Source organism: Herbaspirillum sp. NPDC101396 (assembly GCF_044767365.1).
GTDB lineage: Bacteria > Pseudomonadota > Gammaproteobacteria > Burkholderiales > Burkholderiaceae_D > Herbaspirillum.
Map to the genome: position 1 here is coordinate 1 of NZ_JBIWNT010000006.1, position 55,711 is coordinate 55,711.

Here is a 55,711-nt window from a genome sequence, read left to right on the forward strand (position 1 = left end):
ATCCGTGCAATACTTTTTGAAAAATTATTTAAACTTTTTAATCCACCTCCCCGCAAACCCGCTCCAGCTCTGGATTTGCAACCGTAAATAATTTTGAAAACAAAAGCATGAAGCCCATCCCTCACGGGATGGGCTTCATTTTCTGCCTTAACTAACAGTGATTAGCAGTGCAGCAAATTAGCTGCTCTTGACGGTCAGTTCGCTCTTCACGTCCTTCACGCCGTCGATCGCGGCCGCCAGCTGCAATGCATGCTGGCCGGCGTCGGCATTAGGCACTGCGCCGGCCAGGGTAACGATACCCTTCTTGGTGGTGACCTTGATCTTCAGGGCGGACACCTGGCTGTCTTCAACGAAGGCGGCCTTGACCTTGGCGGTGATGACGGAGTCATCTACATAGGCGCCGGCTTTTTGGGTAGTAGTGCCGGACGAACTGGTGGAGCTATCAGCGGCGTAGACGGCAGGAGCTGCTACGGCGGCGGTCAGGAAGGCGGCGGTAACCAGTGTCGAGATGGTTTTGGTCTTTTGCATGATGAGGTCCTTATAGTATGAAAAAGAGAGACAACGCATTCGCGCTACCTACCCTCTCTTTCGCAAAGGCCGTGCCAAGCAAAATTAACCCAATGATTTCAACAACTTAGCGGATCCAGAGCAAACCTGCGGCGGATTTCGAGGGCAAAACCCCGGTTTTTCGTCGCCTGATAGCGACGCTGCGGCAGCCCACGATTTTAAGTGATTGATTTTAAAGAGATTACTCTTGTCGCTCGACGGCGACGTCTTCCTCATCTCCCCGGAAAAGCCGCGGATCCAGTCCGTTCTTCTGCAACAGACGATAGAACTCGGTCCGGTTACGGTCGGCCAGGCGCGCCGCATCGGTGACATTGCCGTCCGTTAATTTGAGCAGCTGGATCAGGTAGTCGCGCTCGAACCGCTGCTTGGCGTCGGCGTAGCGCAATACCTCCAGCGCCGGCACCCGCAAGGCGCGCTGCACCAGCGCGGCCGGAATCAGCGGCGCGGTCGACAAGGCGCAGACCTGCTCGACCACGTTATATAACTGGCGTACGTTGCCGGGCCAAGAGGCCATCATCAGCATTTCCAGCGCATCAGGGGCGAAGCCGTTGAGTTTCTTTTGGTACCGGTCTGCGATTGCCTGCAGGAAATGATTGGCCAGCAAGGCAATATCTTCACGCCGTTCGACCAGCAGCGGCAGCGCCAGCGTGACGACGTTGAGCCGGTAATAGAGATCTTCGCGGAAGGAACCGTCGGCCATCGCCGCATCCAGATTGCGATGGGTTGCCGAAAGGATGCGCACGTCCACCGTCGTGCTGTCGTTGGAGCCGACCGGGCGCACCGTGCGTTCCTGCAACACGCGCAGCAGCTTGACCTGCAGCGGCAAGGGCATGTCGCCGATCTCGTCGAGGAACAGCGTGCCGCCGTCGGCCGCCTGGAACAAACCCTTGCGGTGCTCGACTGCGCCGGTGAACGCCCCCTTCACGTGACCGAACAGCTCGGACTCCAGCAATTGCTCGGGAATCGCCGCGCAGTTGACCGCGATGAACGACGCCTTGGCGCGGCGGCTGGCCCGGTGAATCGCGCGCGCCAGCAATTCCTTGCCGGTGCCGCTCTCGCCGCGGATCAGGATGCTGGCGTCGGACACCGCCACCAGGCGCGCCTCCGACAGCACTTCCGCCATGCGGGGGCTGCGGCTGATCAATTCTTCACGCCACGCCTCCTCGTCGGCATCACCGTCGACGGCCGCGGTCAGACTCAGCGCCTGCTCGATCTTGGCCAGCAGGATCTTGGCGTCGTATGGCTTGGTCAGGTAGGCGAAAGCGCCGCGCGTGGTCGCATCGACCGCATCGGGAATGGTGCCGTGCGCCGTCAGCAGGATCACCGGCAGCGCCGGATACTGCGCGCGGATCTCGTCGAACAGCGCCAGCCCGTCCTTGCCCGGTAGGCGGATATCGCTGATCACCAGCGCCGGCAAGTCCATCGCCAGTTGCGCCTGGGCTGCTTCCGCGCTGGCCACGCCGGTCACGCGGTAGCCGTTGGCAGTCAGGCGCAAGGACAGCAGTTGCAGCAGATCGGCGTCGTCATCGACCAGCAGCAAGTGGCGCGGTGAGCTCATATATAGGGAGACTCTATTTGGGCTGGCCCGGCAGGGTGCGCTCGATGTTCTTGAGCGCCTCCAGCTTCTCGCTCAGCTGATCGAGCCGGCGCTGGCTGTCGCGCGCTTGCTGGCTGGCCTTGTCGGCGTTGTCATTCAAACGGCGCATCTCGGCGTAGTTGCTCACCAGCAGTTGCGCCAGCGGCTTCAGCGCAGCCGCATCGGAATCGGTCGCACTGAGCACCGATCCCAGTTGCGCCTGTGCCCTGGTCAGGTCGCCGGCGTCGTGCGTGAGGCCCAGCACCATGGCTTTCTGCATTGCCAGCATGGCGCCGCCGCCATGGCGCGCGTTGAGCGCCTGCAGCTCGCGCCCGAGTTCTTGCGGCGACAAGCGGCGCAAGGATTGGTGGTACGCCAGCAAGTCGTCCATGCCGCCGACCGTAGTCACCAGCTTGACGGTCGTGGTCGGCGCTTCCGGCGCAGGCGTGGCGCAGGCCGCCAATAACAGAGAGAGCAACAGAAGAAGTAGTCTGGATTTCATGATTTGTCAGGTTTCAGCTTTCATCCGGCAATTCGATGCGGAAATGCGCGCCGCCCTGGCCCGCCATCAATTGCACCTCGCCATTGTGCGCCAGCACGTACTCGCGCACGATGGACAGGCCGATGCCATTGCCGTGGCGCGCGCCTTGCGGCTGGTTCAGGCCCTGGTAGAAGGGATCGAAAATCCGCCCCGCGTCGGTCGCCGCCACGCCCGGCCCCTGGTCGATGCAATCGATGCGCACGCGGCCCTCCTGGCCCGACAGCACGAAACGAATGGCGCCGCCGCGCGGGCTGAAGCGCACCGCATTCGACAGCAGGTTGGCCAGCACAATGGCGAACTTGTCCGGATCCAGCACCGCCGTACGGGCGCCGCCTTCAACGTCCACCTTGAGGTCGCGCGCCGCCCATTGCAGGCGCTGGTCGTCGATCACCTTATACAAGAGGGCGCGCAAATCCACCGGCAGGCGGTTGATGTGCTGGGCGTCGAATCCCACTTCGTTATAGCGCAACAGATCCTCGATCTGGTTCTGCAGGGCCTGGGTATTCTGGCGCAGGATGCGCGAAATCTCGCGTTGGCTGTCGGTGAGTTTGCCGGCGACCTCGTCGTCGAGCAGCGCGGCGCCTTCGCACAGGGCCGCCAGCGGCGTCTTCAATTCATGCGAAACGTGGCGCAGGAAGCGCGACTTCTCCGCCTCCAGGTCGGCCAATCGTTGCCGCAGCCAATCCAGTTGCTGGCCGAGGCGGCGCAAGTCGGCCGGCCCCTTGACGATGATCGGCTGGTCGAAGCGGTTTTCACCGAGACGGTTGATCGCCAGCTCGATGCGCGCCAGCGGCCGCGACAGCCACAGCCCGAACCAGAACGCCAGCAGCACCGCCAGCACGATGGCGCCAATCACCTGGAACGTCAGCATCTGGCGCTGCTGCTCCAGATCGTTGGACAAGGCGTTATTACGGCGCTCGACTTCGCGTTTGCTTTCCAGCGCCAATTGTTCGTTGAGCGCCGGCAGATGGGCGAAAGCCTGGAACAGCGCGCGCTGGTCTGGTTTGCGCGCCTCGACCTTGCGCGCGGCCTGCTTGCGCTTGCTGCCCGTCGCCGGCGCAAGGTCGACTGCAACTGCAGGCGTCTGGTCCGCCTGTAACACGGTCCAGGCCGCTTCGCCGTAGCTGTTCCAGGAATTGAATGTCTCGGCCGGCGCCTGCGGCAGCGCTTCCTGCAATTCGGTCAACGCAGTCTTGGCTTGTTGCCAGGCTTCGGCGTACCGATCGCGGAAGGCGGGATCGTCCAGCACCAGGTACTGGCGCGCGCTGCGCTCCATCGCCACGGTGCGTTCGGCCAGCCGCTGCGCCTGTTCGGTCAGGCGCACGGCCTGGCCGGCGGTCTCGCGGCTGTGGGTGGACATGCGCTCGAGCGTAAACAAGGCGTGCACCGAGGTGCCGCTGAGCAGGGCGGCAATCAACAGGAATGCCGCCAGCAACAACTGACGGAACGACAATCCCGGCAGCATCACCGGCCGGGCTGCGGGAGAACGAGACACCGGCTGTTGTAAGGCAGCTTGCTTGAGCATGAATCTTTCTCGCTAGGATGGATCATCATTGTAATCAACGACGAGGCGGAAGCAGAAAAGTATCTTATAACTTCTAGAAAATACTTCAAACCGAGGCCGACGCACAATCCCCGCAAAACACCCCTCGCCAGCAGCCCCAGCGGTTCCCGTATATCATGGCCGCAACTCCGGACCGCCCGCCCTGCCGCCGTGTTTCGCGCAATTCAACGGCAGCATGCGCACCGATCGTCCGCAACATCCTTCCTACCACTACTCCGCATCACAATGGAACCTTCGAAGTCCAAGGCCGCCGATTCCGCCGCTGCCCCTCATATCGTCATCGCAGGTGAAGGCCTGCCGGCCGACAAGCGCGCCATCGCCGTCATCACGCTACTGATCGCCGTCGGCCTGGCCACGCTCGACACCGCCATCGCCAACACCGCGCTGCCGGTCATGGCGCGCGACCTCAACACCACCCCGGCTGCCTCGGTCTGGATCGTCACCGCCTACCAGCTGGCCATGATGGTGTCGCTGTTGCCGCTGGCCGCGCTGGGTGAAATCGTCGGCTACCGCCGCATCTATATTGCCGGGCTGGCGCTGTTCACGGCCGCGTCTCTGCTGTGCGCCGTGGCCTGGTCGCTGCCGGCGCTGACCGTCGCGCGCTTTCTGCAAGGCCTGGGCGGCGCCGGCATCATGAGCGTCAACACCGCGCTGATCCGCTATATCTACCCGACCCGCTCGCTCGGACGCGGCGTCGGCATCAACACGCTGATCGTCGCCATCTCCTTCACCATCGGCCCCAGCGTCGCCTCCGGCATCCTGGCGATCGCGCCGTGGCCGTGGCTGTTTGCCGTGAACGTCCCGCTCGGCATCATCGGCCTGGCGATGGCGATACCGTCGCTGCCGCACACGCCCAAGTCCACCCACCATTTCGACATCAAGAGCGCGCTGCTCAACGCCGCCGCCTTCGGCCTGCTGATCATGGCCATCGGCGAGGGCGCGCATCAGGCCGCGCCGAGCGTGGTTGCGCTGGAGTTCATCGCCGCGCTGGTCTGTGGCTACCTGCTGATGCGCCGCGAAGCCTCGCACCCGGCGCCGATGCTGCCGGTCGACTTGTTCCGCCGGCCGATGTTCTCGCTGTCGGCCATCACGGCGGTGTGCTCGTTCGCCGCGCAGGGTCTGGCATTCGTGTCGCTGCCGTTCTTCTTCCATCACGACCTCGGCCGCTCACAAGTCGAAATCGGTTTGCTGATGACGCCGTGGCCGGTGGCCGTCGCGATCATGGCGCCGATCGCCGGACGCATGTCGGATCATTATCCGGCCGGCATCCTCGGCGGCTTCGGCCTGGCGCTGCTGTGCATCGGCCTGATGCTGATGACGCTGATGCCGGCAACGCCGAGCGTGTTTGAAATTTCCTGGCGCATGTTCGTCTGCGGCATGGGCTTCGGCTTCTTCCAGTCGCCCAATCTGAAAGCGCTGATGACCAGCGCGCCGCCCCATCGCAGCGGCGGCGCCAGCGGCATCGTCGCCACCGCGCGGCTGTTCGGCCAGAGCATCGGCGCGGCGCTGGTGGCGCTGTGTTTCAGCATGTCCGAACTGCATGGTTCGCGCATCGCGCTGGGACTCGGCGCGGGTTTTGCAGGCGCGGCCTGTCTCGCTAGCTTCCTGCGTCTGCTGACCACTAATCCATACGCGCCGCCGGCGCCGAAATAAGCCCGCATTTTTCTTGCAAAACGATCCGTGCCGCATCAGCGCGGATCGTTTGCAACGACCGCCGCTCTTCTTTTTTCAAATCCCCGCGCAGTACAAATACAAGCCACATTCCCGGCAGGTTCTGCTACGATAAGGCCATGCAAAACGCTAAGCGTGAATCGCTGAAGTCCAGCATCCGCGCAAGTTTCAGAGCAGCAACATCCAACAAAAAGCGTCCACGGAGGACCGGTAGTGTTGAAGCGTATTGCACCCGATCAGTTGCGTCTTGGCATGTATGTCCAGGAGATCCCAGGCCCGTGGATGAACCATCCATTCTGGCGGGGTTCCTTCAAGCTGGAGAAATACGAAGACCTCAAGACGCTGCGTTCCGCCAAAATCGAACAGATCCTGATCGACACCACCAAGGGGCGCGACATCGTCATGGAAGACGAGCCCAAACCGACCGCGCCCGCTGCCGACGAATCGACTCCTGAAACTGCCGCCCCGGCCACAGTCGAACGACCCGCTGAAGCCTCCCGCCCGAGACAAGCCAAAATCGTCGTTCAGGTCGGCGCCGAGCAGGAACGCGTGCAAGCCGCACGCGTACTGACCGCGTCCAAAAAAGCCATCATGACGATGTTCAATGAAACCCGCATGGGCAAGGCACTGGACGTACGCCAGGCGTTGCCGGTGGTGCACGAAATCACCGCCTCGGTCGCCCGCAACTCCGGCGCCCTGATCAGCCTGGCGCGCCTGAAGACGGCCGACGATTACACCTACATGCATTCGGTGGCGGTCTGTGCGCTGATGATCGCGCTCGGCCACCAGCTCGGCCTGTCGCCTGAAGAAACACGCCAGGCCGGTATCGCCGGCCTGCTGCACGACATCGGCAAGATGGCGGTGCCGACCGACATCCTGAACAAACCCGGCAAACTCACCGACGACGAATTCACTTCGGTCAAAAAACACGCACAAGCCGGCCACGCCATCCTGCGCGGCGTCGACGGCATCGGCGATGCCGCCCTCGACGTCTCGCTGCACCATCACGAAAAAATCGACGGCAGCGGCTACCCGTTCAACCTCAAGGGCAATCAGATTTCCATGGTGGCGAAAATGGGCGCGGTGTGCGACGTCTATGACGCCATTACTTCCAACCGGCCCTATAAGCCGGGCTGGGAGCCGGGCCATTCGGTCAAGCGCATGGCCAACAACCAGGGCCATTTTGACGAGACTATCCTCGAAGCGTTCATCAAGAGCGTGGGGATTTTCCCGACCGGATCCTGTGTGGTGATGCAGTCGGGCAAGGTCGGCATCGTGATCGACCAGCATCCCGGATCGCTGCTGACGCCGAAGGTGAAAGTATTTTTCTCGGCGCTGACGATGGCGCCGCTGCCGATCGAGATCATCGACCTGGCCACCACCCGCAGCGGCGACAAGATTGCCTCGCATGCGGATCCGGCCAAACTGCACCTGCCCAATCTGGAAACGATCTGGGCATCGGCTGCAATCGTCTGAGCGGCATCGCGTGAAAGCTTAGTCCCGGACTGCGAAGGCGCCGGTTTCAGCCAACTCCTCCAGCAACGCCACGGTGGCGCAACCCGACACGTCGTAAGGATTGAGCACGCCGGTGCTGGAATATTTCAGCAGCAGCGAGCGGTTGACCTTATCCAGCCGGACCTTGCCCATGGTCCACGATGAATAGCGGCGCACGCCGATCTCTTCATAGCAGAGCAGGATGACGTCCTTGTGGCGCGGGTCCTGCAACAGGCGCGCATACAGCTGGTTGACCTGCTCGCGGCCGCCTTCCAGCGCCTGCACGAAGACTTCCTCACTGTGACACAGCACACCGGTAATGCCGTTGCCGGGATTGTGGCGACGCGCGGTCGACAGGATGGCGTCGACCTGTTCCTGAGAGATCGGCGTACAGGCGCGGCTTGCATAGATCAGACGAACCAGCATGGTGATTATCCCTTCCGGATGAGTGCGAGGAATTCGCGACGCAGATTGGCGTCGCGCAGGAACGAACCGCGCATGACGCTGTTGATCATTTTTGACTCGGTGTCCTTGACGCCGCGCCAGTGCATGCAGAAGTGATCGGCTTCCATCACGATCGCCAGGCCGTCCGGCTGCAACTTTTCCATCAGCAGGCCGGCGACTTGCGACACGGCTTCTTCCTGGATTTGCGGACGGCTCATGATCCACTCGATTAGGCGCGCGTACTTGGACAGGCCGATCAGGTTGGAATGTTCGTTCGGCATCACGCCGACCCAGACCTTGCCCATGATCGGGCACAGGTGATGCGAGCAGGCGCTGCGCACGGTAATCGGGCCGACGATCATCAACTCGTTCAGGCGCTCGATATTGGGGAATTCGGTCACCGGCGGCGCCGGCTGGTAACGCCCGCGGAATACCTCCTGCAGATACATTTTGGCCACGCGCTTGGCGGTGTCCTGGGTGTTGTGGTCGCTCTCGACGTCGATCACCAGGCTCTCGAGCACGCCGGCCAGCTTGGCCTGGACTTCAGCCTGCAAGGCATCGAGCTCGCCGTCTTCAATGAAGGCAGAGATATTGTCGTTGGCGTGAAAACGAACGCCGGCAGCCTTGATGCGCGCGCGGATCCGCGTCGACACCAGTTCGTCGTGCAGGCTTGGTCGTGGTTGGTCTGTTGCCATTGTGGAATTGCGCCGCAAGGCGCAGTGCGAATGAAATTGACGCCATTATGCCCCGAAACGACGCTTTCATATGCGAGTCGCGGCAAGGCCTCGGTCCTGATAGACATCCACCGCATATCCTCATGCGGAAACAACGCTTAATTTCCCGCCGCGCCGGTGCTATCGTCGGCGACGACCTTTCACTCATCGCCGGAAACCCATGCCCACTCTCATTTTCAAGCGCGCCATCGGTGCGCTGTTTGCGCTTACCCTGAGCCTCTCCGCCGCCACCTCGCATGCCGCCGCGCCGGCCGCGTATCCCAGGGAATTCCGCATCGGCTACCAGAAGGGCAACAGCCTGGTCATCCTCAAGGCCAGCGGCGAGCTGGAAAAGGCGCTGGCTTCCAGCGGTGTTGCGGTGAAGTGGTACGAATTCCCGTTCGGCCCGCCGATGGTGGAAGCACTCAACGCCGGCGACATCGACCTCGGCTTCGTCGGCTCGACGCCACCTGTCTTCGCACAAGCCGGCGGCGCGCCCGAGATCCGCTATGTCGGTTACGCCGCAGCCTATAAAGACAACTACGCCGTGGTGGTGCCGAAGGAATCGACCGCACGCCGCATGAAAGACCTGCAAGGCAAGAAGATCGCTGTCGCCAAGGGATCGGCCGGCCAGTACCTGCTGCTCAAGGCGCTGGAACAGGACGGCATGAAGCCCGACGACATCGTCTTCGCCTACCTGCAATACAGCGAAGCGCGCTCAGCCTTCGAACGCGGCGACGTCGCCGCCTGGGTGGTGCCCGATCCGCGCCTGGCCGACATCGAACAGAACATCGGCGCACGACCGCTGGTGACGGCGTCCAAACTGACGCCGCAATACAGCTTCTACGTCGCGCCGGCGAAGTTCGCCGCGGCCTATCCGGCCATCCTGCGCCTCACGCTCGACAAGCTCAACGACACCGAGCAATACGCCAAAGAACACACCGACGAGACCGCCCGCTTCCTTGAAAAGGACACGCGCGTGCCGCTCAAGATCTGGCAACTCGCACTGACGCGCCAGGCCTGGGGCGTTGCCTATCCGCTGCCGCCCAACATCATCGACGCGCAGCAGGAAGTGGCCGACACTTTCTTCCGCTACAAGCTGATTCCCAAGGCCGTGCAGATCAAGGACGCGTCGGTCTCCGTCAAATAATTCACAGGACACACTCTGATGTCATCGCCCAAACAAATGCACCTCGGCGCCTTCCTCATGTCGGTCGGCCATCACGCCGCCGGCTGGCGCTTTCCCGGCGTCGATCCGGCCAACACCATGAATTTCGCCTATTACAAGAAGCTGGCGCAGACCGCCGAGGCGGGCAAGTTCGACCTGATTTTCTTTGCCGACCGGCTGGCGATTTCAGATCGCTACGACAACCGCTTCGACACCACCGTGCGTTACCTCGCGCAGGCGCGGCCCGAGCCGATCTCGCTGCTCGGTGCACTCGGCGCCATCACCGACAAGATCGGTCTGGCCGCCACTGCCTCGACCACCTACAACGAGCCGTTCTTCCTGGCGCGCGCCTTCGCCACGCTGGACCACCTGACCGGCGGACGCATCGCCTGGAATATCGTCACCTCCACCAATGACGGCGAAGCGCTCAACTTCAGCAAGCAGGAACATCTGGAGCACGAAACCCGCTACGGGCGCGCGCACGAATTCCTCGACGTGGTCACCAAATTATGGGACAGCTGGGAAGACGATGCGCTGGTGCTCGACAAGGAGAATGGCGTCTACGCCGATCCGTCCAAGGTCCATTACCTGCATCACAAGGGTGACTGGTTCGGCGTGCGCGGCCCGCTCAACGTGACGCGTCCACCGCAAGGCCATCCGGTACTGATCCAGGCAGGGTCATCGGATACGGGGCGCGACTTTGCTGCGCAGACGGCGGAAGTGATTTTCTCGTCACAGCCGCAGATCGCGGCAGCGCGCGAATTCCGCAACGACATCCGTGCCCGCGTCCTCAAATACGGCCGCACGCCCGACAGCATCAAGATCCTGCCCGGCGTGATGCCCATCATCGGCGCCACGCAAGCCGAAGCCGAAGAGAAGCTGCGTCATCTGGAAGACCTGGTCCATCCGCTGGGCGGACTGGCGCTGCTGTCCGACAGCATGAACCACGACCTGTCGGTGTATTCACTGGACGAACCGCTGCCTGACCTGAAAGAGATTCGCGGCAATCAAAGCCGCTACAAGCTGGTGCAGGAAATGTCGAAGCGCGACAACCTGAGCCTGCGCCAACTCGGCAAACGCTTCGGCGGCAGCCGCTCGCACCGCGTGGTGACCGGCACCGCCGCACAGATCGCCGACAACTTCGCCGAATGGTTCGGCAGCGGCGCCTGTGACGGCTTCAACCTGATGCCGGCTTACCTGCCTGAATCGCTGACCGATTTCGTCGAACAGGTCGTGCCGATCTTGCAGGAACGCGGCCTGTTCCGGCGCGAGTATGAGGGCGACACCTTGCGCCAGCATCTGGGGCTGGAGCGGCCGAAGAATCGGTTTGCCTGAACAATTCAGCCGAACCTCAGAATGTCTCCCAATCGCCATCGGTGGAGCCGTGCACCAGTGCCGGCTTTCCGACAGGCGCCTGCACCAGTTTTTTGCGCACTGTCGGCGCGGCAATGCGTGGTGCGACCGTGGCCGGCTTCGCCAGATGCGGGACGTCGTTCACGTTGAGCCGGAACACGCCCACCACCTGCGCCAAGTTGGCGGACTGATCCTGCAGCGATTGCGCGGCAGCAGCAGCCTGCTCGACCAGCGCGGCATTCTGCTGCGTCACTTCGTCCATGTGCGTGATGGCCTGATTGACCTGCTCGATGCCGGAGCTTTGCTCCTGGCTGGCGAAACTGATTTCGCCGACGATGTCGCTCACGCGTTTGACGCTGGCGACGACGTCGTCCATGGTGCTGCCGGCCTGCGCAACCAGCTTGCTGCCGATCTCGACCTTCTCGACCGAGTCGTCGATGAGCGCCTTGATTTCCTTGGCGGCGCCGGCCGAGCGTTGCGCCAGGCTGCGCACTTCGCTCGCCACCACCGCAAAGCCGCGGCCTTGTTCGCCGGCGCGCGCTGCTTCCACCGCAGCGTTGAGCGCCAGGATATTGGTCTGGAAGGCGATGCCGTCGATCACGCTGATGATGTCGACGATCTTGCGCGAGGATGCGCTGATGGAGCCCATGGTGGTGACCACCTGCGCCACCACCGAGCCGCTGTGCGTGGCGACGTCGGAGGCGGTCGCCGCCAGTTGATTGGCCTGGCGCGCATTGTCGGCGTTCTGCCTGACGGTGGAGGTCAGCTGTTCCATGGTCGCGGCGGTCTCTTCCAGCGAACCGGCCTGCTGCTCGGTGCGGCTCGACAGGTCGAGGTTGCCGGTGGCGATTTCACTCGAGGCGGTGGCGATGGTGTCAGCGCCGGTGCGCACTTCCGAGACGATAGTCGTGAGACTGACGTTCATGTCCCTGAGTGCCATCAGCAACTGGCCGATTTCATCCTGCGAACTCACCTCGACATGGCTGCTCAGGTCGCCGGCGGCGACGCTCTGCGCCACCTGCACCGCGTGATTGACCGGCCGCGTGATCGAGCGCGTGATCCAGAACGCAAAGCCGCAGGCCAGCAGTACCGCGATGGCGGCCATGCTCAGCATGATGACGGTCTTGCTGTGATACAGGTCGCTGGCTTCGACACTGCTCTTGGCCATCACGATCGAGCCGCCCTTGATGAAGCCTTTGACGCGGTTGATGTAATTCTGCTGGTCGGTGCGCAGGGAGGTCAGCAGCAATTGCGACGCATCCATGGTGGCGCCGGTGGCGGCCAGCTTGAGAAATTCCTTCTGACCCTTTTCATAGGTCGCGCGCAGCGCTGAGATTTCGCCGAAGGACTTGCGTCCCATATCGCTCGAGAGCATCTGCTGAAGCGTAGTGAGGTTGGCGTTGATGCCTTTTTCGCCGTCTTCGATGCGCTGGATTTCCTTGAGCAGGGTGTCGTGATCATCGATCAGCAGGATGTTGCGCATGGCGATGGCGTTGTCGCTGATCTGCAGCACGATGTCGTTGGCGACCACCACTTGCGGATAGCGGTTCTTGACGATCAGCTGCGTGCCGTCGTGCAAAGCGCCGAGGCTCTGGATGCCCAGGCCGGTGATGCCGATCAGCAGCAGTACAACAAGTCCGAATGCCAGACCGAGCCGCGTGCCGAGTTTCAAATTAGTCATCTTTTTATGCTCCCCAAAAACAAACCGGCGCCGGGATGTCGGTCGGCGCCGGGTTGCATTGCTACGATGTTCGCGACTTAGAAGGAATGGTGCATACCTACTGTTGTCACCAACTGGCTGTCGCTGCCCGACACACCGGTAGCGCCGCCGGCGCCGGTGCCGTTCATGACCGCAAAGCGCGCGCTGCCGCCCGCACGTTGATATGCCGCCTGCACATAGAACTCGGTGCGCTTGGAGAACGCGTGCACATGGCTCAGGCTGAAGGTATTCCAGCGTGCGCTTTCCAGCTTGGACAGGCCGTAACCGAAGTTGAGCGTGTCAGCCGTTGCATAGCGCCAGGCTGCGCCGAGGTCGAAGTTCTTTTGCTTCGGCGTGACGCCGGTTGGCAACGAGATCTTGACCTGGGTGTAGTCGGCGTTCAAACGCACCGGACCGATGGTGTAACCGACGCCCGCAGCAGTGGTGCTCAGGCTGTTGAACACGGTCGCAGCGGTGCCGAGGCCGAGGCTTTGCAGGAACGCACCGCCGTAGCCGGCTGCGCGATTGTTCAGCTTCGAATACGCCAGCGCGGCGCGCAAAGGCCCGTTGGTGTAGGTCGCGCCGGCGCTGACATTGCGGCCATTGCTGCTGTCGCCGGCGACTTCGCCGAAACCGTACATGCCGCTCAATTCCAGCCCCGCGAATTTCGGCGAGGTGTAGCGCACGGCATTGTCGAACTGGTAGGTGTTGGCCAGGCTGTCCAGGTTACCCGGGTGGAACAGGTACCAGTTGGTCAGTTGATAGCCGTTGGACAGCTTGCCGACGTAGTCGAACACGATGTCGGGCATGTGGCCCATGCTCACCGCGCCGAAGTCGCCGGACAGGCCGACCGTGCTGTAGCGATTGAACAGTTTACCGGCGGTCGGTTGGCCGCCGGTGTCGGTGTAGATGCCGCTTTCCAGTTGGAAATTGGCTTTCAGGTTGCCGCCCAGATCTTCCGTGCCGCGGAAACCGATACGGTCCGGTTGCATGGTGCCCTGATCCAGACGCGCGACCGATCCGCCGCCAAGGTTGCTGACATAGGCCACGCCGGCGTCGAGACTACCGTAGATCGTCACGTTGCTCTGGGCGAATGCGCTTGCCGCGAAGCCGGTGGCGGCGACGGCAAAGAGTACCTTCTTCATGAAAAACTCCCCTTCAATTAAGCACGGCTGACGCCGCGTTCACTTCTCTCATCTGCCCCGCGCCTATGAGAGGTGAATCCTGCAACCTGTCCAAGGTCCTACTGCGAGGCCATGATCTGGCGTCGTCCGGTGCTCGAAATCCTCGTGTACCCAAGTACACTCCGAGGATTTCAAATGAGCTCCGCTCCGGGCGCCACCAGCTGATGGCCTCTCGCTACGGACCTTGAACAGGTTCGCGGAGCGTTGAATCAGGTCTTTGTTTCACCCATGAATCAACGTTCCACAAAAATGTTCGGGCTCAAAAAAATGCCCGGCGCTTGCGGGCATTTTTAAGAGCGTGTTGCTGCTACAAATCGAGTACCAGGCGGCGTCCTTTGCATCCAGACACGCACACCATCATCATTTTGTTGGAGGCTTTCTCCGCCTTGCTCAGCACGCCGTCGCGATGCTCCGGCTCGCCTTCCAGCACCTTGGTTTCGCAGGCGCCGCAGACGCCTTCGCGGCAGCTGTGCTCGACATCAAGGCCTGCGTCCAACAGCGCGTCCAGCAGCGATTTGCCGGCCGGCACCGTGACCGACTTTTTGCTGCGCGCCAGTTCGGCGACGTATTCATCGCCCTGCACGGCTTCGACGTTTTCGGCTGCGGCGAAACGTTCGATGTGCACGTTGGGCAGATCGAGTTCGGCGCAGATGGCTTCAAATGCATTCAACATCGGCGTCGGGCCGCAGCAATAGAAATGCGCGTCCTTCGGCTTGCTCGCGAGGAAAGCGCGCAGGTCCGGCGGAGCGCCTTTCTCGGCGTCAAAGTGGCTGCTTACATCCGGCTGTTGCAGCAACTCGCCGGCGAACGCCGCTTCATTGCGCGAGCGCGCGCAGTACAGCAGCTCGGCCGACTTGCCCTTGCCGCGCAGGTAATTGAGCATGCAGGAGATCGGCGTGATGCCGATGCCGCCGGCGATCAGCACCGAATGCGCGGCGCTCTCGTCGACCGGAAAATTATTGCGCGGCGCCGAGATCGTCAGCGTCGCCCCCACCCGCAACTGCTCATGCACGTAGCGCGAGCCGCCGCGGCTGTTGCGGTCGTTGAGCACGCCGACCACGTAGCGATGACGCTCGGCCGGCGAGTTCAACAGCGAATAACTGCGCACGATGCCATTGCCCAGGTGCAGGTCGACATGCGAGCCGGCTTCGAAGGCCGGTAGTTGCGCGCCTTCGGGCGAGACCAGCTCGACGCTGACGATGCCCTGCGCTTCAAAGCGCATGGCCTGGACACGGACGGAAAGAAGAGAGCTGCTCATAAAAAATCCAAATCAGGAAACTGCTTGCTGCAAATCGATGTCGAGCCGCGCGAACGCATCAACCTCGACCGTCAATTCCGGAAACACCAGGCCGCTGACTTCCACCAGCGTCGAACACGGATAAGGGGCTTTGAAGAAGTCGCGCCGCGCACGACCGACTTCATCCTTGTCCCCGATATCCTTCACATAAATCACCAGCTTGTAGATATTGCCCAGCGTGCCGCCCGCCGCCTCCACCAGATCGCGCACCTTGCCCAGCACCACCAGCGTCTGCTCGTAGGTCGACAGAACGCTGTTGCGCGAGGCCGGATGCGCGGTCATGCCCGACATGGCAATCTCATTGCCGATCACCAGGCAATTCGACCAGGTCGCGGTGGCCAGCTCAGCCACCTTGTCGGTCTTGATATGCTTCACAGTCTGCATCTGGACGGCGGTCATTGGTCAGGCTGCCTTCGCCGCTTTGTTTTCCTGAGCCGCTTCTTCGCGCGCCAGTTGTTCCTTGGCGAGGCTGCGCATGTGGCGGCGCAGGCGCACGATGCCCATGTCGTGCTGGTACAGCATCTCGCGCTGGTTGGCGTCGGGCTCCATCACTTCCAGCACCGCACGGTCCTGCTCCAGCACGTTCCAGTGACGTGCTTCCAGGCGGTTGCGATAGAGGAAACGCCAGGTGTCTTTTTGCCAGCCGGTCAGCTTGCGGCAACGCCAGTGGAAGACGGCGGCGATGTTGTCGACGATAGGCGTGTAGCTGCCGACGATGACGAAGCTGCCGCCGGGGCCGCCGGTCTTCGGATACGGAATCGCCAGGCGCATCCAGTGCAGGCCGGTGTCGGCCCATTCGGTCCAGTCGAAGTTGACGTCGCGCTGGCCTTCTTTTTCGAACACGAAGCCGATGTCGGTTTCACGAATGCCGAACGAGGCGGTGTTATCGCCTTCGGCCATCGAGTGCGACTGCTTGTGCAGGAAGGTGCCGTGCATCGGATCCATGACGTTGTCCAGCACGTAGCGGTAGTCGCCCTTCCATTCGGTGTAGCAAAGGAAGTTCGAGTATTCGGGGCTGGTCAGCTCTTCCGGCAGTTGCAGCGGCGGCGGTTCGGCGATGTCGCTGCTGGCGTTGAACAGGAAGATCGCGCCGCAGGCTTCGGTGACGTGATACGAACGGGTGGCTTTGGCGCCTTCCAGTTTGCAACCGGGGCTGCCGGGCACGCTCATGACGACGCCGTCGAAACGCACTTGCACGCCGTGGTAGCCGCAGGCGATACGGTCGCCCATGGCGATGCCCATGGACAGCGGCGCGCCGCGGTGCGGACAGTGATCTTCCAGCGCATGCAGGGCGCCGTTGGCTTCACGCCAGAGCACGAATTTCTTGCCGAGGCGGCGCAGCGACACGGGGCGCTCGGCGACGAATTCGGACGGGCAGATCGGGTACCACAAGTCTTTCAATCCAACGGCGAGGACTGCATCGACCGGATCATTGGCTGTCGTTCTCATTGACTATTCTCCTGAGGGTAGAGGTCGCCGGCTTAAGCCGCCAGGCGAGCAATCTCTTCTTGATAATTGGCTTCGGTCCAGACGCCGTTGTTGTACGGGCAGCCGGGACCGGTGCGATTGAGATGCGCGACCAGCGCCGCCAGCTCGGTGATGCCGGCGCCATAGGCGCGCTCGATGGAATCGCCCAGCAGATCTTCATACTGGGTCGGCGCACGACGACGCGCCTGATGGGGATTGAGATAAACCTCTGTGACTGTTGCAACCATTATTGGCCTCCATTCTTGACGCGTTCGCGGATACGCTCACGCACAGGTACAAAATCGTAAGTCGGGTAGCATTCCGTGCGGAACACGCCCCAGGCGGAGCGTTCCAGCTCCACGTTCACCAGCGGCAGCAAGGCCGGCGGCAGTTCCAGCGTGACGATCTGGCCCAGGCCCATGGCCACGGTCCACGACACCACGCGCGTGCCTTCGACGGGAAAGCGATCCCACCAGCCGACCTTCTTCATGTGGGCCTGGATGTCTTCCAGATTCTTCGACTGATCATGCTTGAGCAGCACGGTCAGCAGCATCAGCTCTGACTTCTTGTCGATGTCGCTCATCATTCAGACCCTCAGACCGTTTCCGCGTCAGTTTCCACTTCAAGCGGAACCGACCAGGCGTCGTAGCCGTACACCCAATCCGCATTGCCGCCTTCGCGCAGCCAGTTGTTGCCGCGCGAACCGATCTGGATCTTGCTGGTGCGTTCCAGACGCAGCTCTTCGTAGACGTGCAGCGCGTCGGCGATGCCGTCGACGGTCGCCACTTTTCCCAGGCAGCGCGCCAGCACCACGGCGTCTTCAATCGCCATGCCGGCGCCTTGCGCCATGAACGGCATCATCGGATGGCTGGCGTCGCCCAGCAGCGTCAGGCGGCCCTTGGACCAGTGCGGCAGCGGATCGCGTTCGTACAGTGCGGTCTTCAACACTTCGTCGCAGGCGTCCAGTAGCGCAGTGGCGTCGGGATGGAAGCCGGCGTAGCTGTCGCGCAGTTCCTGCACGCTGCCCGGCGTGGTCCATGATTCGAGGTGCCAGGTTTCCTGTGCGGTGGTGGCGAAGATGAAAATGTCTTTGCCGCAGTTGAGCGGGAAGGTGACGATCTGGCTTTCCGGATTCGGGCCCCACCATTTGGTGAAGGCTTGCAGGTTCGGCACCTGCGCCACGCTGTCGGCCGGAATCACGGCGCGGAAGGCGACGACGCCGGTGAAGCGCGGGCTTTCCTTGCCGAACATGGCGCTGCGCACGGCCGAGTGGATGCCGTCGCCGCCGATCAGCAGGTCGACCTTGTCGCTAGTGCCGTCGGTGAAGTTCAGCGTGACGCCTTGCGCGTCTTCGGCGATGGCTTCAGCGCGCTTGGCGAACTGCGCGCGTTCGGCCGGGAACACTTCGGCCAATGCCGCCAGCAAATCGGCACGGTGGATGGTCAGTTGCGGCGCGCCGTATTTCTTCTCGGCGGTGTCGCCCATTTCCAGGCGCGAGGTTTCTTCGCCGGTGTTCCAGGTGCGGCTGATGCGATGGGTCGGACGTGCAGCGGTGCGGCGTACCGCTTCAGCGATACCAAGGCCATCCAAAGCACGCACGGCGTTCGGCGTCAGGTTGATGTCGGCGCCGACGCGCAGGAATTGTTTCGACTGTTCGTACACGACCACGTCGTGGCCGGCGCGATGCAGCGCGATGGCGGCGGTGAGGCCGCCGATGCCTGCGCCGAGGATGCCGATTTTGAAAGAAGACATATGACTTGCTCCGATTACTTGTGGGTCGGTTGACGGTCGGTCAGGAATTTCCCTGTCGGCCCTTGCGCATTCTTTTGACGGCGCGTATTGCCGTCGATGCCGCCGTCGATCGCCCATTCGGCGAACACGGTCGGACCCGGTTCGAAATCGCGCGGCTCCCAGTCGGCGTCGAGCTGGTCTTCATCGGCGTAGTACTCGATCAGGCCGCCGGCGGGATTCTTGAAGTACCAGAAATACGCCGACGAGATCGGATGACGCCCCGGACCCAGTTGCGTGTCCCAGCCCTTGCGCGACATGTGCATGCCGCCGCCGAAGACTTCGTGAATATCGCGCACGGTGAAGGCGACATGATTCAGGCCCGAACGCGCTTCCGGCGGTTGCAACAGGAAGATGTCGTGATGCCCGCCCACATCGGCGCAGCGCAGGAAGGCGCCGCGTTCCGGATAGCGGTCGGACGGCACGAAGCCGAAGTTCTCGCAGTAGAATTTTTCACAGGCCTTGACGTCCTTGACGAAGAACACGACATGGCCGACTTCGATCGGCGAGGCGTGGTCATAGACCGGGCTGCGCTGGTTGATGCGGTTCTTTTCGTTCCAGGTGTTCATGGTGGCGCACTCGACCTTGACGTCGCGCTTTTGCGAAACCTGGAAGCTCACGGCCAGGCCATTGGGATCCGTGCAGCCGACGCGCTTGCCGTCGCTGAAATAACCCGGCAAGTCCTTGATGCGCTCCGCAAACTTCGGCAGCACCTCGGCGGCGGACACCCCCCAGACCACTTCACGCAATGTCGGACCGGCCTCGATCGCAGGCGGCAAAGCCGGATCGGCGCTGCTGCGCACGACTACGCGGCAACCGTTCTGCGATTCGAACACCAGTGCTTCAGCGCTCTCCTGCGCCAGCGTCATGCCCCAGTCGAGGAAGAACTGGCGGCAAGCCGGCAGGTCGTCCGCGCCGTAAGTGATTTCGTCGATACCCAATACATCCATTTGCTTCTCCTTGTTGCTGTCCGGTGGCGCTTAACTTAACTGAGCGCCCACGGCAGCGGATTTTCATTCAGTCCCCAATACATGGCCTTTTGCTCCATGTATTGCAGGATGCCGAGGCGGCCCTTTTCGCGACCGAGACCGCTGTCGCGCCAACCGCCGAACGGCGTCGAAATCGAGAACTGCTTGTAGGTGTTGATCCATACGTTGCCGGCCTGCACCGCGCGCCCGAAACGCCAGGCCTTCTTGTAGTCGCGCGTCCAGATGCCGGCCGCCAGCGCGTACACGCTGTCGTTGGCTTGCGCGATCAGATCCTCTTCGTTATCGAACGGCATCGCCACCAGCACCGGGCCGAAGATTTCTTCCTGGCAGATGCGCTGGTCGTTGGTCACGCCTTCGATGATGGTCGGCGCGTAGTAGTAACCCCGTGCAAACTGATCGCCTGCAAGACGCGTACCACCGGTGCGGATGCGGCCGCCGTCGGCAACGCCGATGGAGACGTAGGACTCGATGCCTTCGCGATGGCGCGCGGTGATGAGCGGGCCCATTTGCGTGCGCTCGTCGGCCGGATCGCCGACGCGCAAGGCCGCGGCACCTGCCGCCAGGCGTTCCATGAAGCTGTCGTAGATGCCGCGCGCTACAAAGAGGCGCGAGCCGGCGATACAGGATTCGCCCGAGCTGCTGAAAATGCCGTACAGCACACCGGCCACGGCATGGTCGAGGTCGGCGTCATCGAACACCATGGTGGGCGATTTTCCGCCGAGCTCCAGCGAGACCGGCATCATCTTGTCGGCGGCGATGTGGGCGATGTGCTTGCCGGTGGTGGTGCCGCCGGTGAAGGACACGCGCTTGACCAGCGGATGCAGCGTGATGGCGTCGCCGATCACGGAGCCCTTGCCGGGCAGCACGCTGATCATGCCTTTCGGTACGCCGGCTTCTTCACAGATCCTGGCCAGTTCCAGCGCCATCAGCGGTGTGACTTCGGCGGGCTTGACCACCACGGCGTTGCCGGCCGCAAGCGCGGGCGCCATCTTTTGCGCTTCGCTGGCGATCGGCGAATTCCATGGCGTGATCGCAGCGACCACACCCATCGGTTCGTAGACGCTCATGGTCAGGTTGTCGCCGCGCATCGGCGTGATGGTTTCTTCCAGTGTCTCGCAGGCAGCGGCGAAGAATTGGAAGGTCGCGGCGGCGCTGCCGACCAGGTTGCGCGTCTCGGTGATCGGCTTGCCGTTGTCGAGGCGTTGACGCTGCGCCAATGCTTCGCCGCGTTCGCGGATCAGTTGCGCAACGCGATACAGGACGATGGCGCGTTCATGCGGCTTCTTCTGCGCCCAGCCGCTGGTGCGGAAGGCGCGGTCGGCGCCGACGATGGCTTCTTCGACGTCGGTCACGCTGGCTGCGTTCAGATAAGCAACCGCTTCGCCGGTGGCCGGGTACAGCGTGGCGTAACGGTCACCGCCGCCCAGGCGCCATTCACCTGCGACGCAGATCGGCAGTGTTTCGTTGAGATTCAGTTCAGTCATGATTGCTTGTTCACATCACTTAAATGGACAGCGCATGTGCACGATTACCGAGCGCACGCACCACACTGAATACGGTCAGCGCCGAGGTCTTGGGATTGGCCGCCAGCGGCTTGCCGCGCATGGTCAGTTCGAAGCCGCCGAACTCGCCCTTGGCTTCGACGTGATGGACGTTTTCCGTCACACCCGGATCGGCGTACAAACGCACTTGCGTGTGATCGAGGCCAAGGCCGGCCAGCGACAGGGTCGCAGCGACGTTGGCGTTCTTCGGATACAGGCGCGCGGCTTCGCGTGCGGTGCCTTCGAAGATCACCGTTGCCACAGTCAGGTTGGCAAGATCAAAAGGTCCGTCAGCCGGCGTGTCTTTCCACGCGTGCGGCGGCTTGCGTCCGGTGTAGACCACCGACTCCAGGCCGCCGACGCGCGCCGCCGACAAGGCGTCGATGGCACCGATGGCGCCCGACAGCAATTGCACCTGGGTCTTGCCTTCGCGTGCTGCGGCTTCCAGCTTTTCGACCAGGCCGGGCTCCGACAGCGCGCCGATCGACACCACCATGCAGGGGATGCCGCGCAGCAGCGCCGGGATGATGTGCTCTTCGATCGCCTGGTGGCCGGCGCATTCGATCAGCAGGTCGGGACGGTCGTCGCCGAGACGGGTCTCGACGCGCGCCTTGGGCGCCAGCGACGACACCACGGTGCGGGCGTTCGCCATGTTCGCCTCCGGGACGATGACGACATCGAAGGCGACTTCCGGATCGCTTTTCAGCAGCTCCATCACGCCGACGCCAATGGCGCCGCAACCGATCATCGAAACATGCAGCATGGGTTTCTCCTCAGTTTCTTCAGACGGCTGCGGTAGCTGCAGCTTTGCTCGTGGCGATGGACGCTGCGGCGGCTTCCGCTGCCGCTTTTTCCGTCACCGGCGGACCGGCAAACGCGGTCTTGAAACTGCCGATGGTCAGCATGTCGATTTCGAGCAGGAAAGGACCGGACTCGGACAACGCCGTCTTCAACGCGCCTTCGACGTCGGCCAGGTTGCTCACGCGGGTGTGGCGCAGGCTCAGCGCCTGCGACAGCTGCGCGTAGTCCGGCGTGTGCAGGTCGACGTAGTGGCGGCGACCGCCGTATTGCACGTCCTGGATATTCTTGATGACGCCGTAGCCCTTGTCGTTCATCAGCACGATGACCATGTCGGCCTTCTCTTGCACGGCGGTCGCCAGCTCACCCAGGTTGAGGATGAAGCCGCCGTCGCCGGCCAGCGTGAAGGTCTTCTTGCCGGAGGCGGTCACCGCAGCGCCGATGGCGGCGCCGATGCCCATCGCCAGGCCCTGGCCGATACCGCCGCCGAGCGCATGCACGCCGGCCAACGGATCGAAGATGCGCAGATAGCGATTGCCCCAGGTGCTGTTCGAGACAGTGACGTCGCGCACCCAGTTGAATTTGCGGCCGGCGGCTTTTTGCACTTGCTCGACCAGCGCGCTGTAAGGACCGAGGCCGTCGACCAGTCCGGCGACGGCGGCGTCGCGCGCCTTTTGCAGGTCGCCCATGAAGGCCGGATCGATCTGGATGGCGCTCTTGCGTTTTTCGAGACGATCCGCCAGGCCTTCCAGCGCCAGCGCTGCATCGCCGCAGACGAAGTGGTCGCTGTTGTAGCAGCGGCCTTCGGCCGACGGATCGGCGTCGATGCGGTACAGCGGGCGCGGCAGTTTCAGTTCGTACTTCAGTGTTTCATTGCCGCGCAGGCGCGAGCCGATCACGACGACGGCGTCGCAGGTCTGGTAGAAGTTTTCGACAGGCTTGTGCAGGTTGAACGACCCGAGCGAGCGCGGATCGTCTTCCGCCACGATGCCGCGGCCTTGGGTGCTGGTGACCACGCCGAAGCCGAGCGCGAGCAGACGCTGCACCTGCTTGCCGGCCTGGCGCGCACCGCCGCCCAGCCACAGCAGCGGACGCTTGGCCTTGAGCAAACGCTCGGCCAGTTCGTCGAGCGCATGTTCGGACGGCGCCTGCACGGCGATCGGCAGCGGACGCAGATCGGACGGCATCGGGATCAGCGCCGCCTGGATGTCGATGGGAATCTCGACGCTGACCGGGCCCATCGGCGGCGTCAGCGCGGTTTGCACGGCCAGCTTGATGGTGCTGACGGCGGTCTCGGTGCTGCGGATGCGGAAGGCGGCCTTGGAGATCGCTTTCAACATCGACAATTGATCCGGCGCTTCGTGGATGTACGCCAGGCTCTGGTCGAGGTAAGGCGTTTCGATCTGGCCGGTCAGGTGCAGCAGCGGCGTGCCTGCGGTCAGTGCTTCGACCATGGCGCCGGCGGCGTTGCCGGCAGCGGTGCCGGTGGAGGTCAGGCAGACGCCAAGGCCGCCGGTGGTGCGTGCATACGAGTCAGCCATGTTGGCGCCGCCGGCTTCGCCGCGTGCCGGAATGAAACGGATCTTGCCGCGCTCGCCGAAGGCGTCGAGGATGGGCATGTTGTGGATCGAGATCACGCCGAACGCCGCCTTGACGTCGCATTGTTCGAGGAAGGCGGCGATGGCGCAGCCGACGGTGACTTGTTCTGTTGGTTGGTTTTGCTTAGGCATGGCGGGAAAGTCCTCCTGAAACATCGATGTGGCTGCCTGTTGTGTACGAAGAAAGCGGTGTCGCGAGAAAAACGATCGCGCGGGCGGCTTCCTGTGGATGACCGAGACGGCCGAGTTGAATATTCTTTTTTTGCGCCAGCGCCCGGGTCCATTGTTCCCAGGACAGGTCGAGGTCGGCGCCGGTGCGCGCCTCGTAACGGCGACGCCATTGGCCGGATTCGACCAGGCCGATGAGGATGCCGTTGACGCGGATTTTGTGTGTGCTGAATTCGGTGGCCAGCGAGCGCACCAGGTTATGGATGCCGGCGCGCGCGGCCGATGTCGCCACCATGTGCGGCTCGGGCTGAATCGCCAGCAGCGAGTTGACGCAGACCACGGCGGCTTCGCCATGCGTAGCGCTCATGCGCTGCAACTGCGGCTGGAATGCGCGGGTCGGATAAATCACCGAGAAAAATTTCAGGCGCAGCTCTTCGGTCCATGCCGCATCTTCGGTATCGGCGAAAGTCGACACGCGGCCCTGGCCGGCGTTGTTGACCAGCATGGAGACAGCACCGAGCTTCTCTTCCACGGCGGCGGCGAAGGCTTGCACCTGCTCCTGCGACAACACGTCGCAGACCGACGAAAACAATTTCGCTTGCGGAAAGCGCACGCGCAATTGCGCTTCCACCTGTTGCAACCGTTCCTGGTTGCGGCCGCAGAAGGCGACCGCCGCGCCGGCTTCGAGCAGCAGCTCGACCGTCGCCAGGCCGATGCCCGAAGAGCCGCCGGTAACGACGGCGACTTTGCCTTCGAGTTCAATCATGCTCATTGCTGTTACTCCCGCCACATGTTGACGACCTTGCCCGACTTTTGCGGCGCGTGGTCGAGCAGGCGCGACAGTTCATTCGCGGTGTCGCGCACCTTGACCACGATCAGGTCGAGTTGATCGGCTTCGATGTGCGGCGACGGGATCGTCGCGCCCATCGCGGCCACCACCTTGCCCGAGTGATCGCGCACCGGCGCGGCGATGGTGGAGATGCTGGTTTCGAAGAAGCCTTCCTGCAGCACGTAACCGCGTTGCTTGTCGTTCTGCACCATGTCGAACAGTTCGACCACGGTCTTCGGTGTGTTGCTGGAGAAGACTTCCAGGTGTTCTTCCGGATACAGGTCGCGCAGTTCGGCCAGGGTCAGGTCTTCCAGCAGTACGCGGCCGAGCACGGTGGCGTGTGCCGGCAGACGGGTGCCGACGTTGACGTGGCTGGCGAACGCGGTTTGCGTGACCGACTTGGCGACGTAGACGATGGAGCGGCCGTCGCGCACGACCAGGTTGCAGGAGTAGCCGATTTCGTCGCGCAGGCGATCCAGCAGCGGACGACCGATCTCGGTCAGTTCCAGCGAGGCCAGGTATTCGAAGCCGAGGCGCAGCACGGCCATGCCGAGGCGGTAGTCGCGGCCGCCGTCGTTGCGCTCGACGAAGCCCATGCGTTCCAGCGTGGTCAGCAGGCGGAACACGGTGGAACGCGGTACGTCGAGACGGCGCGCGAGTTCGGGCGCCGACAGGGTCTTGTCCTGGCGGCTGAACTCGCACAGCAGGCGCAGGCCGCGCTCCAGGCCTGGAACGAGGTATTTCTCTTGCGATTCTTCTTCTGGCAGCACTGGTTTGTTCATGATTTTTGTTTTAGGAAAGTTGATAAAGATGACCACTGAGCTGGTGACGTATCGCTGCTGCTACCGCTCCGGCTTGTTCGATGTAGCAGGCGTGGCCCGCATTGTCGATCAGATGGAAGGGCAAATTCAAATTCCAGGCCAGTTCGCGGCTGTCGTCGGCCGTGGTAACCACGTCCTCGGCGCCGCAGTACACCGTCGCCGGCACGTGGCCCAGCATGCCGTTGGGCGCATACGCCTGCAGCGCGTCGCCGCACAGCATGTGCACCGCCTGCGTGTAGCCGGCCGGATTGAGCCACTGGATGTTCCAGCGCACCCAGGCGCGTTCGGTGTTGCCGGCCTGCGCCGACAACATGCGCGCCGGGCTGCGTTCGGCCATGCCTTCCACGCCGATGGTGCGCAGGACGTCCAGGCGTTCCTGCGCAATCTGCCGGCCGCGTTCCTGTTTGGCTGCGCTGCCGTAGCCTTGCGCCGGACTGACCAGCAGCAGGCGCGCGGCGCGCTCGCCACCGCCGCCGACATAGGCCGCCGCCATCATGGCGCCGAGCGAGTGGCCGACCAGCAGGCAGTTGTTGATGCCCAGCGCTGCCAGGAACAATTCCAGTCGCGCGGCGTAGTCGGCGGCGCTCGGCTGCATCTGCGGCAACGCGGTCGAACGGCCGTAGCCGGGCGCGTTCCAGGCGATGACCTGGGCGTCTTTTTCCAGGCGCAGCGCGCATTGCAGCCACGACGCTGCGCCCGAGCTGATGCCGTGCAGCAGCACGATCACCGGACCGCGTCCGCACGAGCGATAGGACACGATGCTGCCGTCGCCGAGATCGACGGTGCTTTCCGCGAAGCGTCCCTCGAGCAGGCTCAGGGAATCCTTCAGCGTGTCGGCGCAGGTGACGGCGGTGGGCGCGTGCGGAGTCATGTCGGTTTCCGTTACGCTGAATCAGCCGCGCTTGATGGAAGCCAGCGGATGGTCCGCCGGATAGGTCGGCGTGATCGGCTTCTTCGCGCCCAGCATCACGCACATCAATGCGTCTTCGTCGCCGATGTTGATTTCTTCGCGGTACACGCCGGGCGGCACCGACACGACGTCGCGATCGGTCAGGATGGTTTCAAAGCGCTCGCCGTCTTTTTCCAGCACCAGCTTGAGCTTGCCGCGCAGGACGAAGAACACTTCTTCCACATCGATATGCAGGTGCGGCGGACCTTCGTGACCAGCCGGGATGATCATGGTGGAGAAGGTGAAGTGTTCCGACGGAATCACGTTGGTATCGACCGCGACGCCGGTGCCGCCGGTGCCGATGTAGCGCATCTGTGCACGGCGGAATTTGGGGTCGTAGTCGGCCTGGAACTTCAGCGCATCCCAGTCGTACTTGCGCGTCGACAGGCGCGCCACGCGCGATTCCATCCAGTCGCCGAAGCTGCTGCCTTCAGGCTGGTCCCAGCTGCGCTGGACGTTGTTTTGTTCGGACATGTCGGTCATTCTTTTCTCCTTGGTGGGCGGGAAGATTTCGTTAATCAATTCGTCAATTCATCACGAAGCCGCCGTTGACGGCCATGACTTGCCCCGTATAGAAGCGGGACAAATCGGACAAGGCAAAGAGCACGGCGCCGCAGACGTCTTCCGGCAACTGGTCGCGCTGGATGGCGCGGCGGTCGTGGTAAGTCTGGTGGCGTTCCTTCGGTACGTATTCGGTGGCTTCGACCAGCGTCAGGCCCGGCGCCACGGCATTGACGGTGATGTTGTCGCCGCCCAGTTCGCGCGCCAGCGAACGCGTCATGCCGATCACCGCGCTCTTGCTGGCGACATAGGCCAGCAGGTTGGTGGCGCCCCACAGCGGCGTGTCGGAAGACAGGTTGACCACGCTGCCCCGGCCCGACGCGCGCAAGGCCGGCAGGCAGGCGTTGGTCATGAGCCAGGTGCCGCGCACATTGACGTCCATGACCTTGTCCCACATCTCGATGGACAGTTGCTCGGTGGTCTTGCCGCCCGAGTTGGTGATCGCGGCGTTGTTGACCAGACCGTCGAGGCCGCCCAGCCATTGCACCGATGCCTTGGCGCAGGCGTCGATGGATTGCGGGTCGGCCAGGTCGACGGTGAAACCGGCAACGCTCAGTCCGCGCTGTTGCAGGCCGGCGACTGCGCTCTGCAAGGTGTCTTGCAGGATGTCGGCCATGGCCACGCTGGCGCCGGCTTCCGCCACCGCAGTAGCGAAGGCCAGCCCCAGGCCGCGCGCCGCGCCCGTGATCAGGATGCGGCGACCGGCCAGCAGTTGGTTTGGTGAAGTCATTTCGCGTGGCTCCATCAGACCGTGCTGGTGTGCACTTTAGGCAGGTAATGCAGCACGCGACGCTCTGCCCAGACCACGGCGCCGTAGGTGACGATGCCGATCAGCGTCAGCGCGCAGATGGCGACGAACACGGCGGCCGTGTTGCCCTGCCCTTCGCCGTCGACCAGCAGGTAACCCAGACCTTGATTGCCGCCCACCAGTTCGCCGACGGTCACGCCGATGACGGATAACGTTGATGCAATGCGCAGACCGGAGAACAGCGCCGGCAGGGCCGAACGGAACTCAACCAGATGGAAGATCTGCCAGCGGCCGGCATTGAGCGTGCGCACCAGGTTGACCATGTCGGGATCCACCGTGCGAACTGCAGACAGCACGTTGATCATGATCGGGAAGAACACGATCAGCACGGCGACGATGATCTTCGGGTAGATGGTATAGCCGAGCCACATCACGAACAGCGGTGCAAATGCGACCTTCGGTGCGATCTGCAGGGCCAGGATGTACGGCGACAACATGGCTTCGGCACGCGGCGACAGACCCAGCGCGACGCCGACGGCCAGGCCGAGCAAGGCGCCGAACAGGAAGCCGAACACCACCTCCATCGCGGTGATGCCGAAGTGCGTCAGCAGGTCATTGTTGTTCCACATGACCACCGATTCCTTGAGCACGTGCGACAGGTTCGGCAGGATGTATTCCGGCATGCCGAGCCAGCCCGGGCCCCATTGCCATGAAGCCAGGAACAGGATCAGCACCACCAGGCTGCCGCAGACGGTGCGCGCGCGCTCATTGAGCAGTGGGCGTTTTACCTTGGCGATGGTGCTTGTCTCTGGCGCAGGCGTAGTCATGGGATTGGCTGTAGTAGAGGTATCCATTTATCTGGCTGTTCCGACGAATTGATTGGTGAAGAGTTCGTTGACCGGCGTGGCCTTGGTCACGATGCCTTCGCTGACGTAGAACTTCTGCACGCTGTCCATGCGGGCGGCGTCGATCTGGCCCAAGGTCTTCTGGCCGGCGTAGACGTATTTGCGATACATCTCGAAGGTGGCTTCGATGCTGGCTTCCTTGCCCTTGTAGGCAGGCAGGGCGGCGACGTAGTCGTTGGCGGCAGCTTTCGGATCCTTCATGATGTCCTGCATGCCGCGCAGGGTGGCGCGCACCAGGCGCTTGAGCAATTCGGGCTTGTTCTTGATGGTGTCGTCGGACGCCAGGATAGCCTGCGCCATGCTCTTGAAGCCGCCGTTGTCGAGCAGCTCGACCTTGGCGCCGGCATCGGTCGAGTTGACGATCCAGTCAGGCACGCCGGCAAACGCCGAGGCCTTGCCCGCGGTGAACACCTGCCATACGCCTGCAGGACCGGCGGCCTGGATCTGCAGGTCGGTCTTGGACAGGCCGGCGGTCTTGAGGCTGCCGAGGAAGGCGTAGTATGTCGTGTCGGTGTACGACATCACGGTGACGGTCTTGCCCTTGAGGTCTTTGAGCGACTTGATGTTTTCGTTGGCATTGGCGGCGACCATGGTGATCGAGCCTGCACCCAGGACGGCGATGGCCTTGACCGGAATGCCGTTGGCGCGCACCACGATCGGTGTGTCGCCGATGGCGCCGCCGATGACGGCATTGCCGGCGCCGATCTGCTTGGCGACGTCGACGCCGCCCTTGGCGACGATGAAGTTGATCTTGAGGTTTTCGTCAGCGTAATAGCCCTTGTGCTGCGCCAGCACCCACGGCGCGAAGGCCGGCGAATTCGGCGGCGCCGGCAGCAGGTAGGTCACTTCTTCCGGGGCGGCCTGGGCGATGCCCGGCACCACGGCGGTGGCGGCGAATGTCGTGGCGACGGCGGCGCTCAGGACCAGCTTGCTGCAGAAAGAGGCGAGAAATTTTTTCATGCTTGCTTCACTCCTAATGTTCGGTGGTGATCAGGTTGGATGTTGGATGTTCGGATACGTCTGCTGAATTAGTGCAGCTCGACAGTCTCTTTACCGACTTTGAGCAACTCCATCAGGCGGCCTTGCAGCGGGCCGATTTCCGGCAGCTTGCGGCGCTCCAGCGGGTTGTCGCGGAAAGGCAGGTTGACTTCGATCTCTTCGATGATGGTGCCGGGACGTTCGCTCATGACCAGCAGGCGGTCCGACAGCGCGATCGCTTCGACCAGGTCGTGGGTGATGAAGAGCGCGGTCTTTTTCTTCTCGAACAGCATCTTTGCCAGGTCCTGCTGCAAGACCATCTTGGTCTGCGCATCCAGCGCCGAGAATGGCTCGTCCATCAGCAGCACTTGCGGATCGACCGCCAGCGTGCGGGCCAGCGCAGCGCGTTGGCGCATGCCGCCGGACAATTGATAGGGATAGTGTTCTTCAAAGCCCTTGAGGTGGCATTTGGCCAGCAGCTCGTCAGCGACGCGCTTGCGCTCGGCGGCATTGACGCCGTCGATTTCCAGGCCCAGCGAAACGTTGGCGCGAATATTGCGCCATGGCATGAGCAAGTCTTTTTGCAGCATGAAGGCGACGTTGCGGACCGGCTTGGTGACGCGCTGGCCGCCGACGATGACTTCGCCGGAAGTCGGCAGGTACAGACCTGCGCCCATGTTCAGCAAGGTGCTCTTGCCGCAGCCGGACGGGCCGATGATGGAAACCACTTCGCCGCTGCGGATCGACAGGTTGACGTTGGTGACGGCAGCGCGCGGCTGGGAAGTCTGGCGGTCGACGAAGCTCTTGCCGACGTTGCGAAATTCGATTTCGATCATGATGCCTCTTGGTTAGTTACTTGTTGCTTTGGCGCCCTCGCGCCTAATTACGTGACATTTGCTGAAGCCGGCGACCGGTAGGTGGCTGGTGCGGCACAAACGCCAGTTGTCTCATATATAAAACCACAAACCAAATGCGAGATATACGAATCAAATATAGCAGATATTCGGTAAAAAGATAGTGCTTTTTGTTTCATATATGGTTTGATGATTTATATAAGAACTGTTTTTCTTTTATCGCAAGGTTTGTGCCACACGAAAATCGGCAGTTTTGTCTCATATTTCAGACGCCAATTCACCAAAGAAACGCGCTGACGCGCCGCACCGGTGCGGTTTGCACCAATTCCAGCCAACATTGGCCGCGGCTTCAGGAGACGGAAATTGCCGGATCGGCAGTGAATTCCGCTGGCATGGCCATGGCGATACGCATCGTCTTCACATTCCTTGAGGAATCTTCACGCGTCTTGAGAGGCGTTTTCGCTGATTTACAGCGCATTAACTTCCGCTTACAGGCTTTGCCACGATGATTGCCGCGAGGGCCTGTCCTTTGCAGGACCCGTTGCCGGTTATCGGTTTTTATCGGTTTGCCAGGGGGGAAGATCATGATTCAGGGACGCATCGCCTACGTTGCTTTGGGTGCAGGACTTTTATGTGTATTAAGCGGGTGCAGCAGCCCGCCGACGATGGTGCAGGGACCGACCAGCGTGCGGCCGGCTTATCCGGTGGCCAACATCGAGAACAACGGTGCGATCTTCCGCGTCAGCAGTGCGCAGCTGTTTGAAGAATCGACCACGCACTACGTCGGCGACATCCTCAAGATCGAGATTGCCGAGTCGCTCACCGGCAGCAACAAGTCGACCACCTCCAACAGCCGCGACACCAGCCTCAAGCAAGTCGGCCCCGGCGCGGGCTCATCCATGAGCGGCTTGCTGGCGTCGGTCTTCAACATCAACGCGACGGCCACCGGCAGCGATTCCTTCAAGGGCACCGGCCAGACCGACAACAGCAACAGCATGACCGGCAGCCTGATGGTGTCGATCATCGAGGTGCTCCCCAACGGCAACCTGGTGGTGGCCGGCGAGAAGCGCATCGGGATGAACGGGTCAATCAATACCTTGCGGTTTTCGGGGGTGGTGAGGGCGCGCGATATTCGCGGGGGGAATGTGGTTTCTTCCAGCAATGTTGCTGATGCGCGGCTGGAGCAGGTTGGAGGAGGAACTGTGGCGGATGCCAATTCGCAGGGGTGGATGCAGCAGTTTTTCAGGAGTGTTTTGACGTTTTGGTGATGAGGGTTTAGCGCTGCTTTTTGAGAGCGGCGTTTTGTTCCGACTTGCTGTGTGTTGTTGCTGATGCTGCTCTTTCTTCGATCAACCGTTCGCCGGGGGTAGCCCGGCAGCTACTCACTTTTCTTGTCTCGCCAAGAAAAGTAAGCAAAAGAAGCGACCGCTGGTTCGTAGCCCCCTGCGGGGGTTCCCGGCGTCGTCAGGCGCAAATCGGGAGGGGAAACAAACTCGCTGCGCTCAGACAAGTTTCCCCTCCCGATTTGCACCTGCCGCCACCGGCTACTCGCAAGCGGACTTCCAGACTGGCTCGCTGCGCATCGCCAGGGGACAGAGATGATTTGACGGTCACCGTTATTCGCTATCGCTAAAAAAACGAAAGAACGAGAATCACGATGCCGCAGGCGAGCCACCCAAGGCAATGCGGAGCGAGCCGAGGAAGAATTCCGCTTATGAGTCGCCGTTGGTGACGTGCTCAAATCGGATAAAGAAGGGAAACTTGTCTGAGCGCAGCGAGTTTGTTTCCCTTCCCGATTTGAGTACGGCGCCAACGGGAACCCCGCGCAGCGGGGCGGCGAATCGCGGTCGCCTTTCTTTGCTTACTTTCTTTGGCGAAGCAAAGAAAGTGAGCGGCTGCCGGGCCGCCCCCGGCAACCACGGTCGTCCGAAGAGAGAAAAGCATCAGCTACCCACAACAGCGAGGTCGGAACAACCGACAAAGATTCAAGACCCGCCAAACACATTCGACGCCCCCACACTATTAGTAGCCTCCACCACCGGATTACTAATCAACAAGGCATCCACCACCGGCCCCAGCTTGCTCCCCGTAGAAGACCACTTGTCCTGCGCAATCGCCCCCATCTTGTAAGAAGCGCTGCCCACCACCCGCCCCTCCTTGCGCAAGGTCACCGACGCAAACGTCAGGTAAGGCGTATAGGCATTGCTGAAGGTCTTCATGTCCCATTTGACGAAAGCCGCATACGCCAGCGTCATCGAACAACTGCCCGGCTGCGTACCCGCGTCGTACACGCGGCTCGGCACGCCGTGGCGTTGCAGTTCGCTTTGCAGGCTGGGGACGAAATCACTGAGCGCCACCGCACCGTTCCACTCGATGCAGATCTCCTTGATCGGCGCGTGCGCGAAGACGATGGGATTCTGCGGTGTGGCCGGCGTCATCGACGACACGCCGGAGATGGCCGAACCTAACAGGTTGGCGGCTTCCACGATCGGACTGGGCGACATGACGACGCAGCCGGACAGTGACGTGGCGCAGACGGAGACGAAGAGAATTTTGATCATGGCGGCGACCAGTTCGACGATGAGTGAAATTCATCATATCCGCCGATGTTCCCGGATTCGCGTGCTTTTACCCTGATTTACGCCATGCCGAACACGGCTTTACACTCGCCGGTTTTCTGTAGCCTGTCCGCGACGGTGGCACAATGGACACTCTGATTTCAGGAGAGGCATCATGCGCACATCACTGTCTGCCATCATCGTCGCGTCGCTTGCTGCGGCCACTTTCAACGCCCACGCCGACACGCTCAAAAACGAAACCGAAGTGCGCCAGCTCGCCGACAAGGTGATGGCCGCCGCCGGCAAGGGCCAGACCGACGACGCTTACGCGGCGATGACGCCGTACACGCTGACCGACATCAACACGCTTGACCGCGCACGGCTCAGCAACCGCACTTCGCGCATGCAGCTGGAACAATACATCGGCGGATCGGTGGGCTACGAATTCATCCGCAGCGAAAAGGTGGGCGAGTCGCTGCTCAAGCTGGTCTATATAGAGAAGGCCGAAAAGCAGGCGATTCCCTGGCAATTCATTTTCTACAAGACCAGCTCTGGCTGGGCATTGAGCAACTTCAGCAACGGCGACAACATCAACAGCCTGTTCAGCCGTTAATTATTGAAACGCGCGCAACGGACTCAGATCGTCGCTGACGATTTCGGTAGCGACGCCGGCGATCTTGTCGGCGATCAGCCGGCTCGAACCGCAGGCCGTGGTCCAGCCATTGGAGCCATGACCGGCGTTGAGGTAGAGATTGGAAAACGCCGTCGCGCCGATCAGCGGTGCGCCGTCCGGCGTCATCGGACGCAGGCCGGCCCAGTAGCTGATGCCGCTCATGTCGGCGCCGCCCGGGAACAGCGAGCTCAGCGACTTGACCGCGGTGGCACAGTCGCGCGGCGTCACTTTCGTGTCCCAGCTGCCGATCTCGGCGGTGCCGGCGGCGCGGATGTGCGAACCCATGCGCGTGATAGCCACCTTGTAATACTCATCCATCACACCGCTCTTCGGCGCGGCCGTCGCGTCTGCGACCGGTACCGTGATCGCGTAGCCCTTGACCGGATACACCGGCAACTGCAAACCCAGCGGCTTGACCAGGGCCACCGACGCGCTGGCGCAGGCCACCACATAAGCGTCCGCTGTCAACATGCCGTTTGTGGTGCGCAGGCCGGTGACGGCGCCGCCGGCGTATTCGATCTGCTGCACCGACGTTCCGAGCACAAAGCTGACGCCCTGCGTCTGCAGCCAGTCGGCCAGCGCGCGCGCGAACAACGGGCAATTGCCGGTCTCGTCCTGCGGCAGCAGCATGCCGCCGACCAGTTGATCTCGGGCGGCGCGCAGAGCCGGGTCGAAGGCGACGCAGGCGTCGGCGTCAAGCAGCTCGTACGCCACACCGGCTTCGGCCAGCACGCGCGCGGCGAGACCGGCGTTGTCCATGCCTTCCTGCGTGCGGAATACTTGCAGATTGCCGACCGTGGTTTGTTCGTACTCGATGCCGAGGCGTTCGCGGATGTCTTTCAGCTGCGTGTGGCTGTAGCGCGCCAGCCGGCCCATGCGCGCCTTGTTGACGGCGTAGCGCTCGGCGTTGCATTGCGACAGGAACTGGCCGAGCCAGCGCCATTGATGGCGGTCCAGGCGCGGCGTGAAACGCAAGGCCGACTCCATGCCCAGCCAGCTTTGCAGCGACCATTTGAGCGACTTGCCCTTCATGCCGGGCGCCGCCCACGGCGTGGCGTAGGACGGGCAGACATGGCCGGCGTTGCCGACGCTGGTTTCGGCCGCAACTTCGGGCTGGCGGTCGACCACCGTGACGGTGTAGCCCTTTTCATGCAGGAAATAGGCGGTGGTTACGCCGACGATGCCGGCGCCGATGACGATGATGTGCATGGATTGTTAATTGTTTATAAGGTTAATCCGCCGTCGATGTGCCATACCTGACCCGTGACGTACGACGCGGCCGGGCTCAGCAAAAAGGCAATGACGTTGGCGATTTCCTGCGGCTGGCCGAGGCGTTGCATGGGGATGCGTTCCAGCGCGGCGGCCCAGGCGGCCGGGTCGATGGCGGATTTGTTGGGATCGGATTTCTGCACATAACCAGGCGCCACGGCATTGACGGTCGCGCCCGATGGCGCCAACTGCACCGCCAGCGATTTGACCAGCGCTTCGATGCCGGCCTTGGCTGCGGCCGAGGCCGGAAAACCCGATTCGCCGAGGCGGTACACATGTGCGACGAAGGAGCTGACCGCCACCACGCGGCCGGCCGGCGCCTGCTGCAAGGCGTCCTTGCAGGCGGTGACCAACTGGAAGAAGCCGCCCAGCAGCGCATCAATGGAACGCGACCAGTCCTGCGTGCTGAGCTCGCCGATGCGCTTGCGATCGGCGAAACCGGCGTTGGCGACCAGCGCGTCGAGGCGGCCGTAGGTATTCAGCGCAACGTCGCGCAAGGCTGCCGCAGTGCCGGTGTCGGCCAGGTCGCCGAAGGCCGTCACGCACTGCGCGCCGCGCTCACGGCAGGCGGCGGCGGTCTGCTGCAGCTCGGGGGAGTCCGCGCGCGCATGCAGCACCATGCCGGTGTCGGCGGCGGCCACGGTTTTGGCGGTGGCCGCGCCGATGCCGCGTGCGGCGCCGGTAATCAGGATCACGCGCTGCACGCTGGAAGATGGATTCATGGGTGACGAGGAAACAATATGAGGAAATGACGGAATCAGGCGGCCGGAGCGACCGTGCGCTATTTTAACCAATAAGTGCCGGCCAGCCGCAAAAGCGCTGCACAACAGGTTCCGCTACATCCCGGGCGGTATTCTCCATTACAATTGCGGGGTTTTCAGGGACGGTAAATTGGTCAGACCGACGCTCCCTGCAGCGAATGGCACGCTTCCTGCTGCCTGCCTGATGGTCATTCGGGCAACCAAGAATTCAGACACCAAAGAGTAAAAGAAAAGGAAACACGATGTATCACTGGGACTTCGCCGCGCTCTGGCAATTCCGCAACGTCATTGCGGTGGGCTTCGGCTACACGCTGGCCTATACGGTCGCCTGCGTCCTGCTGGGCTTGTTGATCGGGCTGGCGGTCGGCCTCGGCCGCTTGTCGACCAACCCGCTGGTGTCGGGCCCGCTGCGCGCCTACGTCGAAGTGTTTCGCTGCACGCCGGTGCTGGTGCAACTGGTGTGGTTCTACTACGCGCTGCCGGTGCTGGTCGGCATCGAGATGTCGGCCGGCACATCGGCCTTGCTGGCGCTGGCCCTGTACGGCGGCGCCTTCTATTCGGAAATCATCCGCGGCGGCATCGTCTCGATCGACGTCGGCCAGAGCGAAGCCGGTTGCGCACTCGGCATGACGCGCTTCCAGCTGATGCGCCGCGTGATCCTGCCGCAGGCGTTCAAGCGCATGACGCCGCCGCTGGTCAGCCAGTCCATCATGCAATTGAAGAACACCTCGCTGCTGTCAGTGCTGGCGGTGCCGGACCTGCTGTACCAGGGCCAGATCATCGCGCATGAAACCTACCGCCCGCTGGAAATCTACACCATGGTTGCGGTGATCTATTTCCTCATCCTGCTGCCTGCGACGATCTGGGCCAAGCGCCTGGAAAACCGCCTGACTGCGCAACAGGGGGCATGAGATGAGCAATCCAACCAATGAAGTCATGATTGAAATCAAGAATCTGAAAAAGGCTTTCGGCGACCACGTCGTGCTGAAAGACATTTCGCTGCAGGTCAACAAGGGCAGCGTGGTCGCCATGATCGGCCCGTCCGGTTCCGGCAAGTCGACGCTGCTGCGCTGTATCAACCTGCTGACCGTACCCGAGCAAGGCAGCATCCGCGTCGGCGCGCAAGATTTCACCTTTGGTTCCAAAGCCTCCAAGCCGCTCAAGGACCGCGAACTGGCCAAGTTCCGCACCAACACCGGCATGGTGTTCCAGCATTTCAACCTGTTCCCGCACATGACCGCGCTCGAAAACGTCATGGAAGGCATGCTCACCGTGCTGCGCAAACCCAAGGCGGAAGCGCGCGCCTACGCGCTGGAACTGCTGCAGAAAGTCGGCCTGTCCGATCGCGCCGACATCTATCCGCAGCGCCTGTCCGGTGGTCAGAAGCAGCGCGTGGCGATCGCCCGCGCTCTGGCCATGCGCCCTAGCGTGATGCTGTTCGATGAAGCCACCTCGGCGCTGGATCCGGAACTGGTGGGGGAAGTGCTCAACGTGATCCGCTCGCTGGCGGCCGACGGCATGACCATGATCCTGGTCACGCATGAAATCGCGTTTGCGCGCGAAGTCGCCGACCAGGTCATCTTCATGCGCGACGGCGTCGTGGTCGAAGCCGGCCCGCCGTCGCAAGTCATCGACAATCCGCAGCAGGCGGCGACGCAGTCCTTCCTCACGCGTTTCAACGGTTGATCCGGGACAACCCGCCATGACCGGCCGCCTCGACCTGCTCGACGACACCGACCGCAAACTGATCTCGCTGTTGCAGCAGTCGGCCCGCGACAGCGTCGCCAACCTGGCGCGCCAACTGGGCGTGGCGCGCACCACCGTGGTGGCGCGCCTGGCGCGGCTGGAGAAGAACGGCGTCATCGTCGGCTACACCGTCAAGCTGGGACAGGAAGTCCAGGACAGCGGCCTGCTCGCCTACGTCGGCATTACGGTCGAAGCCAAGACCGCGCGCGACGTGCTCAAGCGCTTCAAGCGCATTCCCGAAATCGAGCAGCTCTGCTCCGTCAGCGGCGAGTTCGACTACGTCGCCTGGCTGCGCGCCGCCTCGGCCGAACAACTCGACAAGTTGCTCGACGACATCGGCGAGATCGAGGGCGTGGTCAAGACCACGACGTCGATTGTGTTGTCGCGCAAGATTGATCGCTGAGCAGTCGTTGAACATTGACCGCCGCCGCTGCGCCTGAGGTCATGAGCAAAGTGCAAGGCATGACCGCCGACAGCACCGGCCTTTCATCCCTACCATTTTACGGAAGCGGCATCCATGTTGCAGATCACCCCGGACCTGAGCCTGCCCGATACCGACATCGAGCTCAGCTTCGTACGCGCCCAAGGGGCGGGCGGCCAGAACGTCAACAAGACGTCGACCGCGGTGCATCTGCGCTTCGACATCCGCGCGTCGTCGCTGCCGGACTTCTACAAGGAAAAGTTGCTGCTGCTGAAGGATCAGCGCATCACCCGCGACGGCGTGATCGTGATCAAGTCCCAGCAGAGCCGCAGCCAGGAGCAGAATCGTATTGCGGCGCTGGAGCGGCTGGCGGCGCTGATTCAGGAGGCCGGAGTCGTACTTCCTCCGCGCAGGCCGACCAAACCGACACGCAGCGCCAAGCGCAAGCGCGTCGACAGCAAAACGCAACGCGGACGGCTCAAGGTATTGCGCACCCGGCTCGGCGAGTGAGCCGATGCGCAAGCACCTTCGCGGAGAAGTAGCTGATCTGGCGGGAAATGCCCCATACAAACTGTTCGTTTGGCAATCGGAAGGCATCGCCTGTTCATTGCAACGACGATGAGATCCGTGTTCAGATACTAAGTCACCGACAACGTGACAACGACAGTCCCACTAAGAGCGCCCGGCACGACAGGATCGCTAATTTTGATCATTGCCGCTGAAAAGGGAAAGTTTCCCACTTTGTTACTGCCGACTGCGGCCAGATCAACTGGAAATTGCTGACCGAATCGTATTGGCGAAACGCCGTCGTCACGCATCAGAATGATGCCGATACCTTGGACGGTCGAGCCTCCACTGGCCCGGAGTACCCCGGGTGATGCCGCCACTGCAGTCGTCGAGCTGAATGTCAGTTTGGCAGTCGAAGTGGTAGATGGACAGGTAATGTCGACCGACGTGAAGAAATCGGAAACGACCGGCCCCTTGGCGCCGATACTCCTGAAAATGCTTGCCTTGGCACTGCCCAGATTGACAGGGACATTGCGCAGAATACACGTGGTATTGCCGCCACCGGGCTTGGTAAACGTTGTTGCGTTCGCTCTGTAGTTGGCAAACCTCACTTCGTTGGTACCTACGTACCAAGTGGCGATATCGCTGACAACGGCGAGCGCCGCGCTGGTACCAGAAAAATAGGCAGTCGATAGCTTCACGAATTTTAGTGTCGCCATGTGCGTATTGTGATTGTTGTTAGGGCCGGGTCCATCCGGATTGCTCGGATATGCCTTTATCCCGTTGACGAAATTGCCTTGCGATATGACATAGCCAATACCTGCGACGTTGGTTTTTATCGCATTGAAGGACCCGACCGGCGATGCGCTCGTCCCCCAATTGTCTTTTAGTCCGGCGGACCCGGCGCCTGTACCGCAGTTCGCCCATGTAGCTTTGCTGCCGGCAACTGCGGGTGATTCCCATAGCACCGTTCCCGGCGCTTCCGTCCCTGTCAGGGAAATCGTAGCCGGCACTGTAAATTCATAGACTGCCTGGCCGGTTGTATAGTCTTGTCCCGTGCCATAGACACAATCACCCGCCTGTGCACTTCCCACGATCCCTCCCCACAGCAAGCCACACAGCCCGGCGAATATTCTCCCGCGCCATTTTTGCATCTTCATCATCAATCCCTTTCCGTTCTTCCGGTTTCAACACCTCTGGGGCGTCATTGCGAACGGAGGAGTGTGGAGCTTTCGACCGATGGAAGATATGAGAAAACTCTGAAAGAGATGGTCGGTTCGAAGCACCTACATGGTTCGCTGCGCCGGAGATACCTTACCTCTGCCAGCACGACAGCGTCCCCACAAATCGACAACCAATATCGTCACCATCTGCGCTGCGGATCGGCCAGAAAATAGGTATCGCCTGGACATATTTTCTGCCCATGGGAGATTCGGTATCAAGCAGCTGATCGTGCGTCTCAGGGAAATTCAATCGTGAAATTCACTGTGCTGCTCACCGCCCCCGACCCTGCTTTGCCTGTCGCAAAATAGCTTATCGCATACGGCAGGGTTGCCGTACCGGCGCTTATCCGCGTAGTGGCGACGTTCTGACTCCCTTTCACGCCGGCCAGGTTGATCACCGAACCATCGCCGTTGCTCAACTGCAGTTGCACGTTGGCGGCGCCGGTCACGTCGAGGTTTCCTGTCGTCGCATTGACGCGCGGACCGTCAAAAAAGGTGCGGACGTTCGTTCCGTTGGATTGCACGCCGCTGGTCTTGCAATTGTCGAGCCGGATCGAGAACGGCGTCCAGCCCGCCTTCTGGCCGTTGGCGGACAGCGCCGAAACCGACACCTTGGGTAAAGTGATTGTGTTGCCCGGCACGACCGTAGGAGTGCAGGTTGTGGCGCTGCCGCGGATGAATTTGATGGTGGGAATGGTGATTTGAATGGTCACCAGTTGGTTGTCCCCCTTGGCGAGTTGCACGTCGGCACCAGCCAAATCATCTGAGCCAGTTGTGGCGGAACTGATTTTGACAAAATCAACCGTGATAAAAGCTGGCCCGGTGCCAGCTTTGCTGCTCGCACTGGTTGGCCAAAATTTGGTGTAGGAGTTTCCCCCTCCATTGGAACCGGTGATTCTTATGCCGACTCCTGGGACTTTAGTTTGGAGGGTGTTGTTTGGCCCTGCGCTGCCGGTCAGTATTGCACTTCCCGTCACTATACCTGAAACCACGGTGGTGCCGGAAGCACCCGGGCAATTGCTGTTAAGCGGGGCGGGTATGGCACTTCTCGCCGCGGTGGCTATTACGGCACCTACAGCGAGGCTGCTGATGTCAATGCGGCTATTGAAGCTTCCGGTGAAGTCTGCAATCGCAGGATCGGACCCGCCGCTAGTAATCACACAACCGTCCGCAGCGAGAGCCGCATGCCCCACCACCAGGCCGCATAAGCTCACCGCCACTTTCCAGCACCATTTCTGCATGTTCATCATCCGCTCCTTTTTTGTCCGTTCAGCCGCCGCAGCTTTGCAGCAAACACGGCGAGGAGGCGCTTACCGTGAAGCGCCCGTAACCAAGGAGTTTGAATTTTTTGTCCTGCGAAAGATATGAGAAAACTCTCGAACTGCCGGGTCGTTGCAATAGGCTGTCGGCGCGATGCATCAGACTCGCCACACCGATCCGGCGGTCTGTTGCACCGGTCCCGAGCTATCTGAACTGGACCTGACTCAATGCGATTGCCTGTGGAGAGATTTGATCTGGAAAGCTTTTGAGAGTTTTCTCATATCGGCGCAACAAATGGACTTGTATCCTCTCGCCATTTGACCGCTGGAGAAGCGCATGCACGCGAGCAAATATGGAAGACGGTTTCTGCCGTCGATGACGTTGCCAACACGGGCCCATTCTGGAAATGCTGCTCTCTGGAACAGCGCAGGCGAAAGGGCTTTCGCTCCCGGTGGCGCGCTGTTCAAAAAACTTCTGCTCGCTTTGCTGCTGAACCTGGCGTTCATTCATTCTGTATGGGCGACCTGTAGTTTTATCTTTGTCGCAGGATTCGGTAGCTATATGCCGACAAAAGCGATCACGGGTTCAGCAGCACCCGTCGGTACCGTGGTCTACGACGAGACATGGACGGACGCGGGGATAGTTAATTGCCCGGTCGTGGACGTGAGTAACCGCATTAGCAGTAACAGGAGAATATTGGCAAAGCCGATTCGAGGCGGTTTCGTTACTGGTCCAGTAGGACTGCAATTCGATTCGGACATCGAATTCAGCGGCGCCACAAGCTCGGGACCGACGACCCGATCAGATGGTGATTATGTTTACTTTGAATATCCGCTTGGCATCACCAGGGTCACGGTAAAGCCACGCCTGCGATATAAAAAAACCAACGATGCGGCACTTGGCGCCGGATTGCGGAGTCCCCAACAACTATACTATGCCGGAGTCCCTCGAATTTTTATTGAGATATTTGCTGGTGTCGCGTTTCCCGAAAAAATCATGAACCTGTCGACAGACGTAAGATCTTATGGCTCTACCTGCAACCTGACAGTGCCTCCCGCCGTCACCCTGCGTTCCGTGCCGCAACGCCTCTTTACGGGTATCGGCACTGTGCCGGCAGAACGTACCAACTTCAACATATCAGCCGATTGTTCGGGGGTAGTAGCTGGCCAGGTTGTGGGCGTATCTTTCTCAGAAAGCTCTCGCCATGCCTCCGGCGCAGCGGGCGTCATCGCGGTCAGCGAGGGTGACGGCAAGGCAGCAGGAGTCGCTCTGCAAATCATCAATACCACTTCCGGACGCCCTATCGCCTTCAATGCGCTCGAACCAGGCACACCGCCGCCATCGCTCAATGGCATGTACAACTTCCCGATGCGGGTTCAGTATTTTCAGACTGCCTCGACAGTCGGCACCGGGACGGTGACCGGCACCACGGTGGTTACCATGCAGTACCGGTAAGCGAGCCGGGTATCTGCCCGCAGGATCAGGGCACGGTTGCTGCGGCCGGTCACGGCAACTGACGCAAGAACAATTGCAACCGGGAAATTTATTCTAAATAATTCGCATATTTTTGAGACTATTCTCATATAAACGAAGCAAGAAACACGTCAAACTCACTCCATCGAATAACGCATTGTTATCGGGTCAATCCAACAATATTTATTTCCGAGGGAGTCAGAAATGAAAAACGCCATGCTCTTGTCAGCACTGTTTGCCACGCTCACCCTGTCTATCGGCGCACGCGCTGCCGACACCACAGAGTTGAAAGTCAAGGGCTCAGTCAAGCCGCCGTCCTGTACGCTCAACCTTGCCGCAGGCGGCGTGATTGACTATGGCAACATTCCGCCGTCGCGACTGAGCAACACCGCCGCGACCAAGCTGGAACGCAGAACCACGGCGTTCAACATCGATTGCGCAACCGGCAAGGCCATGGTGGCGCTCAAGCTCAGCGACAATCGCGCGTCCTCCGTGGTGCCCGCCATCATGTCTTTTTCCAGTGGATACAAGGACGATAACTTTGCTTATGGCCTCGGGATTGTCGATGGCAAAAAAGTCGGCATTTACACCGTCAGCATGACCAAGGTCCAGGCGGATGGCTATAACATCGCTCTTTACCTGAATCGAGGTCTCGGCTCCGACCCGACCATCTGGAACAATGCTTACAGTAGCAATGGCGCCTTCTTCCGTCCGACACTGATCTATACATGGGCGCCAAACGACCCTGATTCAATCCGAACGGGTGCACAACACGCCCCGGGCGCTTTCAGCACGGTAGCCGGCGAACTGACTGTTGAGGTCACTATCGACAAGCTCGCCAATCTGCCGGTGCGCGACGCGATTCCGCTGGACGGATCTTCCACACTGGAATTGGTGTACCTGTAAGCAGGGCGACGCGACGTGGGCAAGGGCACCGTCATCCCCCAGGGCCTGTTAACAATTAATTTGCGAGTGCGAACGCGCGGCAGGCGTTGACTGTCTAGGCGCAGCGACGCGACGTAGCGGTGCTACGGCAAGGAGCTGCAACAACGACAGGCGACGCCTGCAGCCGTTCCCGGAGGGTTGCTGCCAGAAAGCGCGCTGGCGGCGTTGCATGGCTTGCCAGCACGCTTTCTGGCAGCAACGCATCTCGCAAATTAATTGTTAACAGGCCCTAGTCGGGCGACAGTTTGGCGAAGCTGTCGGACTGCGTCCATACCTGCACAGAATCAACGGGGGTATTCAGCCGCGCAGGATGCAACCCGACCGGGAGCTCTGGGTATTTTTCCACATGGAAATTTCGAATCTCGTATATTTTTGAGATTATTCTCATATAAACGAAACAAGGAACACGGCAAACTCACTCCATCGAATAACAGATCGTTATCGAATTAATTCAGCGATATTGATTAACGAGGGAGCCAGAAATGAAAAACGCCATGCTCTTGTCTGCATTGTTTGCCGCGCTTACCCTGTCTGGCGGTGCGCGCGCTGCCGACACCGCCGAACTGCAAGTCAAGGGTTCGGTGCGGCCTTCCGCGTGCACATTGACGCTCTCGGCTGACGGTGTCGTGGACTACGGACGCATCCCTGCGTCGCGCTTGTCTGACACCAAAGTCACTTCGCTCGGCGGCAGGACCGTGAATTATGCAATCAACTGCGACAACGGGGCCGCGCGCATCGCACTGCAGATTACGGACAACCGCAAGCCGTCAGTGGTAAAAGGCATGGCGCTTGACGTCTCGAAGTACTGGGGCGATGCCGCCGCCTTCGGCCTGGGGATAGTAGATGGCAAGACCATCGGTATTTATATGGTGGTCATGAATGGAGGAACGCAAGCCAACGGGGGTTCCAGCACCACCACGCTCGCTCCCGCCTCATCCGGCGATGGCGGGAAAACTTGGCGGACTTCCTCCAGCGGCTACCTGCAATTGATCAGCGACAGCTGGTACTCCTGGGGCACCTCCTATACAGACCTCGAACCTCTCGCCATCAACAATGTGAGCGGCACCCTGACGGTCGTAGCATTCATCGACAAGCTGGGCAACATCCCTCCCGGCAATGACATTCCCCTCGATGGTTTGACAACACTGGAGATGCGTTACCTCTAACCGCGCACCAGGCGCATTTGGATCGACACTTGATCACGCTGGCTTCAGCGCTGCACAAACGACAACGCCGCCGTCCCGACTGACTCGGAACGGCGGCGTTTCGGCGTTTCGTCGCTGCGGTATTTATTGCCGACGAAATTACCGCAACATTACAGCGGGATCTGCGGTGGCACGTCTTCCGGGCGTACGCCCGACAGCTTCTGCAGGTTTTCCAGCACGGTGGACTTGACCTTGCCGGCGGCGCGTTCCTGCACGATCCACTTGTTGATGTACTCGAGCCAGGCCTTGTCGTCTTCCTTGGGCACGCCGATGTTGGTCGAGGTCGCTTCCAGCGGCATCGGCACGATCATGGTGCCCAGGCTTGGGTTCTTCTTGAGCACGTTCAGGGCCAGCAGCCAGACCAGCACTTGCACGTCGACGCGGCCGGTTTGCAGGGCCAGGGTGGCGTCGTCGGCTTTTTCCAGGCGCACGATGGTGGCCTTGGGGCAGACGCGGGTGATCATGGCGTCGTGCGAGGAACCGATGTCGACGCCGATCTTGACTTCAGGCTTGTTGAGCTCTTCCCAGGTCTTCGGTGCGAAACCCTTTTTGGAGACGATGGTGAACGCGTTGTTGAACAGCGGCTCGGAGAAGCCGACGGTTTCGCGGCGTGCCGGGGTCGGATTGAGGCCGAAGAAGACGTCGATCTTGCGCGTCTGCAGGTCCAGCACCGAGTTGCCCCAGGTGGTTTCCAGGATTTCCAGCTTGACGTTCAGGCTGGCCGCCAGGTTCTTGGCGAAATCGACCATGAAGCCGACCCATTCGCCGCTGGCCAGGTCCTTGTTGTAGTAAGGCGCCTGACCGCGTACACCACCAATGCGCAGCACTTTGGTCCGCTTGATGCGGGCGAAGGTGCTTTCGCCGGCTGGCGCGCTCTGCGCGAAAACGCCGGGCAGATAGCTGGCGGCGGCGAGACCCGCGACGTTGGTGATGAAACTGCGGCGATTTTGCATTTGCTTCTCTCCCTGGATGTATGAAGTGGCACTGATGTGCGCTGGTTTGATTCTCTGGCGCCTTCAGGACTTCTGGTCCCGATGGCATCCGGCAATTTTAATACCAAGCGGTATGTGTTGCGCGGCATATTGCATATTCCCGCTTGCTGAGAATGCGCTGGAAGATCGCCTGTACGGATGCTTTTTCGGCATGGACGGCTATTTATAGCGTCATACACTACAAAACGACCAAATTATCGTCATACACGCATCAATCCTGGTCTTTTTATCGTGCCGACTGCTCCCTACAATAAAGGCATCCGCCGGCTGTCACGGCTCCAAATCCACTGCAAATTCACAACAAGGAGCGCCATCATGAAAATCGTCCTGCTCGGCACCGGCCACATCGGCCTGGCCATCGCCCGCCTCCTGCACCTGCATGCCGACGGCGATTACGAAGTGCTCGCCGCCGACCGGGACGCCAACGCGCTGGCCGCGATGCGCGCGCTCGGCGTAGCCACCGCGCAGGTCGACTTCAACGACCACGACGCGCTGTGCAGCCTGCTGTCGGGCCGCGACGCCTGCCTCAATGCCCTGCCGTACCACATGGCCACCGCCGTGGCGAAGGCGGCCAAACTGAGCGGCGTGCATTATTTCGACCTGACCGAAGACGTGCGCGCCACCCGCGCCATCGCCAAACTGGCGGCCGGCGCGGACACTGCCTTCATGCCGCAATGCGGGCTGGCGCCGGGCTTCATCGGCATCGCTGCGCATTCGCTGACGAGCAGCTTCGACGAGATCCACGAGGTCAAGATGCGCGTGGGCGCGCTGCCGGAGTTTCCCACCAATGCGCTGAAATACAACCTGACCTGGAGCGTCGACGGCCTCGTCAACGAGTACTGCCATCCCTGCGAAGCGATCCGCGACGGCAAGATGCAGGACATCCAGCCGCTGGAAGGACTCGAGCATTTTTCGCTGGATGGGGTCGAGTACGAAGCCTTCAACACCTCGGGCGGGCTCGGCACGCTGTGCAGCACGCTGGCCGGCCAGGTGCGCAATCTCGATTACAAATCGGTGCGCTATCCGGGCCACCGCAACCTGGTGAAATTCCTGCTGGAAGAACTGCGCCTGCGCGACGACCAGGAGCAGCTCAAGGGCATCCTGCGCAAGTCGGTGCCGACCACCATGCAGGATGTGGTGCTGGTGTTCGTGACAGTGAGCGGCATGCGCGACGGCATGCACGTGCAGGAGGTGTTCTCGCGCAAGATCTTCGCCGCCACCCGCGACGGCGTGCATGAGAGCGCGATCCAGATCACCACGGCGGCGGGAATTTGCACGGCGCTGGACCTGTTCCGGCAGGGCAAATTGCCGGCGCACGGCTTCATCCGGCAGGAGCAGATTGCGCTGGCGGATTTTCTCGGCAATCGATTTGGCCGCGTGTATGCCCACGGTTCGCAAGGCGCGCAGGGAGCAAACCCGCATGCGCCGTACGTGTCTCGCCATGCAGAGCGGGAAGCTGCAGTCGTGGCCTGACGCGTCGCCGGATTTGCACGGTATTCAAAGCAAAAACCGGAGTGCGCAAGAACCGTGGTCACCGCAGACTGCCCTGATCGAAACCAGATCCGATCAGGGCAGTCTCCCATGCGTACATCGCCACTTCCACCCGCCTTCTCCACGCTGGCCTGGTCCAACCTGGCCGCGCAATCCGCCGAACAACTCAGCCTGGCCGCCGCACCGCTGGTCGCAGTATTAGCGCTCGGCGCCGGTCCCGGCGACATCGGCACGCTGACCGCATTTCAAACCCTGCCGTTTCTCCTGCTGTCGCTGCCGCTGGGCGTGCTGGCGGATCGCTTGCCGCGCCGGCGCGTGATGTTGTGGAGCGAAGCGCTACGCTGCCTGGCGCTGCTGGGTTTGCTGCTGGTGCTGCACTCTTCCGCGCTGAGCATCGGCTGGATGGCCGTGCTCGGATTTGCCGGCGCCATCGGCACCGTCGGTTTCAGCGTGGCGGCGCCCGGGCTGGTGTCTTTGCTGGCGCCGCGCGCATCGCTGGCCCAGGCCAATGCGCGACTGGAGCTGGCGCGTAGCGCTGCCTTCGCGGCCGGCCCGGCGGTGGCCGGCGCGCTGGTGTCGTGGGCCGGCGCAACGGCTGCGTTCAGCGTGGCGGTGTTGTTGTCGGCCGCCGCCATCGTCATGTTGCTGCGGCTGCCGGAGCTTGCTGTCGTTCGCGCGTCAACAAGCAGGCGACATCCGTTGCGCGAGATCGCCGAGGGCGCGTCATTCGTCTGGCGCGATGTCTTGCTGCGGCCGGTCGCGATCACCGGCGTGATCTTCAATCTGTCCTGGTTCGCGCTGCAGTCCAGCTATGTGCCGTATGCGATCCGCGTGCTCGGCATGGGGACCGGAGCGGTGGGTTTTACGCTGGCCCTGTATGGCGCGGGCATGATCGCCGGCGCATTGGCGACGGCGCGGGTAATGGCCGGATTGCCGCTGGGGCGAGCCATCCAGATCGGTCCGGTGGCGGGCGTGCTGGCCGGCGCCAGTCTCGCGGCTACGCTGATCATTCCGCATGCAGCGCTGGCGGGGCTGTGCTTCTTCTTGCTGGGCGCCGGCCCCATGGTGTGGACCATCACGACCACCACGCTGCGCCAGAGCATGACGCCGGACGCCATGCTCGGCCGGGTCTCTGCGGTGTTCCTGACGGCCAATGCCGGCGCGCGTCCGCTTGGCGCGACGCTGGGCGGCCTGGTGGGGAGCCAGTGGGGGACATCCGCGTGCCTGTTGGTGGTGCTGGCCGGATTTGTTCTGCAGGCTGTCGTGATCATGAGCTCGCGTGTGGCGCGACTGCGCGAGTTGCCCGCACGATGATGCTCTTGACGATTTTGTACACAGGTAAAGTTGAATCAGGATGATGTAATAGTTTTTGGCACGGTTCTACACTGGCTGCGTGATCAATCAGTGCAGGATTTCCATGCAACCCTTCGTGATTTCCCGGGCGACGACTTTACTTGCACCCTTGCTTGCTGCCTGCGCCCTGAGCGGCTGCGCCAACTTCAGCGAAGTCGTGTCGGTCGACGGCGACGACAATTACAACCTCATCGCCACCGGCATCAGCTACACCATGTCGATGGCCCAGCTGACCAACGCCAGCCGCGAAAAAGCCGTGGCGTATTGCGCCGGCCAAGATCGCGACATGCAGCTGCGCCAGCAGGCGCGCGGCTGGCAACCGATGCAGGTGGAACTCGATTTCCGTTGCTTGCCGCGCCAGGCCGGCACGCTGCGGACTGAGCTGCAGACCGGACAGCAACCGGCGCTGTCGCTGACCCGCTTGCAGATGATTACAAAGTGACGCCAAGGTAGTTCAGATGCAGTTCAAATTCCTGTGTGGCGCAGGGCTTCCGTGATGAAGTCGATGAAGTGCCGCACGCGCTGCGGCATCTGCTTGCGCTGCGGGTAATACATGTACAGGCCGCCATAGACGCTGTTGAGGCGCGGCAGCAGCGGCACCAGCTTGTCGGCGGCGACCTGCTCGCGCACCGAATACACCACCAGCTGGCCGATGCCGACGCCGGCCTGCACGGCGGCGACTTCCGACTCCATGGTATTGAAACTCACCACCGCCGGCATTTCCTCAAAGACCGTGGAGCCGTCCACCGTCAGCATCCAGGGCGACAGCCTGCCGGTATTGGGATGGCGAAAACCGGTGCAGCGATGCTTGCGCAACTCATCCAGGTTCTTCGGCTTGCCGTATTTTTCCAGATAGGAGGGTGCTGCGTAGATTTGCAGAACGATGTCGCCCAGGCGACGCGCGACCAGGTTGCGCTGCGGCTCCTTGCCGGTGCGAAAGCCGACGTCGACGCGTTCGGCCACCAGGTCGGTGAAGCGATCGTCGAGCAAAAAATCGAAATGGATGTTCGGGTAGTGCTCCTGGAATTCCTGGATCAGCGGCATCAGCAACAGATTACCCACCGAGGTCGGCGCGCTCACGCGGATCATGCCTTCGGCGTCGCGGCGGCTGTTGCGCACCTGGTCCAGTGCTTCGTCGAGCAGGCGCAGGCCGGGGTCGGCCAACTCGGCCAGGCGCGCGCCCTCTTCCGTCAGGCTGAGCTTGCGCGTGCTGCGATGGAACAGACGCACGCCCAGGTCTTCCTCCAGCTGGCGCACCGCCTTGCTGACCGCCTGCGGCGTCATGCCGGCTTCCACCGCCGCCTGGCTGAAGCTGCCGGCGCGCACCACGCCCAAGAAAATCGTCACTACCCTGGCTTTGTCCATCGCTTCCCCGTTCCTTATTTATTTACAACTATTGGTTGTAAATGAAACACGTTGATGCTGTCTAGTGTAACAGCGCGCGCCTGCCTACACTTCGTCCTGCCAACTGCGCAAAGCCACAGTGCAGTTCACATCCGACGATAGACAATTCACCAAGGAGCATCACCATGACACAAGCATCGACAACATCCAAAGTCTGGTTCATCACCGGCGCGTCGCGCGGTTTCGGCGCGCTGATCGCCCGCGACGCCTTGCTGCGCGGCGACCGCGTGATCGCCACCGCACGCAATCCGCAAACCGTCATCGACGCGCTCGGCGAACAAGCCAACCTGTTGGCGCTGAAGCTGGATGTCACCAGCGAAACCGACGCGCAAGCTGCGGCCAAACAAGCCGTCGCACGCTTCGGCCGCATTGACGTACTGGTCAACAACGCCGGTTACGGCTTGCTGGGCGGGGTCGAGGAAGCCAGCGCCGATGAAGTGAGAAAACAATTCGACACCAACGTGTTCGGCCTGCTGCACGTCACGCGCGCCGTGTTGCCGACGCTGCGTGCACAGGGCAGCGGCCACGTGATCAACATCTCCTCGATCGGCGGCTATATGTCGCATCAGGGCTGGGGCGTTTACTGCGCGACCAAGTTCGCCGTCGAGGCACTGACCGAAGCGCTGCACACCGAACTGGCGCCGCTGGGCGTGCGCGCCACGGTGGTGGAACCGGGCTTCTTCCGCACCGACTTCCTCAACGCCGATTCGGTGGTGTCGACCGCCAACCATATCGCGCAATACGCCGACAGCGTCGGTGTGATGCGCACCCTGATGGCCGGCGCCAACCACAAGCAACCGGGCGATCCGGCCAAGCTGGCAAGCGCCATCCTGAAGCTGGCCGACGACGCCAACCCGCCGCTGCGCCTGGCGCTTGGCTCGGACACCGTTGCCGCGATTCAGAAGAAAAACCAGGCGGTGGAAGCCGAGTTGCAGCAATGGATGGCGGTGTCGACCTCGACCAACCACGACGACGTCACGGCATGATGTAAGAGGAAACAAGGCGGCCTGAAGCCGGCCGGGTTGTTTGCTATGATCGACGACAGTCGCCGGTCATGCATGCAGCCTGGCCGGCTTTCACGTTTTCGAAGGAATCGCCATGACCTCTTCCCCATCCAACGATCCGGGCCAGCTCGACGACGCCACGCTGGATTTCGCCGCCAAGATGTTCGACCTGGCGCGCCACGGCGAAGCCGATGAGCTCGCGGCTTATCTGGCCAAGGGCCTGCCGCCCAATCTGCGCGACCACAAGGGCGACAGCCTGCTGATGCTGGCCGCGTACCACGGCCATGATGCGGCGGTGCAGGTCTTGCTGCAGCACAAGGCCGACGCCGGCTTGCGCAACGACAACGGCCAGACGCCGATTGCGGGCGCGGTATTCAAGGGACATGCGGCAGTGGTCAAGGCCTTGCTCGACGGCGGCGCGGATGTCGAAGGCGCATCGCCCGACGGCAAGACGGCGCTGATGATTGCGGCGATGTTCAATCGCGTGGAAATCGTGGAGTTGCTGCTGGCGCACGGCGCCGACATCAAGGCGCGCAGCGAGAATGGTGCGACGGCGCTGGAAGCGGCGCGCGCCATGGGAGCGCCGGAGACGGCGGCGCTGCTGGAGCGCCGCCTGACGAACTGAATCTAAGCTGCGGAACCGTCGGCGTAAGGCTGGATGTTGACGGCGTTGCCGTCAGCGTCGAACTCTTCCGCCAGCGCCACCGATTTCAACCCCATGGTCAGCAGCGCGTCGCAGGTGTCGTCGAGTTCGATCTGCAGATTGTCAGCGGCGGCGCCATCCAGCGGCTTCTCGGCGGTGGCGACAACGGTCTCGCCGTTGTAGATATTCACGCGCAGCAAGATTTCCCCTTCGATATCCACCGGACCCATGACGGCATGGGTCTGCTGCGCGTCCACGCCGCTTTCCTGCAGGCCGTGGTCGAGCTCCGACATCATCTGCAGCATGAAGTACTCGGCGATGCCGCGCTCCTTGCCGCCGTGGAACAGGTCCTGGTACAGGAAGTGCACGTCGAACTGGCGGCCATCGGTGACCAGGCAGCGCTGCACCAGCGGCACGACCTTTTCGCTCCAGGTCTGGAAGCGCTGCGCGCGCACTGCGAAGTAGGCGTCCATCGCCGCTTCGTCTTTCGGAATCGTGTAGAACGGATCGTCTGCCGTCTTCAGTGCGAAGCCCAGCAGGAAGCGCAATTCCACCGCCGTGTCCTCGGCGCCGAAACGATTGGCCGGCCAGCTGCTCATGCTGCGGTTGATGGCCGCTGTTTCGGTGATCTTCTTGTCGGTCATGGCGGCGTAGGCGTCGCGCACCATGGCTTCCAGATGGCTGTAGGTGATCGCGTCGATTTCGTCGAGGTGGTAGGCGTAGCTGACCAGCACGACCTTGGCGTCGGCGCTCTCGAGCTGGGCCTCCTTGATGCTGGCGGTCAGTTCGGTGAAGGCGTCGGCGTCGCGGAAGTTCTGCTCCGCATCGAGGCCGCCGACGGTGCGCACGAACATCGGGATGACGAAGGCGTTGACTTCATAGCTGCGCTCGTTGCGGGTAAAGAAGACCGTCTCGGCGGCTTCTTCGATTTTTTCGCGCAGGTAGGGATAGGCTTCGGCTTCCTGGTCGCGTGCGCGTTCCAGCGCTTCGTACAGGACGTCGTCCTGCTGCTGGCGCAGGCTCTTGGTGATGATGCGGTGCAGGTCGCGTTGCTTGGCCGGCAAATCGGGCGAGGCTTCGTCCTCGGTCGCCAGTTCAACCGCCAGGTTGGCCAGCTTGTCGACCAGTGCTTCGTCGAGATCGTATTCGGCCGGCACCACGGAAGGAGCGGAAGAGGGAGCGGCTTTGCCGGCGGGGCGCTTGCTTTTGGACATGGCTGGAATGCTGGTGGAGAGAAGAGGCGGACATTGTAACAAGTCCGCCCTCCATTACCTTCAGACCGCGCCGTCAGACTGCTCCTTCAGACTGCTTTTTTGCCCGAGGTCCGCGCCAGGAACACCAGCCCGGCTGCGATCACCGACGCCACCGCCAAGGCATACAGACCACCCTGAATCGAACCGGTCTTTTGCTCGAGATAGCCGAAGGTCGCCGGCGCGAAGAAGCCGCCGAGGTTGCCGATGGAATTGACCAGCGCGATCACGGCGGCGGCGATGCGTGCGTCCAGATAGGCCTGCGGGATCGGCCAGAACAGCGACGAGGCCGCCTTGAAGCCGATGCCGGCGAAACAGATCGCGACGAAGGCGAACACCGGGCCGCCGGTGGTCGAGGCGAACATGCCGGCCGCGGCGATGATCAGCGTTGCCGCCACCCACGCCTGCTGGTGACGGAAACGCGCGGCCAGGCTGGCGAAGATATACATCGCGACGATCGAGATGATCCACGGAATCGAATTGAACAGGCCGACCTGGAAGTCGTTGAAGTGGCCCATCTTCTTGATGATGCTGGGCAGCCAGAAGGTGGCGCCGTAGATGGTCAGCTGAATCGCAAAGTAAATGAAGCAGAACAGCAGGATCTGCGGATCCTTGAGCAGGCTCCACGACGACACGTGCACCGGCTTGCTGGCCTGGCGCTCGCGTTGTTCATGCGCGATGATGGTGGCCAGGCTGTTGCGCTCCTCGTCGCTGAGCCAGGTGGCGTCCTGCGGGCGTGAATCGAGGCGGCGCCAGACTACGAAGCACAGCAGCACCGAGGCCAGGCCTTCGATGATGAACATCCATTGCCAGCCATGCAGGCCGCCACCCTCGATCTGCAGCAGCGCACCCGAGATCGGCCCGGACAGGATCGACGCAATCGCCGAGCCGCTCAGGAACACCGCCATCGCCTTGCCGCGTTCGCTGTTGGGCAGCCATTGCGTGAAGTAGTACACCACGCCCGGGAAGAAGCCGGCCTCGGCCACCCCTAGCAAAAAGCGCAGGATGTAGAACGAGGTCTCGTTGTGCACGAAGGCCATCGACGTCGCCACCACGCCCCAGGTCAGCATGATGCGCGTCAGCCAGGCCTTGGCGCCGAATTTCTGCAGCAGCATGTTGGACGGCACTTCGAAGATGGCGTAGCCGATGAAGAACAATCCCGCGCCGAGACCGAACGCCGCCGATCCGATGCCGAGATCGGTCGCCAGGTGCGAGCGCACGAAGCCGATGTTGACGCGGTCGATGTAGTTGGCGATGAACATGATCACGAACAGCGGCAGGATGCGCCATTTGACCTTGTCGATGGCGCTGGCCAGCGGACCGCTTGCCGGGCCGTCGGGATGGGCGGCCCAGGCCGCGATGTTTTGCTCATTTGCGGGATTGCTCACTGCTGTCTCCTTGAGGTTGTCGCTGCGGCCGTCGTGGCGGCCTGTGCGATCTTTATTGCGTTTTTTATTGCGCTTTGTATTGCGCTTTTTATTGTCGTGATGCGTATTGAAGCTGTTGGCTTATCTGACCAGGCAAGGCTTCTTGTTATCGAACTTCCAGCCCGGAATCAGGTACTGCATGGCGATGGCGTCGTCGCGCGCACCCAGGCCCTTGGCTTTGTAGAGCGCGTTGGCCGCCATTACCTGTTCCATGTCGATCTCCACACCCAGGCCCGGTGCGGTCGGCACGTCGACCATGCCGCCGACGATCCTGAACGGTTCACGCGTGAGGCGCTGGCCGTCCTGCCAGATCCAATGCGTATCGATGGCGGTGATCTTGCCCGGCGCGGCGGCTGCCACTTGCGTGAACATTGCCAGCGAGATATCGAAGTGGTTGTTGGAATGCGATCCCCAGGTCAGGCCCCACTCATTGCACAGTTGCGCCACGCGGATCGAACCCTGCATGGTCCAGAAGTGCGGGTCTGCCAACGGAATGTCGACCGATTGCAGCTGAATCGCATGGCCCATTTCGCGCCAGTCGGTGGCGATCATGTTGGTGGCCGTCTGCAGGCCGGTGGCGCGGCGGAACTCGGCCATCACTTCGCGGCCGGAGTAACCGTTCTCAGCGCCGCAGGGATCTTCGGCGTAAGCCAGCACGTCGTGCTGGTCGCGGCACAGGCGGATCGCGTCTTTCAGCAACCAGCCGCCGTTGGGGTCCAGCGTGATGCGTGCCTGCGGGAAGCGTTCATGCAACGCTGCGACGGCTTCGATTTCATCCTCGCCACGCAGGACGCCGCCCTTGAGCTTGAAGTCGTTGAAGCCGTAGCGCTGGTAGGCCGCCTCGGCCAGCCGCACGATGGCGTCGGCGTCCATGGCTTTCTCATGGCGCAGGCGCTGCCAATCGTCAGCGTTGTCGGGTTCGCTGTGATAGTCGAGGTCGGTGGCGTTGCGGTCGCCGACGTAGAACAGGTAGCCGAGCATTTCCACCTTGTCGCGTTGCTGGCCTTCGCCGAGCAAGGCTGCGACCGGCACGCCGAGGAACTTGCCAAGCAGATCGAGCAGCGCCGCTTCCACCGCCGTGACGGCGTGGATGGTGATGCGCAGGTCGAAGGTCTGCAAGCCGCGGCCGCCGGCGTCGCGGTCGCTGAAGGTCCGGCGCATGCGATTGAGCACGGCGTTGTAGTGGGCGATGGATTGGCCGACGACCAGTTCGCGCGCGTCTTCCAGGGTCTGGCGGATGCGTTCGCCGCCCGGCACTTCGCCGACGCCGGTGTTGCCGGCGCTGTCGGTCAGGATGACGAGGTTGCGCGTGAAGTAAGGACCGTGCGCGCCGCTCAGGTTGAGCAGCATGCCGTCGCGGCCGGCGACCGGGATGACCTGCATCCCGGTGACGACAGGCGCGGAAGAGCGGGAAGAATTCAGTGATGCGTTTGGCTGAGCAGACATGGTGGGCCTTGTACGGTGATCGATGGGCACACGGAATTGGTACCGCTACCAATTCCGATTGATGCAAATGGTAGCGGTACCTTTTTTGGCTGTCAATCGGTTTAGCGCGATGTTGTCAGATCGCAAACCAGTGGAGGAAGAGAACCAGGAAGATGAGCGCCGCAGCGCTCAGACGCTCTGCCGTTCGATGATGGTGAAGCCGATGTCCTGCACGCGTTCCGGCACCTCCCGGCCTTCCGCACGTTCGATGATGAAGCGCGCGGCGGTCTTGCCGATGCCGGTGCCGTCGATGCGCACGGTGGTCAGTTGCGGATGCAGGTCGCGCGAGAAGCTGAGGTCGCCGAAACCCATCACCGCCAGCTGCGAGGGAATCGCGATGCCGCGCACCTGGGCTT

55 protein-coding genes (1 of these 55 cut by a window edge) are annotated in these 55,711 nt (G+C 61.9%); 18 read left to right on the forward strand and 37 right to left on the reverse strand.

Annotated features, from left to right (window positions below; translation table 11 throughout):
* Positions 1–177: 177 nt before the first annotated feature.
* From ACIROY_RS20025 to ACIROY_RS20040, 4 genes are all read right to left on the reverse strand, one after another.
* Complete coding sequence (locus tag ACIROY_RS20025) at positions 178–528, reverse strand: BON domain-containing protein (RefSeq protein ID WP_402278039.1); 351 nt, start codon at positions 526–528, stop codon at positions 178–180.
* 220 nt (positions 529–748) lie between these two features.
* Complete coding sequence (locus ACIROY_RS20030; protein WP_402343628.1) at positions 749–2,125, reverse strand: sigma 54-interacting transcriptional regulator; 1,377 nt, start codon at positions 2,123–2,125, stop codon at positions 749–751.
* A 13-nt stretch (positions 2,126–2,138) separates the two neighbouring features.
* Positions 2,139–2,645 (reverse strand): hypothetical protein, encoded by a 507-nt coding sequence (locus ACIROY_RS20035; protein WP_402343631.1) that lies wholly within the window; start codon positions 2,643–2,645, stop codon positions 2,139–2,141.
* 13 nt (positions 2,646–2,658) lie between these two features.
* Entirely contained in the window at positions 2,659–4,149 is a 1,491-nt protein-coding gene (locus ACIROY_RS20040; protein WP_402344196.1) for a sensor histidine kinase, read from the reverse strand.
* A gap of 324 nt (positions 4,150–4,473) precedes the next feature.
* Here ACIROY_RS20040 and ACIROY_RS20045 point away from each other — a divergent pair, with 324 nt between their 5' ends.
* Together ACIROY_RS20045 and ACIROY_RS20050 are read left to right on the forward strand one after the other, a co-directional pair.
* Positions 4,474–5,901, forward strand: coding sequence for an MFS transporter (locus tag ACIROY_RS20045; protein ID WP_402278036.1), 1,428 nt, complete (start codon positions 4,474–4,476; stop codon positions 5,899–5,901).
* Between the two features lie 231 nt (positions 5,902–6,132).
* Entirely contained in the window at positions 6,133–7,395 is a 1,263-nt protein-coding gene (locus tag ACIROY_RS20050; protein WP_402343634.1) for an HD-GYP domain-containing protein, read from the forward strand.
* Between the two features lie 18 nt (positions 7,396–7,413).
* Here ACIROY_RS20050 and ACIROY_RS20055 read toward each other — a convergent pair whose 3' ends face one another.
* The gene (locus tag ACIROY_RS20055) at positions 7,414–7,839 is read right to left on the reverse strand and encodes a BLUF domain-containing protein (RefSeq protein WP_402278034.1); all 426 of its coding nucleotides are present in this window, start codon (positions 7,837–7,839) and stop codon (positions 7,414–7,416) included.
* A gap of 5 nt (positions 7,840–7,844) precedes the next feature.
* Positions 7,845–8,552 (reverse strand): GTP cyclohydrolase I, encoded by a 708-nt coding sequence (gene folE, locus ACIROY_RS20060; protein WP_402278033.1) that lies wholly within the window; start codon positions 8,550–8,552, stop codon positions 7,845–7,847.
* A 199-nt stretch (positions 8,553–8,751) separates the two neighbouring features.
* On the opposite strand from folE, the gene ACIROY_RS20065 reads away from it, so the two are divergent.
* Complete coding sequence (locus ACIROY_RS20065) at positions 8,752–9,720, forward strand: aliphatic sulfonate ABC transporter substrate-binding protein (protein ID WP_402343637.1); 969 nt, start codon at positions 8,752–8,754, stop codon at positions 9,718–9,720.
* Between the two features lie 18 nt (positions 9,721–9,738).
* Positions 9,739–11,073 (forward strand): LLM class flavin-dependent oxidoreductase, encoded by a 1,335-nt coding sequence (locus ACIROY_RS20070; protein WP_402343640.1) that lies wholly within the window; start codon positions 9,739–9,741, stop codon positions 11,071–11,073.
* Between the two features lie 16 nt (positions 11,074–11,089).
* Here the strand turns inward: ACIROY_RS20070 and ACIROY_RS20075 are convergent, their stop codons facing one another.
* From ACIROY_RS20075 to ACIROY_RS20170, 20 genes are all read right to left on the reverse strand, one after another.
* Positions 11,090–12,772: a methyl-accepting chemotaxis protein gene (locus tag ACIROY_RS20075; RefSeq protein WP_402343643.1), complete on the reverse strand. Its 1,683-nt coding sequence runs from the start codon at positions 12,770–12,772 to the stop codon at positions 11,090–11,092.
* Between the two features lie 77 nt (positions 12,773–12,849).
* A complete protein-coding gene (locus tag ACIROY_RS20080) occupies positions 12,850–13,935 on the reverse strand; it encodes a porin (RefSeq protein WP_402343646.1) in 1,086 nt (361 codons plus the stop codon).
* A gap of 346 nt (positions 13,936–14,281) precedes the next feature.
* Complete coding sequence (locus ACIROY_RS20085) at positions 14,282–15,232, reverse strand: PDR/VanB family oxidoreductase (RefSeq protein WP_402343649.1); 951 nt, start codon at positions 15,230–15,232, stop codon at positions 14,282–14,284.
* 12 nt (positions 15,233–15,244) lie between these two features.
* Positions 15,245–15,670 carry a RidA family protein gene (locus ACIROY_RS20090; protein ID WP_402343652.1) on the reverse strand — a complete coding sequence of 142 codons (426 nt, stop codon included), beginning with the start codon at positions 15,668–15,670 and terminating at the stop codon, positions 15,245–15,247.
* A 3-nt stretch (positions 15,671–15,673) separates the two neighbouring features.
* Positions 15,674–16,720 (reverse strand): Rieske 2Fe-2S domain-containing protein, encoded by a 1,047-nt coding sequence (locus ACIROY_RS20095; RefSeq protein ID WP_402278026.1) that lies wholly within the window; start codon positions 16,718–16,720, stop codon positions 15,674–15,676.
* Between the two features lie 32 nt (positions 16,721–16,752).
* Entirely contained in the window at positions 16,753–16,986 is a 234-nt protein-coding gene (locus ACIROY_RS20100) for a recombinase-like helix-turn-helix domain-containing protein (protein WP_007882409.1), read from the reverse strand.
* A complete protein-coding gene (locus ACIROY_RS20105; RefSeq protein WP_402343655.1) occupies positions 16,986–17,321 on the reverse strand; it encodes a hypothetical protein in 336 nt (111 codons plus the stop codon). The genes ACIROY_RS20100 and ACIROY_RS20105 overlap by 1 nt, the downstream gene beginning before the upstream one ends.
* Positions 17,322–17,332: 11 nt before the next feature.
* Positions 17,333–18,490 (reverse strand): FAD-dependent monooxygenase, encoded by a 1,158-nt coding sequence (locus ACIROY_RS20110; protein ID WP_402343658.1) that lies wholly within the window; start codon positions 18,488–18,490, stop codon positions 17,333–17,335.
* A 14-nt stretch (positions 18,491–18,504) separates the two neighbouring features.
* Positions 18,505–19,476 carry a VOC family protein gene (locus tag ACIROY_RS20115; protein WP_402278023.1) on the reverse strand — a complete coding sequence of 324 codons (972 nt, stop codon included), beginning with the start codon at positions 19,474–19,476 and terminating at the stop codon, positions 18,505–18,507.
* A 35-nt stretch (positions 19,477–19,511) separates the two neighbouring features.
* Positions 19,512–20,999, reverse strand: coding sequence for an aldehyde dehydrogenase (locus ACIROY_RS20120; protein WP_402278022.1), 1,488 nt, complete (start codon positions 20,997–20,999; stop codon positions 19,512–19,514).
* A gap of 19 nt (positions 21,000–21,018) precedes the next feature.
* Positions 21,019–21,819: an aspartate dehydrogenase gene (locus tag ACIROY_RS20125; RefSeq protein ID WP_116436076.1), complete on the reverse strand. Its 801-nt coding sequence runs from the start codon at positions 21,817–21,819 to the stop codon at positions 21,019–21,021.
* 19 nt (positions 21,820–21,838) lie between these two features.
* Positions 21,839–23,584: a thiamine pyrophosphate-binding protein gene (locus ACIROY_RS20130; protein WP_402343661.1), complete on the reverse strand. Its 1,746-nt coding sequence runs from the start codon at positions 23,582–23,584 to the stop codon at positions 21,839–21,841.
* On the reverse strand, positions 23,577–24,392 hold the full coding sequence (locus tag ACIROY_RS20135) for an SDR family oxidoreductase (RefSeq protein ID WP_402343664.1): 816 nt from the start codon (positions 24,390–24,392) through the stop codon (positions 23,577–23,579). The genes ACIROY_RS20130 and ACIROY_RS20135 overlap by 8 nt, the downstream gene beginning before the upstream one ends.
* Before the next feature lie 5 nt (positions 24,393–24,397).
* Positions 24,398–25,231 (reverse strand): IclR family transcriptional regulator, encoded by an 834-nt coding sequence (locus ACIROY_RS20140; protein WP_402278019.1) that lies wholly within the window; start codon positions 25,229–25,231, stop codon positions 24,398–24,400.
* 10 nt (positions 25,232–25,241) lie between these two features.
* Positions 25,242–26,141 (reverse strand): alpha/beta fold hydrolase, encoded by a 900-nt coding sequence (locus ACIROY_RS20145; protein ID WP_402343667.1) that lies wholly within the window; start codon positions 26,139–26,141, stop codon positions 25,242–25,244.
* Between the two features lie 21 nt (positions 26,142–26,162).
* Complete coding sequence (locus tag ACIROY_RS20150; RefSeq protein WP_402343670.1) at positions 26,163–26,702, reverse strand: cupin domain-containing protein; 540 nt, start codon at positions 26,700–26,702, stop codon at positions 26,163–26,165.
* Between the two features lie 43 nt (positions 26,703–26,745).
* Positions 26,746–27,510 carry an SDR family oxidoreductase gene (locus ACIROY_RS20155; RefSeq protein ID WP_402278016.1) on the reverse strand — a complete coding sequence of 255 codons (765 nt, stop codon included), beginning with the start codon at positions 27,508–27,510 and terminating at the stop codon, positions 26,746–26,748.
* A 14-nt stretch (positions 27,511–27,524) separates the two neighbouring features.
* The gene (locus ACIROY_RS20160; RefSeq protein ID WP_402343673.1) at positions 27,525–28,382 is read right to left on the reverse strand and encodes an ABC transporter permease; all 858 of its coding nucleotides are present in this window, start codon (positions 28,380–28,382) and stop codon (positions 27,525–27,527) included.
* Positions 28,383–29,393, reverse strand: coding sequence for an ABC transporter substrate-binding protein (locus ACIROY_RS20165; RefSeq protein ID WP_402343676.1), 1,011 nt, complete (start codon positions 29,391–29,393; stop codon positions 28,383–28,385).
* A 68-nt stretch (positions 29,394–29,461) separates the two neighbouring features.
* Complete coding sequence (locus ACIROY_RS20170; protein WP_402278014.1) at positions 29,462–30,247, reverse strand: ABC transporter ATP-binding protein; 786 nt, start codon at positions 30,245–30,247, stop codon at positions 29,462–29,464.
* 602 nt (positions 30,248–30,849) lie between these two features.
* On the opposite strand from ACIROY_RS20170, the gene ACIROY_RS20175 reads away from it, so the two are divergent.
* Complete coding sequence (locus ACIROY_RS20175; RefSeq protein ID WP_402278013.1) at positions 30,850–31,533, forward strand: flagellar basal body L-ring protein FlgH; 684 nt, start codon at positions 30,850–30,852, stop codon at positions 31,531–31,533.
* A 717-nt stretch (positions 31,534–32,250) separates the two neighbouring features.
* Here the strand turns inward: ACIROY_RS20175 and ACIROY_RS20180 are convergent.
* A complete protein-coding gene (locus tag ACIROY_RS20180; RefSeq protein ID WP_402343679.1) occupies positions 32,251–32,826 on the reverse strand; it encodes a cell division protein FtsI in 576 nt (191 codons plus the stop codon).
* A gap of 172 nt (positions 32,827–32,998) precedes the next feature.
* Here ACIROY_RS20180 and ACIROY_RS20185 point away from each other — a divergent pair, with 172 nt between their 5' ends.
* Entirely contained in the window at positions 32,999–33,436 is a 438-nt protein-coding gene (locus ACIROY_RS20185; RefSeq protein ID WP_402343682.1) for a hypothetical protein, read from the forward strand.
* Here ACIROY_RS20185 and ACIROY_RS20190 read toward each other — a convergent pair whose 3' ends face one another.
* The gene (locus tag ACIROY_RS20190) at positions 33,437–34,705 is read right to left on the reverse strand and encodes a D-amino acid dehydrogenase (protein WP_402343685.1); all 1,269 of its coding nucleotides are present in this window, start codon (positions 34,703–34,705) and stop codon (positions 33,437–33,439) included.
* A gap of 14 nt (positions 34,706–34,719) precedes the next feature.
* On the reverse strand, positions 34,720–35,487 hold the full coding sequence (locus ACIROY_RS20195; protein ID WP_402343688.1) for an SDR family NAD(P)-dependent oxidoreductase: 768 nt from the start codon (positions 35,485–35,487) through the stop codon (positions 34,720–34,722).
* A 281-nt stretch (positions 35,488–35,768) separates the two neighbouring features.
* Here ACIROY_RS20195 and ACIROY_RS20200 point away from each other — a divergent pair, with 281 nt between their 5' ends.
* From ACIROY_RS20200 to arfB, 4 genes are all read left to right on the forward strand, one after another.
* Positions 35,769–36,437, forward strand: coding sequence for an amino acid ABC transporter permease (locus ACIROY_RS20200; protein WP_402278008.1), 669 nt, complete (start codon positions 35,769–35,771; stop codon positions 36,435–36,437).
* Between the two features lies 1 nt (position 36,438).
* Positions 36,439–37,212, forward strand: coding sequence for an amino acid ABC transporter ATP-binding protein (locus tag ACIROY_RS20205; RefSeq protein WP_116436093.1), 774 nt, complete (start codon positions 36,439–36,441; stop codon positions 37,210–37,212).
* 16 nt (positions 37,213–37,228) lie between these two features.
* Positions 37,229–37,675 carry an Lrp/AsnC family transcriptional regulator gene (locus ACIROY_RS20210; protein WP_402278007.1) on the forward strand — a complete coding sequence of 149 codons (447 nt, stop codon included), beginning with the start codon at positions 37,229–37,231 and terminating at the stop codon, positions 37,673–37,675.
* A gap of 114 nt (positions 37,676–37,789) precedes the next feature.
* Positions 37,790–38,203, forward strand: coding sequence for an alternative ribosome rescue aminoacyl-tRNA hydrolase ArfB (arfB, locus tag ACIROY_RS20215; protein WP_402343691.1), 414 nt, complete (start codon positions 37,790–37,792; stop codon positions 38,201–38,203).
* A gap of 128 nt (positions 38,204–38,331) precedes the next feature.
* Here arfB and ACIROY_RS20220 read toward each other — a convergent pair whose 3' ends face one another.
* Together ACIROY_RS20220 and ACIROY_RS20225 are read right to left on the reverse strand one after the other, a co-directional pair.
* Positions 38,332–39,363, reverse strand: a complete 1,032-nt coding sequence (locus ACIROY_RS20220) for a fimbrial protein (protein WP_402278005.1) — start codon at positions 39,361–39,363, stop codon at positions 38,332–38,334.
* Positions 39,364–39,659: 296 nt separating this feature from the next.
* Positions 39,660–40,670 (reverse strand): fimbrial protein, encoded by a 1,011-nt coding sequence (locus tag ACIROY_RS20225; protein WP_402343694.1) that lies wholly within the window; start codon positions 40,668–40,670, stop codon positions 39,660–39,662.
* A 349-nt stretch (positions 40,671–41,019) separates the two neighbouring features.
* Here ACIROY_RS20225 and ACIROY_RS20230 point away from each other — a divergent pair, with 349 nt between their 5' ends.
* The 3 genes from ACIROY_RS20230 (at position 41,020) to ACIROY_RS20240 (ending at position 44,267) form a co-directional block, all read left to right on the forward strand.
* On the forward strand, positions 41,020–42,138 hold the full coding sequence (locus ACIROY_RS20230; protein ID WP_402343696.1) for a fimbrial protein: 1,119 nt from the start codon (positions 41,020–41,022) through the stop codon (positions 42,136–42,138).
* A gap of 222 nt (positions 42,139–42,360) precedes the next feature.
* Entirely contained in the window at positions 42,361–43,062 is a 702-nt protein-coding gene (locus ACIROY_RS20235) for a DUF1120 domain-containing protein (protein WP_402343699.1), read from the forward strand.
* Between the two features lie 521 nt (positions 43,063–43,583).
* Positions 43,584–44,267: a DUF1120 domain-containing protein gene (locus tag ACIROY_RS20240; protein ID WP_402278001.1), complete on the forward strand. Its 684-nt coding sequence runs from the start codon at positions 43,584–43,586 to the stop codon at positions 44,265–44,267.
* A gap of 149 nt (positions 44,268–44,416) precedes the next feature.
* Here ACIROY_RS20240 and ACIROY_RS20245 read toward each other — a convergent pair whose 3' ends face one another.
* Positions 44,417–45,259: a transporter substrate-binding domain-containing protein gene (locus tag ACIROY_RS20245; RefSeq protein ID WP_402278000.1), complete on the reverse strand. Its 843-nt coding sequence runs from the start codon at positions 45,257–45,259 to the stop codon at positions 44,417–44,419.
* A 354-nt stretch (positions 45,260–45,613) separates the two neighbouring features.
* Between ACIROY_RS20245 and ACIROY_RS20250 the strand changes: the two genes are divergently transcribed.
* The 3 genes from ACIROY_RS20250 to ACIROY_RS20260 all read left to right on the forward strand — a co-directional run bounded on the left by ACIROY_RS20250 (position 45,614) and on the right by ACIROY_RS20260 (position 48,584).
* Positions 45,614–46,771, forward strand: coding sequence for a saccharopine dehydrogenase C-terminal domain-containing protein (locus ACIROY_RS20250; RefSeq protein WP_402277999.1), 1,158 nt, complete (start codon positions 45,614–45,616; stop codon positions 46,769–46,771).
* Positions 46,772–46,879: 108 nt separating this feature from the next.
* Positions 46,880–48,103, forward strand: a complete 1,224-nt coding sequence (locus ACIROY_RS20255) for an MFS transporter (protein ID WP_402343702.1) — start codon at positions 46,880–46,882, stop codon at positions 48,101–48,103.
* A 103-nt stretch (positions 48,104–48,206) separates the two neighbouring features.
* Complete coding sequence (locus ACIROY_RS20260) at positions 48,207–48,584, forward strand: hypothetical protein (protein WP_402343705.1); 378 nt, start codon at positions 48,207–48,209, stop codon at positions 48,582–48,584.
* A gap of 23 nt (positions 48,585–48,607) precedes the next feature.
* Here ACIROY_RS20260 and ACIROY_RS20265 read toward each other — a convergent pair whose 3' ends face one another.
* Positions 48,608–49,507: a LysR family transcriptional regulator gene (locus tag ACIROY_RS20265; RefSeq protein ID WP_402277996.1), complete on the reverse strand. Its 900-nt coding sequence runs from the start codon at positions 49,505–49,507 to the stop codon at positions 48,608–48,610.
* Between the two features lie 164 nt (positions 49,508–49,671).
* Here ACIROY_RS20265 and ACIROY_RS20270 point away from each other — a divergent pair, with 164 nt between their 5' ends.
* Together ACIROY_RS20270 and ACIROY_RS20275 are read left to right on the forward strand one after the other, a co-directional pair.
* Positions 49,672–50,532, forward strand: a complete 861-nt coding sequence (locus ACIROY_RS20270) for an oxidoreductase (RefSeq protein ID WP_402343708.1) — start codon at positions 49,672–49,674, stop codon at positions 50,530–50,532.
* 112 nt (positions 50,533–50,644) lie between these two features.
* Positions 50,645–51,175, forward strand: coding sequence for an ankyrin repeat domain-containing protein (locus tag ACIROY_RS20275; protein WP_402343711.1), 531 nt, complete (start codon positions 50,645–50,647; stop codon positions 51,173–51,175).
* A 2-nt stretch (positions 51,176–51,177) separates the two neighbouring features.
* Here ACIROY_RS20275 and ACIROY_RS20280 read toward each other — a convergent pair whose 3' ends face one another.
* The 4 genes from ACIROY_RS20280 to ACIROY_RS20295 form a co-directional block, all read right to left on the reverse strand.
* Positions 51,178–52,407: a DUF2863 family protein gene (locus ACIROY_RS20280; RefSeq protein ID WP_402343714.1), complete on the reverse strand. Its 1,230-nt coding sequence runs from the start codon at positions 52,405–52,407 to the stop codon at positions 51,178–51,180.
* 86 nt (positions 52,408–52,493) lie between these two features.
* Positions 52,494–53,804 carry an MFS transporter gene (locus tag ACIROY_RS20285; RefSeq protein ID WP_402344199.1) on the reverse strand — a complete coding sequence of 437 codons (1,311 nt, stop codon included), beginning with the start codon at positions 53,802–53,804 and terminating at the stop codon, positions 52,494–52,496.
* A gap of 147 nt (positions 53,805–53,951) precedes the next feature.
* A complete protein-coding gene (gene gudD, locus ACIROY_RS20290) occupies positions 53,952–55,316 on the reverse strand; it encodes a glucarate dehydratase (RefSeq protein ID WP_402343717.1) in 1,365 nt (454 codons plus the stop codon).
* A gap of 168 nt (positions 55,317–55,484) precedes the next feature.
* On the reverse strand, positions 55,485–55,711 hold the final stretch of the coding sequence (locus ACIROY_RS20295; protein ID WP_402343720.1) for a LacI family DNA-binding transcriptional regulator. The gene runs 817 nt beyond the window's last position; 227 of the gene's 1,044 nt are visible here — the last part of the coding sequence; its start codon lies off the right edge, out of view; its stop codon occupies positions 55,485–55,487.

Bases quoted from the DNA above. Each gene is read 5' to 3' on its own strand.
- ACIROY_RS20025 (WP_402278039.1), bottom strand. From the start codon at position 528: ATGCAAAAGACCAAAACCATCTCGACACTGGTTACCGCCGCCTTCCTG.
- ACIROY_RS20030 (WP_402343628.1), bottom strand. From the start codon at position 2,125: ATGAGCTCACCGCGCCACTTGCTGCTGGTCGATGACGACGCCGATCTG.
- ACIROY_RS20035 (WP_402343631.1), bottom strand. From the start codon at position 2,645: ATGAAATCCAGACTACTTCTTCTGTTGCTCTCTCTGTTATTGGCGGCC.
- ACIROY_RS20040 (WP_402344196.1), bottom strand. From the start codon at position 4,149: ATGCTGCCGGGATTGTCGTTCCGTCAGTTGTTGCTGGCGGCATTCCTG.
- ACIROY_RS20045 (WP_402278036.1), top strand. From the start codon at position 4,474: ATGGAACCTTCGAAGTCCAAGGCCGCCGATTCCGCCGCTGCCCCTCAT.
- ACIROY_RS20055 (WP_402278034.1), bottom strand. From the start codon at position 7,839: ATGCTGGTTCGTCTGATCTATGCAAGCCGCGCCTGTACGCCGATCTCT.
- folE (WP_402278033.1), bottom strand. From the start codon at position 8,552: ATGGCAACAGACCAACCACGACCAAGCCTGCACGACGAACTGGTGTCG.
- ACIROY_RS20065 (WP_402343637.1), top strand. From the start codon at position 8,752: ATGCCCACTCTCATTTTCAAGCGCGCCATCGGTGCGCTGTTTGCGCTT.
- ACIROY_RS20070 (WP_402343640.1), top strand. From the start codon at position 9,739: ATGTCATCGCCCAAACAAATGCACCTCGGCGCCTTCCTCATGTCGGTC.
- ACIROY_RS20075 (WP_402343643.1), bottom strand. From the start codon at position 12,772: ATGACTAATTTGAAACTCGGCACGCGGCTCGGTCTGGCATTCGGACTT.
- ACIROY_RS20080 (WP_402343646.1), bottom strand. From the start codon at position 13,935: ATGAAGAAGGTACTCTTTGCCGTCGCCGCCACCGGCTTCGCGGCAAGC.
- ACIROY_RS20085 (WP_402343649.1), bottom strand. From the start codon at position 15,232: ATGAGCAGCTCTCTTCTTTCCGTCCGTGTCCAGGCCATGCGCTTTGAA.
- ACIROY_RS20090 (WP_402343652.1), bottom strand. From the start codon at position 15,670: ATGACCGCCGTCCAGATGCAGACTGTGAAGCATATCAAGACCGACAAG.
- ACIROY_RS20095 (WP_402278026.1), bottom strand. From the start codon at position 16,720: ATGAGAACGACAGCCAATGATCCGGTCGATGCAGTCCTCGCCGTTGGA.
- ACIROY_RS20100 (WP_007882409.1), bottom strand. From the start codon at position 16,986: ATGGTTGCAACAGTCACAGAGGTTTATCTCAATCCCCATCAGGCGCGT.
- ACIROY_RS20105 (WP_402343655.1), bottom strand. From the start codon at position 17,321: ATGAGCGACATCGACAAGAAGTCAGAGCTGATGCTGCTGACCGTGCTG.
- ACIROY_RS20110 (WP_402343658.1), bottom strand. From the start codon at position 18,490: ATGTCTTCTTTCAAAATCGGCATCCTCGGCGCAGGCATCGGCGGCCTC.
- ACIROY_RS20115 (WP_402278023.1), bottom strand. From the start codon at position 19,476: ATGGATGTATTGGGTATCGACGAAATCACTTACGGCGCGGACGACCTG.
- ACIROY_RS20120 (WP_402278022.1), bottom strand. From the start codon at position 20,999: ATGACTGAACTGAATCTCAACGAAACACTGCCGATCTGCGTCGCAGGT.
- ACIROY_RS20125 (WP_116436076.1), bottom strand. From the start codon at position 21,819: ATGCTGCATGTTTCGATGATCGGTTGCGGCGCCATTGGCGTCGGCGTG.
- ACIROY_RS20130 (WP_402343661.1), bottom strand. From the start codon at position 23,584: ATGCCTAAGCAAAACCAACCAACAGAACAAGTCACCGTCGGCTGCGCC.
- ACIROY_RS20135 (WP_402343664.1), bottom strand. From the start codon at position 24,392: ATGAGCATGATTGAACTCGAAGGCAAAGTCGCCGTCGTTACCGGCGGC.
- ACIROY_RS20140 (WP_402278019.1), bottom strand. From the start codon at position 25,231: ATGAACAAACCAGTGCTGCCAGAAGAAGAATCGCAAGAGAAATACCTC.
- ACIROY_RS20145 (WP_402343667.1), bottom strand. From the start codon at position 26,141: ATGACTCCGCACGCGCCCACCGCCGTCACCTGCGCCGACACGCTGAAG.
- ACIROY_RS20150 (WP_402343670.1), bottom strand. From the start codon at position 26,702: ATGACCGACATGTCCGAACAAAACAACGTCCAGCGCAGCTGGGACCAG.
- ACIROY_RS20155 (WP_402278016.1), bottom strand. From the start codon at position 27,510: ATGACTTCACCAAACCAACTGCTGGCCGGTCGCCGCATCCTGATCACG.
- ACIROY_RS20160 (WP_402343673.1), bottom strand. From the start codon at position 28,382: ATGGATACCTCTACTACAGCCAATCCCATGACTACGCCTGCGCCAGAG.
- ACIROY_RS20165 (WP_402343676.1), bottom strand. From the start codon at position 29,393: ATGAAAAAATTTCTCGCCTCTTTCTGCAGCAAGCTGGTCCTGAGCGCC.
- ACIROY_RS20170 (WP_402278014.1), bottom strand. From the start codon at position 30,247: ATGATCGAAATCGAATTTCGCAACGTCGGCAAGAGCTTCGTCGACCGC.
- ACIROY_RS20175 (WP_402278013.1), top strand. From the start codon at position 30,850: ATGATTCAGGGACGCATCGCCTACGTTGCTTTGGGTGCAGGACTTTTA.
- ACIROY_RS20180 (WP_402343679.1), bottom strand. From the start codon at position 32,826: ATGATCAAAATTCTCTTCGTCTCCGTCTGCGCCACGTCACTGTCCGGC.
- ACIROY_RS20185 (WP_402343682.1), top strand. From the start codon at position 32,999: ATGCGCACATCACTGTCTGCCATCATCGTCGCGTCGCTTGCTGCGGCC.
- ACIROY_RS20190 (WP_402343685.1), bottom strand. From the start codon at position 34,705: ATGCACATCATCGTCATCGGCGCCGGCATCGTCGGCGTAACCACCGCC.
- ACIROY_RS20195 (WP_402343688.1), bottom strand. From the start codon at position 35,487: ATGAATCCATCTTCCAGCGTGCAGCGCGTGATCCTGATTACCGGCGCC.
- ACIROY_RS20200 (WP_402278008.1), top strand. From the start codon at position 35,769: ATGTATCACTGGGACTTCGCCGCGCTCTGGCAATTCCGCAACGTCATT.
- ACIROY_RS20205 (WP_116436093.1), top strand. From the start codon at position 36,439: ATGAGCAATCCAACCAATGAAGTCATGATTGAAATCAAGAATCTGAAA.
- ACIROY_RS20210 (WP_402278007.1), top strand. From the start codon at position 37,229: ATGACCGGCCGCCTCGACCTGCTCGACGACACCGACCGCAAACTGATC.
- arfB (WP_402343691.1), top strand. From the start codon at position 37,790: ATGTTGCAGATCACCCCGGACCTGAGCCTGCCCGATACCGACATCGAG.
- ACIROY_RS20220 (WP_402278005.1), bottom strand. From the start codon at position 39,363: ATGATGAAGATGCAAAAATGGCGCGGGAGAATATTCGCCGGGCTGTGT.
- ACIROY_RS20225 (WP_402343694.1), bottom strand. From the start codon at position 40,670: ATGAACATGCAGAAATGGTGCTGGAAAGTGGCGGTGAGCTTATGCGGC.
- ACIROY_RS20230 (WP_402343696.1), top strand. From the start codon at position 41,020: ATGCACGCGAGCAAATATGGAAGACGGTTTCTGCCGTCGATGACGTTG.
- ACIROY_RS20235 (WP_402343699.1), top strand. From the start codon at position 42,361: ATGAAAAACGCCATGCTCTTGTCAGCACTGTTTGCCACGCTCACCCTG.
- ACIROY_RS20240 (WP_402278001.1), top strand. From the start codon at position 43,584: ATGAAAAACGCCATGCTCTTGTCTGCATTGTTTGCCGCGCTTACCCTG.
- ACIROY_RS20245 (WP_402278000.1), bottom strand. From the start codon at position 45,259: ATGCAAAATCGCCGCAGTTTCATCACCAACGTCGCGGGTCTCGCCGCC.
- ACIROY_RS20250 (WP_402277999.1), top strand. From the start codon at position 45,614: ATGAAAATCGTCCTGCTCGGCACCGGCCACATCGGCCTGGCCATCGCC.
- ACIROY_RS20255 (WP_402343702.1), top strand. From the start codon at position 46,880: ATGCGTACATCGCCACTTCCACCCGCCTTCTCCACGCTGGCCTGGTCC.
- ACIROY_RS20260 (WP_402343705.1), top strand. From the start codon at position 48,207: ATGCAACCCTTCGTGATTTCCCGGGCGACGACTTTACTTGCACCCTTG.
- ACIROY_RS20265 (WP_402277996.1), bottom strand. From the start codon at position 49,507: ATGGACAAAGCCAGGGTAGTGACGATTTTCTTGGGCGTGGTGCGCGCC.
- ACIROY_RS20270 (WP_402343708.1), top strand. From the start codon at position 49,672: ATGACACAAGCATCGACAACATCCAAAGTCTGGTTCATCACCGGCGCG.
- ACIROY_RS20275 (WP_402343711.1), top strand. From the start codon at position 50,645: ATGACCTCTTCCCCATCCAACGATCCGGGCCAGCTCGACGACGCCACG.
- ACIROY_RS20280 (WP_402343714.1), bottom strand. From the start codon at position 52,407: ATGTCCAAAAGCAAGCGCCCCGCCGGCAAAGCCGCTCCCTCTTCCGCT.
- gudD (WP_402343717.1), bottom strand. From the start codon at position 55,316: ATGTCTGCTCAGCCAAACGCATCACTGAATTCTTCCCGCTCTTCCGCG.